54 protein-coding genes, 2 pseudogenes and 1 riboswitch (2 of these 57 running past the window's edge) are annotated in these 54944 nt (G+C 72.2%); of the genes and pseudogenes, 21 read left to right on the top strand and 35 right to left on the bottom strand.

Annotated features, from left to right (window positions below; all coding sequences use genetic code 11):
• A protein-coding gene (locus tag QOL88_RS35620) for a glycoside hydrolase family 3 protein (protein WP_097222340.1) crosses the window boundary here: on the top strand, positions 1-339 show its 3' end. Its footprint begins 2604 nt before the window's first position; only the last 339 of its 2943 coding nucleotides appear in the window; its start codon lies off the left edge, out of view; its stop codon occupies positions 337-339.
• 903 nt (positions 340-1242) lie between these two features.
• On the opposite strand, the pseudogene QOL88_RS35630 reads toward QOL88_RS35620, so the two are convergent.
• Positions 1243-1563 (bottom strand): annotated as a pseudogene (locus QOL88_RS35630) (transposase); the annotation flags it as partial.
• A gap of 172 nt (positions 1564-1735) precedes the next feature.
• On the opposite strand from QOL88_RS35630, the gene QOL88_RS35635 reads away from it, so the two are divergent.
• The gene (locus QOL88_RS35635) at positions 1736-2461 is read left to right on the top strand and encodes an SDR family oxidoreductase (protein WP_179879164.1); all 726 of its coding nucleotides are present in this window, start codon (positions 1736-1738) and stop codon (positions 2459-2461) included.
• A 261-nt stretch (positions 2462-2722) separates the two neighbouring features.
• Here the strand turns inward: QOL88_RS35635 and QOL88_RS35640 are convergent, their stop codons facing one another.
• Positions 2723-3229: a DinB family protein gene (locus tag QOL88_RS35640; RefSeq protein ID WP_097222342.1), complete on the bottom strand. Its 507-nt coding sequence runs from the start codon at positions 3227-3229 to the stop codon at positions 2723-2725.
• 180 nt (positions 3230-3409) lie between these two features.
• Positions 3410-3640: a hypothetical protein gene (locus QOL88_RS39045; RefSeq protein ID WP_179879051.1), complete on the bottom strand. Its 231-nt coding sequence runs from the start codon at positions 3638-3640 to the stop codon at positions 3410-3412.
• A gap of 92 nt (positions 3641-3732) precedes the next feature.
• Between QOL88_RS39045 and QOL88_RS35650 the strand changes: the two are divergent.
• Positions 3733-4050 (top strand): annotated as a pseudogene (locus QOL88_RS35650) (alpha/beta hydrolase); the annotation flags it as partial.
• A 31-nt stretch (positions 4051-4081) separates the two neighbouring features.
• On the opposite strand, the gene QOL88_RS35655 reads toward QOL88_RS35650, so the two are convergent.
• A complete protein-coding gene (locus tag QOL88_RS35655) occupies positions 4082-5221 on the bottom strand; it encodes a PucR family transcriptional regulator (protein ID WP_097222343.1) in 1140 nt (379 codons plus the stop codon).
• A gap of 86 nt (positions 5222-5307) precedes the next feature.
• On the opposite strand from QOL88_RS35655, the gene QOL88_RS35660 reads away from it, so the two are divergent.
• Together QOL88_RS35660 and QOL88_RS35665 are read left to right on the top strand one after the other, a co-directional pair.
• The gene (locus QOL88_RS35660; protein WP_097222344.1) at positions 5308-6363 is read left to right on the top strand and encodes a ferredoxin reductase; all 1056 of its coding nucleotides are present in this window, start codon (positions 5308-5310) and stop codon (positions 6361-6363) included.
• Positions 6364-6370: 7 nt separating this feature from the next.
• On the top strand, positions 6371-7489 hold the full coding sequence (locus tag QOL88_RS35665; protein WP_097222345.1) for a fatty acid desaturase family protein: 1119 nt from the start codon (positions 6371-6373) through the stop codon (positions 7487-7489).
• Positions 7490-7697: 208 nt separating this feature from the next.
• On the opposite strand, the gene QOL88_RS35670 is transcribed toward QOL88_RS35665, so the two are convergent.
• Positions 7698-8198, bottom strand: a complete 501-nt coding sequence (locus tag QOL88_RS35670) for a PaaI family thioesterase (RefSeq protein WP_097222346.1) — start codon at positions 8196-8198, stop codon at positions 7698-7700.
• Between the two features lie 93 nt (positions 8199-8291).
• Between QOL88_RS35670 and QOL88_RS35675 the strand changes: the two genes are divergently transcribed.
• A complete protein-coding gene (locus QOL88_RS35675; RefSeq protein WP_097222347.1) occupies positions 8292-8759 on the top strand; it encodes a winged helix-turn-helix transcriptional regulator in 468 nt (155 codons plus the stop codon).
• Positions 8760-8934: 175 nt separating this feature from the next.
• Entirely contained in the window at positions 8935-10104 is a 1170-nt protein-coding gene (locus QOL88_RS35680) for a serine hydrolase domain-containing protein (RefSeq protein WP_097222348.1), read from the top strand.
• Between the two features lie 9 nt (positions 10105-10113).
• Here the strand turns inward: QOL88_RS35680 and QOL88_RS35685 are convergent, their stop codons facing one another.
• Positions 10114-10809: a GAF and ANTAR domain-containing protein gene (locus tag QOL88_RS35685; RefSeq protein WP_097222349.1), complete on the bottom strand. Its 696-nt coding sequence runs from the start codon at positions 10807-10809 to the stop codon at positions 10114-10116.
• Between the two features lie 292 nt (positions 10810-11101).
• Between QOL88_RS35685 and QOL88_RS35690 the strand changes: the two genes are divergently transcribed.
• The 4 genes from QOL88_RS35690 to QOL88_RS35710 all read left to right on the top strand — a co-directional run bounded on the left by QOL88_RS35690 (position 11102) and on the right by QOL88_RS35710 (position 16281).
• Positions 11102-11887, top strand: a complete 786-nt coding sequence (locus QOL88_RS35690) for an endonuclease/exonuclease/phosphatase family protein (RefSeq protein WP_097223334.1) — start codon at positions 11102-11104, stop codon at positions 11885-11887.
• 223 nt (positions 11888-12110) lie between these two features.
• Complete coding sequence (locus QOL88_RS35695) at positions 12111-13829, top strand: SpoIIE family protein phosphatase (protein ID WP_097222350.1); 1719 nt, start codon at positions 12111-12113, stop codon at positions 13827-13829.
• Positions 13830-13985: 156 nt separating this feature from the next.
• Positions 13986-14516, top strand: coding sequence for a GNAT family N-acetyltransferase (locus QOL88_RS35700; protein WP_097222351.1), 531 nt, complete (start codon positions 13986-13988; stop codon positions 14514-14516).
• Between the two features lie 574 nt (positions 14517-15090).
• On the top strand, positions 15091-16281 hold the full coding sequence (locus QOL88_RS35710; protein WP_097222352.1) for a Rieske 2Fe-2S domain-containing protein: 1191 nt from the start codon (positions 15091-15093) through the stop codon (positions 16279-16281).
• 23 nt (positions 16282-16304) lie between these two features.
• On the opposite strand, the gene QOL88_RS35715 is transcribed toward QOL88_RS35710, so the two are convergent.
• Entirely contained in the window at positions 16305-17144 is an 840-nt protein-coding gene (locus QOL88_RS35715) for an alpha/beta fold hydrolase (RefSeq protein ID WP_097222353.1), read from the bottom strand.
• Between the two features lie 63 nt (positions 17145-17207).
• On the opposite strand from QOL88_RS35715, the gene QOL88_RS35720 reads away from it, so the two are divergent.
• The gene (locus tag QOL88_RS35720) at positions 17208-17687 is read left to right on the top strand and encodes a MarR family winged helix-turn-helix transcriptional regulator (RefSeq protein ID WP_097222354.1); all 480 of its coding nucleotides are present in this window, start codon (positions 17208-17210) and stop codon (positions 17685-17687) included.
• Between the two features lie 463 nt (positions 17688-18150).
• Here the strand turns inward: QOL88_RS35720 and QOL88_RS35725 are convergent, their stop codons facing one another.
• The 3 genes from QOL88_RS35725 to proP form a co-directional block, all read right to left on the bottom strand.
• Positions 18151-18459, bottom strand: coding sequence for a hypothetical protein (locus tag QOL88_RS35725; protein ID WP_097222355.1), 309 nt, complete (start codon positions 18457-18459; stop codon positions 18151-18153).
• Positions 18460-18465: 6 nt separating this feature from the next.
• Positions 18466-18879 (bottom strand): SRPBCC family protein, encoded by a 414-nt coding sequence (locus tag QOL88_RS35730; protein ID WP_097222356.1) that lies wholly within the window; start codon positions 18877-18879, stop codon positions 18466-18468.
• A gap of 112 nt (positions 18880-18991) precedes the next feature.
• Positions 18992-20488, bottom strand: coding sequence for a glycine betaine/L-proline transporter ProP (gene proP / locus QOL88_RS35735; RefSeq protein WP_097222357.1), 1497 nt, complete (start codon positions 20486-20488; stop codon positions 18992-18994).
• A gap of 233 nt (positions 20489-20721) precedes the next feature.
• Here proP and QOL88_RS35740 point away from each other — a divergent pair, with 233 nt between their 5' ends.
• A complete protein-coding gene (locus QOL88_RS35740) occupies positions 20722-22236 on the top strand; it encodes an MFS transporter (RefSeq protein ID WP_097222358.1) in 1515 nt (504 codons plus the stop codon).
• A gap of 252 nt (positions 22237-22488) precedes the next feature.
• On the opposite strand, the gene QOL88_RS35745 is transcribed toward QOL88_RS35740, so the two are convergent.
• The 3 genes from QOL88_RS35745 to QOL88_RS35755 form a co-directional block, all read right to left on the bottom strand.
• On the bottom strand, positions 22489-23223 hold the full coding sequence (locus QOL88_RS35745) for a hypothetical protein (protein WP_257027980.1): 735 nt from the start codon (positions 23221-23223) through the stop codon (positions 22489-22491).
• 319 nt (positions 23224-23542) lie between these two features.
• On the bottom strand, positions 23543-25357 hold the full coding sequence (locus QOL88_RS35750; RefSeq protein WP_097222359.1) for an ABC transporter ATP-binding protein: 1815 nt from the start codon (positions 25355-25357) through the stop codon (positions 23543-23545).
• 243 nt (positions 25358-25600) lie between these two features.
• Entirely contained in the window at positions 25601-26455 is an 855-nt protein-coding gene (locus QOL88_RS35755) for an oxidoreductase (protein ID WP_097222360.1), read from the bottom strand.
• A 74-nt stretch (positions 26456-26529) separates the two neighbouring features.
• Here QOL88_RS35755 and QOL88_RS35760 point away from each other — a divergent pair, with 74 nt between their 5' ends.
• On the top strand, positions 26530-27186 hold the full coding sequence (locus QOL88_RS35760; RefSeq protein WP_257027981.1) for a DNA-binding response regulator: 657 nt from the start codon (positions 26530-26532) through the stop codon (positions 27184-27186).
• A 122-nt stretch (positions 27187-27308) separates the two neighbouring features.
• Here QOL88_RS35760 and QOL88_RS35765 read toward each other — a convergent pair whose 3' ends face one another.
• The 15 genes from QOL88_RS35765 to QOL88_RS35840 all read right to left on the bottom strand — a co-directional run bounded on the left by QOL88_RS35765 (position 27309) and on the right by QOL88_RS35840 (position 42634).
• The gene (locus QOL88_RS35765) at positions 27309-27641 is read right to left on the bottom strand and encodes an STAS domain-containing protein (protein WP_097222361.1); all 333 of its coding nucleotides are present in this window, start codon (positions 27639-27641) and stop codon (positions 27309-27311) included.
• The gene (locus tag QOL88_RS35770) at positions 27638-28960 is read right to left on the bottom strand and encodes a PP2C family protein-serine/threonine phosphatase (RefSeq protein ID WP_097222362.1); all 1323 of its coding nucleotides are present in this window, start codon (positions 28958-28960) and stop codon (positions 27638-27640) included. The genes QOL88_RS35765 and QOL88_RS35770 overlap by 4 nt, the downstream gene beginning before the upstream one ends.
• The gene (locus QOL88_RS35775; protein ID WP_097223337.1) at positions 28960-29763 is read right to left on the bottom strand and encodes an alpha/beta fold hydrolase; all 804 of its coding nucleotides are present in this window, start codon (positions 29761-29763) and stop codon (positions 28960-28962) included. Before QOL88_RS35775 ends, QOL88_RS35770 begins: the two co-directional genes overlap by 1 nt.
• A gap of 73 nt (positions 29764-29836) precedes the next feature.
• Entirely contained in the window at positions 29837-30493 is a 657-nt protein-coding gene (locus tag QOL88_RS35780; protein ID WP_097223338.1) for a maleylpyruvate isomerase N-terminal domain-containing protein, read from the bottom strand.
• An 88-nt stretch (positions 30494-30581) separates the two neighbouring features.
• Positions 30582-31436: an energy-coupling factor ABC transporter ATP-binding protein gene (locus tag QOL88_RS35785; RefSeq protein WP_097222363.1), complete on the bottom strand. Its 855-nt coding sequence runs from the start codon at positions 31434-31436 to the stop codon at positions 30582-30584.
• Positions 31433-32182, bottom strand: coding sequence for a cobalt ECF transporter T component CbiQ (cbiQ, locus tag QOL88_RS35790; RefSeq protein ID WP_097222364.1), 750 nt, complete (start codon positions 32180-32182; stop codon positions 31433-31435). Before cbiQ ends, QOL88_RS35785 begins: the two co-directional genes overlap by 4 nt.
• A gap of 6 nt (positions 32183-32188) precedes the next feature.
• On the bottom strand, positions 32189-32557 hold the full coding sequence (locus QOL88_RS35795) for an energy-coupling factor ABC transporter substrate-binding protein (protein ID WP_097222365.1): 369 nt from the start codon (positions 32555-32557) through the stop codon (positions 32189-32191).
• Complete coding sequence (locus tag QOL88_RS35800; RefSeq protein ID WP_097222366.1) at positions 32554-33255, bottom strand: energy-coupling factor ABC transporter permease; 702 nt, start codon at positions 33253-33255, stop codon at positions 32554-32556. The genes QOL88_RS35795 and QOL88_RS35800 overlap by 4 nt, the downstream gene beginning before the upstream one ends.
• A gap of 30 nt (positions 33256-33285) precedes the next feature.
• Positions 33286-33470, bottom strand: a riboswitch (cobalamin riboswitch).
• A gap of 128 nt (positions 33471-33598) precedes the next feature.
• Complete coding sequence (locus QOL88_RS35805; protein ID WP_502961622.1) at positions 33599-35071, bottom strand: serine/threonine-protein kinase; 1473 nt, start codon at positions 35069-35071, stop codon at positions 33599-33601.
• 215 nt (positions 35072-35286) lie between these two features.
• Positions 35287-36579 carry an MDR family MFS transporter gene (locus QOL88_RS35810; RefSeq protein ID WP_097222368.1) on the bottom strand — a complete coding sequence of 431 codons (1293 nt, stop codon included), beginning with the start codon at positions 36577-36579 and terminating at the stop codon, positions 35287-35289.
• Complete coding sequence (locus QOL88_RS35815; protein ID WP_257027983.1) at positions 36576-38432, bottom strand: ABC transporter permease subunit; 1857 nt, start codon at positions 38430-38432, stop codon at positions 36576-36578. Before QOL88_RS35815 ends, QOL88_RS35810 begins: the two co-directional genes overlap by 4 nt.
• 41 nt (positions 38433-38473) lie before the next feature.
• Positions 38474-39973, bottom strand: a complete 1500-nt coding sequence (locus QOL88_RS35820; RefSeq protein WP_097222369.1) for an ABC transporter substrate-binding protein — start codon at positions 39971-39973, stop codon at positions 38474-38476.
• Positions 39974-39996: 23 nt separating this feature from the next.
• Positions 39997-40533, bottom strand: a complete 537-nt coding sequence (locus QOL88_RS35825) for a GNAT family N-acetyltransferase (RefSeq protein ID WP_097222370.1) — start codon at positions 40531-40533, stop codon at positions 39997-39999.
• Between the two features lie 339 nt (positions 40534-40872).
• Positions 40873-41670: a VOC family protein gene (locus QOL88_RS35835; RefSeq protein ID WP_097223340.1), complete on the bottom strand. Its 798-nt coding sequence runs from the start codon at positions 41668-41670 to the stop codon at positions 40873-40875.
• Between the two features lie 112 nt (positions 41671-41782).
• The gene (locus tag QOL88_RS35840) at positions 41783-42634 is read right to left on the bottom strand and encodes an SDR family NAD(P)-dependent oxidoreductase (RefSeq protein ID WP_257027984.1); all 852 of its coding nucleotides are present in this window, start codon (positions 42632-42634) and stop codon (positions 41783-41785) included.
• Positions 42635-42761: 127 nt separating this feature from the next.
• On the opposite strand from QOL88_RS35840, the gene QOL88_RS35845 reads away from it, so the two are divergent.
• Both QOL88_RS35845 and QOL88_RS35850 read left to right on the top strand, forming a co-directional pair.
• A complete protein-coding gene (locus QOL88_RS35845) occupies positions 42762-43238 on the top strand; it encodes a DUF4396 domain-containing protein (RefSeq protein ID WP_097222372.1) in 477 nt (158 codons plus the stop codon).
• Positions 43239-43301: 63 nt separating this feature from the next.
• Positions 43302-43664, top strand: coding sequence for a hypothetical protein (locus QOL88_RS35850; protein WP_097222373.1), 363 nt, complete (start codon positions 43302-43304; stop codon positions 43662-43664).
• Between the two features lie 135 nt (positions 43665-43799).
• Here QOL88_RS35850 and QOL88_RS35855 read toward each other — a convergent pair whose 3' ends face one another.
• Positions 43800-44939: a winged helix DNA-binding domain-containing protein gene (locus tag QOL88_RS35855; protein WP_097222374.1), complete on the bottom strand. Its 1140-nt coding sequence runs from the start codon at positions 44937-44939 to the stop codon at positions 43800-43802.
• 125 nt (positions 44940-45064) lie between these two features.
• Complete coding sequence (locus QOL88_RS35860; protein ID WP_097222375.1) at positions 45065-46447, bottom strand: FAD-binding oxidoreductase; 1383 nt, start codon at positions 46445-46447, stop codon at positions 45065-45067.
• A 389-nt stretch (positions 46448-46836) separates the two neighbouring features.
• On the opposite strand from QOL88_RS35860, the gene QOL88_RS39050 reads away from it, so the two are divergent.
• Positions 46837-46998 (top strand): amidohydrolase family protein, encoded by a 162-nt coding sequence (locus QOL88_RS39050; RefSeq protein ID WP_218892940.1) that lies wholly within the window; start codon positions 46837-46839, stop codon positions 46996-46998.
• Positions 46999-47008: 10 nt separating this feature from the next.
• On the opposite strand, the gene QOL88_RS35875 is transcribed toward QOL88_RS39050, so the two are convergent.
• From QOL88_RS35875 to QOL88_RS35885, 3 genes are read right to left on the bottom strand one after another with little or no spacing between them, the layout of a single operon-like run.
• Positions 47009-47890, bottom strand: coding sequence for a metal ABC transporter permease (locus tag QOL88_RS35875; RefSeq protein ID WP_097222376.1), 882 nt, complete (start codon positions 47888-47890; stop codon positions 47009-47011).
• A complete protein-coding gene (locus QOL88_RS35880; protein WP_097222377.1) occupies positions 47887-48735 on the bottom strand; it encodes a metal ABC transporter ATP-binding protein in 849 nt (282 codons plus the stop codon). Before QOL88_RS35880 ends, QOL88_RS35875 begins: the two co-directional genes overlap by 4 nt.
• On the bottom strand, positions 48732-49652 hold the full coding sequence (locus tag QOL88_RS35885) for a metal ABC transporter solute-binding protein, Zn/Mn family (protein ID WP_097222378.1): 921 nt from the start codon (positions 49650-49652) through the stop codon (positions 48732-48734). The genes QOL88_RS35880 and QOL88_RS35885 overlap by 4 nt, the downstream gene beginning before the upstream one ends.
• A 184-nt stretch (positions 49653-49836) precedes the next feature.
• Here QOL88_RS35885 and QOL88_RS35890 point away from each other — a divergent pair, with 184 nt between their 5' ends.
• From QOL88_RS35890 to QOL88_RS35905, 4 genes are all read left to right on the top strand, one after another.
• Positions 49837-50517 (top strand): helix-turn-helix transcriptional regulator, encoded by a 681-nt coding sequence (locus tag QOL88_RS35890; RefSeq protein ID WP_097222379.1) that lies wholly within the window; start codon positions 49837-49839, stop codon positions 50515-50517.
• Entirely contained in the window at positions 50514-51491 is a 978-nt protein-coding gene (locus QOL88_RS35895; protein WP_097222380.1) for a pyridoxal-phosphate dependent enzyme, read from the top strand. The genes QOL88_RS35890 and QOL88_RS35895 overlap by 4 nt, the downstream gene beginning before the upstream one ends.
• Positions 51492-51629: 138 nt before the next feature.
• The gene (locus tag QOL88_RS35900) at positions 51630-51989 is read left to right on the top strand and encodes a cupin domain-containing protein (RefSeq protein WP_097222381.1); all 360 of its coding nucleotides are present in this window, start codon (positions 51630-51632) and stop codon (positions 51987-51989) included.
• 96 nt (positions 51990-52085) lie between these two features.
• Positions 52086-52790, top strand: coding sequence for an SDR family oxidoreductase (locus QOL88_RS35905; protein WP_097222382.1), 705 nt, complete (start codon positions 52086-52088; stop codon positions 52788-52790).
• Here the strand turns inward: QOL88_RS35905 and QOL88_RS35910 are convergent, their stop codons facing one another.
• Both QOL88_RS35910 and QOL88_RS35915 read right to left on the bottom strand, forming a co-directional pair.
• Positions 52791-54149 (bottom strand): vWA domain-containing protein, encoded by a 1359-nt coding sequence (locus tag QOL88_RS35910; RefSeq protein ID WP_097222383.1) that lies wholly within the window; start codon positions 54147-54149, stop codon positions 52791-52793.
• A protein-coding gene (locus QOL88_RS35915) for an AAA family ATPase (protein WP_097222384.1) crosses the window boundary here: on the bottom strand, positions 54146-54944 show its 3' portion. The gene runs 68 nt beyond the window's last position; 799 of the gene's 867 nt are visible here — the last part of the coding sequence; the start codon falls outside the window, past its right edge — the gene reads right to left on this strand; it ends in the stop codon at positions 54146-54148. Before QOL88_RS35915 ends, QOL88_RS35910 begins: the two co-directional genes overlap by 4 nt.

Here is a 54944-nt window from a genome sequence, read left to right on the forward strand (position 1 = left end):
GAGAAGGGGGAGGCGGTCACCCCGGCGACCGCTGACATCCCCTGCGCACTGCGCTACGGCTCAGTCGACCTGGGCAGCCCGGCAGACGGGCCGCGGGTCCTCACGGCCGAGGTGTCGTGCGCGACGGAGGAGGACGCGACCGTCGAGATCTACGCCGACGGCGCTCCCGGTGCCGGAACCCTGCTCGCCGTTCTCCGTGTCACCACCGGCACCGACGGCCGGTACGACTGGCGCGCGGTCAGCGCGCCCATGCCGGAGGAGGTGACCGGGGTGCACGATCTGCATGTCGTTCTGCGGGGCGGTGTCCACCTGGCAGCGATCGCCGGCGGGGCGCCGTAAGGAGCGGTGGGACGCGGTAAGGAGACGGCCTGCCGCCGCGTTCCACACTCTCCGACCATTGACCGGGCACGCGGCACGGGGAGCGTCATCGTGCGGGTGAACGGCGCCGACACGGTACAAGACTGCGGGAGCTGTGTCCTGCGAGCTCCCGGAGGGCAACCTCACGGTCTGGGTGACCATCATCGGTGCGGGCGGTGGTGGCGGGGGTGGCGCCCAAGCCGGGGGCGGTGGCGAACGCAGGGAGTGCGTTCGGTCCGTCAGGTCCGGTGCCTTCGTGAACAACACCGTGGGCCGGGGCGGGGTAGTCGGCACCTCGGGCGCTGTTCGTCGTCCCTTTCGCGGTGCTCGCTGCGAGGGCTACGTGTGCTTGCCGGTGCTGAGGCGGCTGTGGGCGAGGGTGGCGACGCAGGTCAGGACGAGGGCTGCGGCGAGGGCCTGGATGAGGGACATGGGGACGGCTGTCGGTGACTCCGGCCAGAGCCGAGACCGACCCGACAAAGCCAGGTCAACACGCTGGACAGGCAGGGCAACGGAGCCGTCGATGCGGGCGAAGCCTGCCTCCGTGTTCCTGCGCAGGCGCTCCAGTTCGGGCAGTGCGAGAAGAGCCGCACGCGTGGCGAGCTGGACTGGTCGCGGTGCGGAAATTAGTAGTGCTTCGTTAGGTTGGGGGCTGTCTGTGGCTGCTCCGGGGGCTGGGCAGGGGGCGGCCGCAGGTGGTGCAGGTACCGGTCCAGCACCTCAGCAGGTCCTGAAGAACGTCGAGGACCTGGTAGAGGGTCAGGCCGGTGTGCGGACTTTTGGGTCGAGCCGCCTGAGGGTGAGGAAGGCCTGGGCGGCGGTGACCAGGGTGACGTGGTGGTGCCAGCCGCGCCAGGTGCGGCCCTCGAAGTGGTCCATTCTCGCCTTGCCGCACTTGGGGAACGACACATCGTCGATCACCCACACCTCAGGAGTGATCACATCGGACAGCCGCTCGGCGATCCGCTGCCTGACCGGCAGCGGATCCCACGGCGACTGGTTCACGAACTGCTGCAGGGCCTGCATGTTCCCGTCCGGCAGCCGCTCGGCCATCGGCTGGACCGACTTGCGCCGGCCATCCAGCATCAGGCCCCGCAGATAACACTCGCCCCACCGCCGCTGATCCCGCCGCTGAAACGACTCGAACACATCGGCAACGAACTCCGATAACTCACCCCGGAGTCGTTCCACTTCCCCCAGCCTCATACCGGAGAAGATGCCCAACACCAGGCGCGATCACCCGACGTGACGAAGCACTATGAGGGCCTGTCCGGCGGATCATGCCGGCGACGGGCCGTTGAGCGGGAGCGGTGGCACCAGTACGTTCGAAGGTCCCACATCATCTTCTCGCCGGCGTGGAGGAACAGTGCTCAAAGGCATGACGGCCGTGGTCACGGGCGGATCCCGCGGGATCGGCCGGGCGATTGTTGAACGCTTGTGCCGTGACGGGGCCGACGTGGTCTTCAACTACGCCACCAGCGAGGAAGCCGCCGCCGACGTCGTCCGTGCCGTTCGGGCGGACGGCGGCAAGGTCCGGGCGGTCTGCCTTGATCTGAAGGAGCCGGAGGCGCCGGAGCAGCTGATGGACGCCGCACAGGTGCATCTCGGCGGCCTGGACATCCTTGTCAACAACGCGGCGATGGTCTTCAGTCCGGCCCCGCTCGCCGAGACCGAGGTGGAGGTGTTCGACAGCGTGATGGCGGTCAACACCAGATCGGTCTTCCTGACGATGCGTTACGCAGCAAGGCAGATGCGCGACGGCGGGCGGATCGTGAACATCTCCACCATGAACACGGTGCGTCCCGTGCCGGGTATCGGGGCGTACGCCGCCAGCAAGGGTGCGATAGAGCAACTGACCGCGGTCGCCGCCCGGGAGCTCGGGCCACGGGGCATCACGGTCAACACCGTCTCTCCCGGCGCGACCGACACGGACATGCTCCGTGGCGCCAATCCTCCGGAGGCGCTCCAGGCCGTCGCCGGCATGACACCTCTGGGCCGCCTCGGGGAGGCGTCCGACGTGGCCGCTGTCGTCGCGTTCCTTACCAGTCCGGAGGGAAGGTGGATCACGGGCCAGAACCTGCGGGCGACGGGCGGACTGGCCTGAGCGCGGCGCGGGGCCCGGTGCCGGCGGCACGGCCGGGTCCGCCGTTATCGGGGGCTCGGCCCGCGGGCGCGTGACCGAAGTAGTAACGCCTTCCGATTCCCGAAGTTCGCCGGAAGGGGACGATCAACGAGTTGAAGGCCTCCCGGACCGCGGCCACGAGATTCGACAGGCGCGGTCACATCCTCCACGGCACCGGCACCGGCACCGGCACCGGCACCGTCGCCTCGATCCGACTGGCCCCGCCCCTGATCTCCCCCGGATCTAGTCGCCGGTCGTGCCGTCGAGCATCTCGCGCAGGATGTCCAGGTGGCCATTGTGGCGGGCTGTCTCCTCGGTGAGATGAAGGAGGATCCAGCGCAGGTCGACATGGAGACCGTCGCGGATGGCTCGCTGGGCCCGCTTGTCCAGGCCGTTCTCGGCGACCAGTTCGCGATAGCGGGCGCTTTGTGCGGCGTATTCGTCGAGCAACTGCGTGAGCGGGAAGTCGACGGCGATACGCATCTCGCGGTCGGGGTCCTCCTCGGTCCAGGGGCCCGAGTCCTCCTCGCCGAGGAAGACCACCTGGAACCAGTAGTACTCGACCCAGCGAAGGTGGTTGATCACTCCGCTCATGGTCATCAGGGGTGAGCCCGGCAGGAGCGCCTTGTGGGCGTTCTCCGCGGAGACGCCGTCGCACTTGGCGCGGGCGGTGTCACGTGTGTAGTCGAGAAACGTGGTGAGCTGGGTGCGCTCGTCCCACGCGGGCGGCGTGTCGTCGATTCTTGTCATCGCGCGAAGCGTCCCCGATCACCACACCCGATGTCGAGGTATTTAACGGCGCGCCAACCTGCTCCACCTTCCGAGGCTGAACGCGTGATGTCACCGGTGCCGACGGCTGGTTGGCCGGGGCCGGGTCCGGTGTCATGGGTGCGGCGTGGTGACGCGTGGTTGCCAGGTGCCATAGGAGGGTCAGGCGGTGACGGTGGCGGCCCCCAGCCCGAGTTCGGCCGGGGCAAGCCCCCACTCGTGCGCCGGCCCGACCGGTGCGGCGGCGGGGCCGGGGGCGATGAGCCGGTGCTGTCTTGGGACGACCATGATACCGACGGTCACGCCCCAGACCACCGCCCAGCCCACCTCGTCAGCGGGCCCGAGGCGGACCTCGTCCAGCATGGCGGTCCATGAGGTGCGGTTCGGTGCCATCTCAGCGACGAACGAGTACGGCCGGCCCGGATGATCTGCGCGGCCGTGCGGGAACGGCCGTGGACGTGGCAGAACCTCCCTGGCTGTGCACCGAGATGCCCCCGCCCCTCGGCCTGTTCGGAGTCACCGACCCGGCGGACGTCGCTTGGCTGCGTGCGACGCTCTCAGACATGCCGGTGCGCTGCCTGCGGCAACCGGTCCGACTGGACAACCCTGCCGTGGACTCCATTCCGCGCACGCACATCCACTGCGTCGGCGTGGAGCCGGAAGGCATCGTGCGGCGGCCCGTCCCCGCGACACAGCCCAACGGCTCCCCAGCACGGATACGGGAACTGTCGACCGGACACGACTGCATGATCACCATGCCGGCGGACCTGAGCGAACTGCTGCTTGAAGCCACCCTTCCATAGCCTCCGTGATGAGGACCTCTGGAAGCACGCGTCAGCTGACCCGGAGACCGACCGCCAGAGTCAGTTCGAGGACCCGGTGTGGCGATGCGAGATCCGGAAACAGCTCCCGCAGCTGCGACATCCGGTACCGGACGGTCTGGGGATGGACGAACAACGCTGCCGCCACCTCCTCCCGCCTGCCCTGGTGCAGCAGCCACGCCCGCAACGTCTCCTCCAGGCGCCCCGCGGTCGCGACAGGCACGGTCCGCAACGGTGCGAGAGCTCGGGCACGCAGGTCCGCGTACGCCTCCGCGTCGGCGCTCATCACCAGCTCGGGCAGGTGGTCCTCGGTGTCGCGAATATCGGTGGAGAGGGAGCGCGCGCGTACGGCTCGTTCGTACGAGGCGGACGCACGCGTCCACGGCCGGGCCGGGCCGACCACGGCGGTGCGGTCGGCCAGCTGCCTCAACAGATGTGATCGGTCGGCATCGGGGACGAGCAGCACGCCCGAGGCGTCCGGCAGATCGTCGAGGACGAGCGTGCTCGGGTCGAGAGCGCGGTAGGCAGGCCGGGCCTGGGCGGCGGGCAACAGGACCGCGGTCAGCGAAACCGGAGGCTGCCACCCTGCCCGTTGAGCAGCGGCCAGCAGCGCGTCCGGGCTCGCGCCGGTGAGGAGGTCGCGGACCAGTTCTTCCAGGTGGCGTTCATGAACCCGGCCCCGGGCGGCCAGTTCGTCGGCGTGGCCCGCGGCGCTGGCGGCGGAGAGCTCGTCGATGTAGGCGAAGGTCAGCTCGGCGAACTTGGCGACCTCGGCCGCGGGCAGACCTGCGGGTACGGCACCCGCGGCCAGGCAACGCCAGGCCACGCGGGCGCCGACGCGGTAGGCGCTGAGCAGGGCGTCCATCGAACGGCCGTCACGCACCTCGCCGCGGCCCAGCTCGTAGGCCGCGTCACCGGCGTCGCCGCCCGTGGCGTTCCCGCTCGCCACGTCCAGGTAGTGGCCCAGGGCGGTGCGGACGGCTCGGCGGATGGTGCCGCCCATGTGGCCCGACAGGGCGTTGGCGTAGGAAGGGACCTCGTCGATGATCGCCTGGACGACCTCGTCGGCGGTGGTCTTCAGCGCGGAACGAAGTGCGGTGACCGTTGTCTCATCCAGGGCCAGTTCGGTGGCCCTCAGCTGTACATGGCTCATGGTTTGTTCCCTGCGAACAATTCGGCCGACCAGATTCACGTCTTGCGGACAGGACTTTACGCGCTGAGGCGCATCAAGCTGGAGTCATGACGAGTGCAGCCCTCCGCAGCAGGGCGTGGAAACTGCTGGAGATGGTCACGACGCCGGTGCTGCCGTCGGACTACCTCGACCTGGTCAGCCCGCTGCGCGCGGGCGCCGACCTGCGTGGGCGCATCGAGGCCGTGCACCCCGAGACGCGTGACGCCGCGACCATCGTGATCAGGCCGGGACGGGGCTGGCGCGGCCACACGGCCGGTCAGTACGTGCGGATCGGGGTGGACGTCGACGGGGTGCGCCTGTGGCGTGCCTACTCGCTCACCTCGCCGACGAACCGCCCGGACGGCCGCGTCACGATCACCGTGAAGGCGATCCCGGACGGCAAGGTCAGCAACCACCTGGTCCGCAGGGCGAAACCGGGCACGCTGATCCACCTCGACCAGGCGACCGGTGACTTCGTGCTGCCGCAGGCCAAGCCCGCCAAGGTGCTCTACCTGACAGCCGGCAGCGGCATCACGCCCGTGATGGGCATGCTGCGCGACACCGAGTTCGACGACGTCGTCATGGTCCACTCCGCGCCACAGCCGCAGGACGTGATCTTCCGCGACGATCTGCACGACCTGGTCGCGGACAAGAAGCTGCGTCTCACCGAGGTGCACACCGACACGGACGGCATGCTCGACATCGCCCGTCTCGACGAACTCGTGCCCGACTGGGCCGAGCGGGAGACCTGGGCCTGCGGGCCCGCGGGTCTGCTCGACGCCGCCGAAAAGCACTGGGCCGAGCACGGCGTCCCAGAGCGCCTGCACACCGAACGCTTCCGCCCCGGCATCGTCGCCGCCGGCGACGGTGGCGAGGTCACGTTCAGCACCACCGGCAAGACCGTCGACGCGGACGGCGGCACGCCGTTGCTGGACGTCGGCGAGGAGGCCGGCGTGCTCATGCCGTCCGGGTGCCGCATGGGCATCTGCTTCGGCTGTGTCACGCCGCTCAAGGCGGGCGCCGTCCGCGACCTGCGCACCGGCGAGATCACCGAGGCCGAGCCGGGCGTCCTCATCCAGACCTGCGTGTCCGCCGCGGCGGGCCCCTGCGACATCGAACGGTAGGAGCACTTTGACCGCCATCGACCCCACCGCCCACCTGAGCGCGGAGCAGATCGAGGAACTCGGCCGCGAGCTGGACGCGATCCGCGACGAGGTGATCGCCGGCCGCGGCGAGAAAGACGCCGCCTACATCCGCAAGGTCATCTCGGCTCAGCGCAAGCTCGAGCTGGTCAGCAGGGGCGTGCTGCTGTTCTCGATCTTCCCGCCCGCGTGGGTGATCGGCACCGCCGGTCTGTCCGTGGCGAAGATCATGGACAACATGGAGATCGGCCACAACATCCTGCACGGGCAGTGGGACTGGATGCGGGACCCGAAGATCCACTCCACCACCTGGGAATGGGATCACGTCTCGCCGGCCGACCAGTGGAAGCACTCGCACAACGAGCTGCACCACACGTACACCAACGTGATCGGCAAGGACAACGACCTCGGTTACGGCATCATGCGCGTCGACGAGGACCAGAAGTGGCACCCGTTCCACCTCGGCCAGCCGCTGTGGAACTTCATCAACGCCTGCTTCTTCGAGTACGGCATCGCGGCGTACGACCTGGAGCTCGGCAAGAACCTGCACAAGCGCCGCCGCAAGAACCCGGAGTTCCGTGCGCGGGCCAAGGCCGTGGGCCGCAAGATCCGCAACCAGGTGCTCAAGGACTACGTGATCCACCCGCTGCTGTCGGGCCCGTCGTTCCTCCCCACGCTCGCCGCCACGTTCACCGCGAACCTGGTCCGCAACATCTGGTCCCACTCGGTGATCATGTGTGGGCACTTCCCCGAGGGCGTGCAGGTCTTCGAGCGCCGGTCGATCAAGGGCGAGACGCGCGGCCAGTGGTACCTGCGCCAGATGATGGGTTCGGCGAACATCAGCGGCAGCAAGGCCATGCACTTCATGACCGGCAACCTGTCCCACCAGATCGAGCACCACCTGTTCCCGGACCTGCCGAGCAACCGGTACGCCGAGGTCGCGGTGAAGGTGCGCGCGCTGTTCGAGAAGTACGAGCTGGAATACGTCACCGGGCCGCTGCCCAAGCAGGTGTTCTCCGCGTGGCGCAAGGTCTTCCGGCTCTCACTGCCGAACAAGAAGCCCAAGCTCAAAACCCCGGACCGCGAGCCGGAGCTCGTCGCGGCCTGATTCCCGGCACGGGTTCGGATCCTTCGGCAGTACCGGCGGCTCCGCCGGTTCCGGTGAGATCCGTTGGACGGGACGAGGCGTCGACGCGGTTGCTCGGTTCCTCGGCGAGCTGGGTGGAAAACACCACAGCCTTCGCGTTCCGTCCGGGCGCCCCCCCGCACCTGTCCCACGCCGACGACATCGCCCGGCGCGCGAGAGGCGCGCCCTCTCACCCCTTCGAGGGAGGCACCGGGAAGAGCAGGCAGCTACTCGTGGCGTGGCCGAGCAGTCGGTCCGTCTCGTCGATCAACTGCGCCTGTGCGAGGGCAGTCTGGCGACTCTTGCTGACGACCGTGCCGATGGCGCGAACCGTCCCGGTGTCCACGGTGATCCGCCGCAGGAACTTCACCGTCAGATCGAGCGAGGTGTACGCCATGCCCTGCGGGAGCGTGGACTGGACGGCGCAGCCGGCCGCCGAGTCGAGCAGGGTGGCGAAGACGCCGCCGTGCACACTGCCGATCGGGTTGTAGTGCTCCTCCTGCGGTGTCAGCGAGAAAACCGCACGACCTGGTTCCACCTCGTCCAGGGTGAAGTCGATCGCGTGGTTGATGGGCGGCCTCGGCAGTCGCCCCGCTTGCAGGGCACGCAGGAAGTCGATGCCTGCCATGCGCCCGGCCGCTTCCGCCAGGGTCGCGGGATCTTCCCATTGATACGTACGTGTTCGTCCCACGGCCGAGTGCCTTCCCGTCTGGCTTTTACAGGTGAAGCTAGCCAAGGGCTCGGCTGACTGTCAATGGCGAAGTCAGGGCCCTAGGATGGTGGGATGGAGTGGCTTGAGGCGAGCACGGAGAACTGCCCCGTCCAGCGCACGCTCGACGTGGTCGGCGAGAAGTGGACGTTGCTGATCCTGCGCGACGCCGTCAACGGAGTCCGCCGGTTCGACGACTTCCGCCGCCACATCGGCCTTTCCGAGGCCGTCCTCAGCGACCGCCTGCGCAAACTGGTCGCGGCGGGCATCCTCAAGACCGTCCCCTACCGTGAGCCGGGCAGCCGCTCCCGCAACGAGTACCGGCTGACACGCAAAGGCTGGGACCTGTGGCCCGTCCTCATGGCGCTGAGCCAGTGGGGTCAACTGCACGCGCTCGGCCCCGAGGGCCCGCTGCTGGATCTCCGCCACACGGACTGCGACGCCCCGGTCCGCGTCGTCGTCGAGTGCTGCGCCGACCATTCCGCCCTCGCCCCCGGCGACGTCACCGCCCGACTGGGGTCGGGTGCCCACGCTCGGTCCTGAGCCTGGAGAGCGGGGCCGACCGGCCGAATGCGCCGAGGTGTCGACCGGCGTCCGTCTCGATCGGGTGGGGGCCGATGTACGACACGCGCGTGCGGGAAGGTGTCAGGGGGCAATCGGGGATCCCTCCGGGGCGACCCCGATGCCCGGCCACCCACGCGCTGACAGTGTGCGGGGCATGACCCCAACTCGCATGTCACGAAGGGCCTTTGCGGGAGCCGCCCTGTCCGGTGCGGCCGCGCTGGCCACCACTGCCGTGCTGCCCGCGCGTCGCGCCGCCGCGTCTCCCACGCCTCTCCCGCCACTGGACGGCACCGCACTGCGAGCGGCGATCCACGACCTCGAACATCCGCCGTCGACCGCGGCCCAACTGCGAGTCGGCGGCGCGGCCGGCCACTGGCGTGGTACCTCGGGCGTGGCCGACATCAGGACGCAACGGCCGGTGACGGTCCACGACAAGGTCCGCATCGGCAGCATCACCAAGGTCTTCGTCGCCACCGTGGTGCTGCAACTGGTGGCTGACGGCCGGGTCGCGCTGGACGCGCCGGTGCGGCGCGTCCTGCCGGGGCTGCTGCCGGCCCGCTTCGCGCCTGTCACCGTCGCGCACCTGCTGAATCACACCAGCGGGCTGCCGGACCACGTCGGCATCCCCGAACCGACCACCGCGGAGGACGTCCTGCGCCACCGCTTCGACCACTGGACGCCGCAGGAGTGGGTGGCGACAGCGACGCACGGACCGCTGAAATTCGCCCCGGGGGCTCGGCAGGAGTACCGCGGCATCAACTACGTACTGGCCGCACTGATCATCGACAAGGTGACCGGCCGTCCGTACGGAGAGGCCGTCGCGGCCCGCGTCCTGCGCCCGCTGGGCCTGGCCCACACCGCCGTACCCGGCAACGATCCGCACATCCACGGCCGGCACGTGCACGGCTACCTGTCGATGGCGGACGGAGGCCTGGAGGACATCACCGTGTACGACCAGTCGTCCGCCCGGGGCGAGGGCGACATGATCTCCACCACGGGCGACCTCGACCGGCTGCTCACCGCCCTGTTCTCCGGCGAACTGCTTCCGCCGGAGCTGCTCCGGCTCATGTTCACGCTGCCACCGGACGACGTGCGCATGCTGGACGGCTCCCCGGCCCGCTACAGCACCGGGCTTCAGCAGGCCACCGTCAACGGCGTGACCCTCTGGGGAAAGACCGGTGAGACGTACGGCTACAAGAACGCCGCGTTCTCCACTCGGGATCAGCGCCGGCGTTTCGTGCTCGCCTACCACCCGACGACAGCACGCGACGGCGCCGAGAGCCAGATGATCGCTCGGGTCGCCGACCTGCTCACCCGCACCTGAGCAGGGCGCTCACGCCGGATCGTCGGTGCGCTTGTCCCTGACCCGCTGGGCTACGTCCCGCAGTTTGATGTTGTGGTGCTGGGAGATGTTCCGCAGCACGCTGAAGGCCTCCTCGTCGCTCAGCCCATGGCGTTCCCTGAGGATGCCCATGGCCTCGCCGATGGCGTGCCGGGTCTCCAGGGCGTGTTCGAGCTGGTCGATGGTGCGGGCGTCCGCGAGGGCGACCGCGGCGTGCGAGGCGAGCAGCCAGCCGGCGGTCGCGATGTCCTCGGTGAAGGTGCCCGGGCGGCGGGAGTACAGGTTGAGCGCGCCGAAGTCCTCCTCGTGGGTGTAGAGCAGGACCCCGGTCATGCTGCCGATGCCCAGTTCGCGCGCGGCCTCGGCGTAGCGGGGCCAGTCCGGCTGGGGCTTGGTCATGTCCACGATCCGGAACACCCGGTCCTCGTCGGAGCGGCGGGCGAGGTCGAAGCACGGACCCTCGCCCAGCTCACCCTGCCGGCGGTCGGATTCCTCGACCATGTCGCCGTACGAGGCCAGCGTGACGGCGCGGCCCTTGCGCACCGCGAGGATCCCGGCAGCGTCACAGCCGTCCACCAGCTTCACGGCCGACGCCGCGATCTCGTCCAACGTCTGCTGCACCGAGTCCTGCTTGAGCAGGCTCCGTGCGAGCAGGGCCATTTCCTCGGCGAACTTCTGCCAGTCCATGCCTCACCGCCTGCGTCGATCATCAGTCCGACCACCCTACGCACAGCCTGGTCCCTCCCCGTCGAAGAGGCCAGGACCAGGGAGCGTGGCGCGGGCCTCGGCGGCTCCCGGCTGCGAGGGGGCCGGGCGTCGCGATCACGAGATCGCACAGGGCGTGTATCGCCGACGTCCTCGTCCCATAACCTCGTTCGTGAAGGCCCCAGAGGCCACGTGGGTCCACTGTGAGGAGACGAGGGTGCTCGGTAGGAGCACGGGGGTGCGGTTGTTCGCGGGCGCCGTGCTGGCGCTCTGCATGGCGCTGGTCGGCCCCAGCGCACCGACCGGTGCCCTCTTCGCCGGGGTCCAGTCCGCGCAGGCAGTCAGGGACGTCGTACCGAACCGGGTCATGACGTGGAACATCTGCAACCCCTGCGAGGTGAGCGACGTCGACCGGGCCGCGGAGATCGCCGCGGCCGCGCCCCAGGTCATCGGCCTGCAGGAAGCGTGCGTGCGTGACGTCGAGAGGATCCGGGAGTACCTGCGGAACCTCCACGGGCTGGTCTACCACGTCGAGTACGGGTCGGTACTGCGGAAATGGGGCCGCTGCGGGGGAAGCCCGTGGAGTCCGGGGGCCTTCGGCCAGGCGATCCTCTCCGCGGCGCCGATGACGGACCCCGTCAACGTGGAGTATCCCGACGGCGGCTCCGAAGACCGCGGGTACATGGCCGTCACCACCACCGTGGGCGACCGCTCCGTCCGGGTCTTCAACACGCATCTCGCCCAACGGCGTCAGGAGACGGTACGGGCGGACCAGACGCGCGTCCTCGCCGCGGAGGTCGCCCGGCACGACCGCGCCATCCTGCTCGGCGACTTCAACGCCGTGCCGGACTCTCCCGAACTGACGGGGATCTGGGCACTGGCCACGGACGCGGACCCGCAGTGCCACCCGTCGCCCACCGGCACCTGTCAGCCGACCACCGACTGGCAGAGCAAGTTCGACTACGTGTTCCTGCGCGGCTTCGTCCCCCTCAGGCACCGTGTGCATCCGACGCCGTACTCGGACCACCACCCGCTGCACACCGACGTCGACCCGACCTGAGCCGCACTGATCGCCACGAACGCGCCGGCACGTTCCGCCGCGCCTCCGACCGCTCCCCGCCCGCCCGGCTCCCCGGCACCGCAGGTCAGCGGCCCGCACGGCCCGCCGGGAGGACGCGCGCTGTCCGGCGACGTGGAATTTACTGTCGTATGGGCATACGGGGAGGCAGCACACAGGGCATGCCGGCGGCAGGGACGCCGGACCGATCAGCAAGGAGGCCGCGATGGCGGGGCTGGAGCACACGGAGTCTGTTCACGGGCCGTCCGTGCCGACAGCGTCCGTCGTGCTGGCCGGGACCCTGGAGGCCATCGGCGCCGGGGCCTACGTCGTGGACGAGCAGGGCTGCATCATCGCCGCGAACACCCGCGCCGAGCAGCTCCTCGGCCGGTCCGCCGACGAGCTGACGGGACATGACGCACACGACCTGCTGCACCGCGACCCGCAGGGGCAGCCCCTGCCGCGGACCCAGTGCGCCATGCGGCAGGCCTTCCACGCCGGGCACACCGCCCAGGCCGACGAGGACTACTTCGCCCGCGCCGACGGCACCCTCCTGCGCATCTCCTGGCTGATCACGCCGTACGACGTGGGCGGCCGCCACGCCGGCACGCTCGTCGTCTTCCACACCCCCGACCAGGACCGGGCCCCCGATCCGCTGCCGGAGCCGGCGGCCCAGCCGCTCTCGGAGCTGCACCGGCTGGCCCTGCTCGCGGAGACCACCGCGCAGCTGACCTCCACGCTCGACGTCGACGAGGCGCTGCGCAGGCTGGTCGCGCTGGTCCTGCCCCGCCTCGCGGACTGGGCGGTCGTCGACCTGATCACCGAGCGCGACGAGGTGTGGCGTACTGTCGTGGTCCACACCGACGGCGACACGCTCACGCACCGCGAGGACTTGCAGGGGCCGATGCCACCGGTCCCCGAGGAATCCCCGATGCCGCTCTCCAGGGCCCTGCGCGGTGTCGCCTCCAACCTGGCCGGACCGCAGACCTACCAGGGGCCACCGGACTCCGGCATCGCGGTCGAGCAGCGCCGCCTCTTCGACGCCACGGGCATGCACTCCGCGGCCATCGCGCCCATCCGCAGCACCCGCGCGGTCCTGGGAGCGCTGACCCTGGGCCGCGACGAGAACCCGGCACCCTTCACACCCGTGGACCTCCCCCTGATCGAGGACATCGCACGCCGTGCCGGCCTCGCTCTCGACAACGCTCGCCTCTACCAGCGCCAGCGCAAGGTCGCCGAGACCATGCAGAACCATCTGCTGCCGCAGATGCCGGGTGTCGCGGGCCTGCAGATGACCGTCCGCTACCTGCCCGCACCGGACGCCTCACAGGTCGGCGGCGACTGGTACGACGCCTTCCCCCTGTCCGACGCGTCCACCGCCCTGGCCATCGGAGACGTCGTCGGCCACGACCTGGAAGCGGCGGCCGGCATGGCGCAGGTCCGCAACATGCTCCGCGCCTACGCCTGGTCCCAGCACGAACCGCCCAGCCGGATCGTCGAACGACTCGACGAGGCGATCCAGCACATCACCGACGTCACCATGGCCACGACGATCTTCGCCCGGATCGAACCGGCCGACGACGGCCACTGGCGACTCTCCTGGACCAACGCCGGCCACCCCCCGCCGCTGCTGATCAGCCGGGACGGTCTGGCCGAGTACCTCACCGACGGCCACGGCATCCTCCTGGGCACCCAGACCGGCACCCGGCGCCCGGACGCCACCGCGCAGCTCCCGCCCGGCTCCACCCTGGTGCTGTACACCGACGGTCTCATCGAAGCGCCCCGCCGCACCCTCGACGAGGGACTGAAACAACTGAGCCAGCACGCCGCCGCCCTCGCCCACCGGCCCCTGGCCTCGTTCACCGACCAGCTCCTGCGCCGCGTCCGCCCCGCCGGCAACGACGACGACGTCGCCCTCCTGGCCCTGCGCATCCCCGGGAGATGACCGGCGCCGAGCCCCGGGCGAGAGGACGGCCTTGCCCGATGCCCTCGTCCCGCCCCGCGCCGCCGTCGTGGAGGGCCTTGCCCGGAACGCCCCGCCCCCGCCCTCCGCAGTGATATTCGCTGGTCGTAGGCCCTGGGTGGCGCTCATACTGACGCGGTGGATCCAGTGACACTCGAGACCGGGCGTCTGGTGCTGAGGGCGTTCGACACGGGCGACGTGGACGCGGTGTACGACGCCTGCCAGGACCAGGACATCCAGTTCTACACGCCGGTCCCCGTGCCCTTCGGGCGGCGGGACGCCGAGAAGAAGGTCTGCGAGGAGTGGCCCGAGGGCTGGGCCACCGACAAGGACTACGTCCTCGGAGCGTTTCGCAAGGACACCTCGGCCCTCGTCGGCTCGTACTGCCTCACCAAGGTGAGCCAGGGCGTCTACGAGCTGGGCTACTGGGCGGTCAAGGAGCAGCGCGGCCGGGGCTACTCGGTCGAGGCCGCGCGGGCACTGTGCGACTGGGGGTGGGCCACGCTCGACGTGCACCGCATCGAGTGGTGGGCCATGACCGGGAACACCGGCTCGCGCGCCGTCGCCGAGCGACTGGGCTTCACCGTCGAAGGGACGCTGCGCAACCGCGGCATCGCCAACGACGGCCGTCCCCACGACTGGTGGGTCGGCGGACTGGTGAGGCCCTGACGTGGAGCGCGCCGAGAGACGCGGCATCGCGGGGCGCGGTGTGCGGGTGGCCCTGCTCATGGCGTGCGCTCCCGTCCTCCGGCGGGCCGCGCTCTCCCTGGTGGGGCCCTGGTGGAGTCCCTCCGTCCCGGCGGGGACACCCGGCTCGCCGCCCGGGACCTGGGCTACGGCGGGCTCCTCACCGGAGGAAGCCTGCTCGCCGGCGTGCTCACGTGCCGTTCGAGCAGACCCTCCTCCGCCATGCCACCAAGCCGATCGCGCACGAGGTCGGCGAGGCGCGGCTGCGCGACTGGTACCGCGAACTCGACCTGCTGCCCGGGGCGTCGAGACCGTCATCGGCGCCGACAGCACCCTGCCCCGGACCGTGGAGCGCATCATGCTCGACACCGGCCTGGCCGGTCTCCCCGCGCTCGACCTCCAGCCACCCGTTGCAGTCACCCGTTCGTACGTGCCGGGCAGGGCGTGAGCGGCGCGTCGCGGTCAGCATGGACGGTGCCGGGGCGCCCGCATCGGCAGCCCGGTGCTGCCCGACGCGACGCGCGGCTGTCGCTGCCCGTACGCGCGAGGGAGACGTATGACCGAGACCGACGAGGCCGGGACCTTCTCTGCCGGGGCCGCATGGCCCTCGGAGCACCGCGACCCGAGTACCGGCATGGTCGACCTCCGGCGCGTCGGGGCGAACCCGGACTTCTGGTACCCGGTCGCTCTGTCGAAGAACGTGCGCAGCAAGCGGGCGTTCGCGGCGGCCTTCGCCGGTGAGCGCATCGCGCTCTACCGCGGGGAGAGCGGCACCGTGTACGCGCTGGAGGACCGGTGCGCCCACCGTCAGGTGCCGCTGAGCATGGGCGTCGTGGAGGGCGAGGCCCTGCGCTGCTGCTATCACGCCTGGGCCTACCGGGGCGACGGCCGCATCTCGCAGATCCCGTACCTCTCCAAGGGCGACGGCCGGCCGCCGCGCGGCGTGCGCGGCTACCCCGTGCGCGAGGCGTACGGCCTGGTGTTCGTGTTCCCGGGCGACCCGGACAAGGCGGCCGCCGCCCCGCTGCCCGACCTGCCGGCGTTCGGCTCGCCGCGGTACAAGACGATGACGTACTCCCGGACCGTGCGCTGCCACTACTCGTTCATGCACGAGAACCTCCTCGACATGAACCACCAGTTCCTCCACCGGGGCGTGGTCGGCAAACTCCGCCCCGAACTGCTCGACTTCCGGACCGACGAGCGCTCGGTGGAGGCCAGGTACCTGTTCAGCCACGCCGGGGGCAAGCGGAACCGCGGGGCCAGCCTGCTGGCCTCCGAGGGCATCGGCGGCAGCGACTCCCGGGACGTCATGACGATCCGCACCTCGTACCCGTACCAGACCCTCGACCTGGTCCCGGAGAACGCCGAGCGGCCGGCCTTCCGCCTCTGGGTCGCCTACGTGCCCGAGGACGCCGAACAGCGCCGATGCCACACCTTCGGCCTGCTCATGATCGAGAAGCCCCGGATTCCCGGCGCTCTGCACCTGGCCTGGCCGCTCATCAGGCGCTTCACCGAGCGGGTGTTCGCCGAGGACCGGATGGCCGTCGAGGCCGAGCAACGGGCCTGGGACGAGCAGGGCGAGGACCGCAACCGCGAGGTGTTCTCCCTGATCCTGGACGTCCGCGAGGTCCTGCGGGCCAACGGCGTCCCCATCCGCCCCCGGGGCGCGTGCGGCGCCGCCTCGGTGTGCGACGGGCAGGACCGTGGGCCGTCGCCGATGGCAGGTGCCGACGGTGCCGCCGGCTAGGGGTGCGGACGCGGCCGGCGGGGTCAGGACAGGAACTCCGTCAGCAGCCGGTTGAGTTCGGCGGGTCGCTCGGTGGGCAGGGAGTGGTGGGTGGCACCGGGCAGCACGACGACGCTCGCCCCGGGCAAAAGCCGGCGTGCGGTGGCCGCCGCACGCCGCGGGTTGTGAGCCCTGCTGTGTTCGGCCAGGACGACCAGGGCCGGGACGGCACACGTCGCGAGATCCCGCTCCGCGGGGCGCCGCAGCGCCACGACCTTCGAGCGGTGCGCGGAGGCGGTGCTCCCCAGGAACGCCTGCCACACCGGATCCTCGGGGTCGCGGCCGGTCTCCCACCGGTGGAAGGCGCGTACGCGCTCGGCGGTGGGCTTCAGCAGCATCGGCAGGGCGTGCGTGAGATAGCGCGGGCTCAGGCCGGTGAAGCAGCCGACCGGGTCGAGCAGGGCGAGCCTGCCGAGACGATGAGGCGCGTGCAGCGCGTAGTTGAGGGCGATCCAGGCCCCGTAGGAGTGGCCGCACAGCTGCGCGCCGTCCAGCTTCAGCTCGTCGAAGAGGGAGTCGAGCCAGGCCATCAGGTCGGCGGCGCCGCGTAGTGGTGCTCCGTCGTGCACGCTGCGGCCGATGTCGCCCATGAGGTCGACGGCATGGATCCGGTGAGCGGGGGCCAGGGTGGCGGCGTTGGCGAACCAGGCGGTCGAGGTCGTTCCACCGCCGGGCAGCAGAACGAGGGGAGGGCCGTCCTCACGTCCGGCGATGTGGACCCGGGTGCTGCCGTAGGGGGTGGGGACGTCGACGCCGTCCACCTCCACGGGCCACCGTCGCAGGACGGCGTCGTACGCCGCGAAAAAAGCTTCCGTGTCATCCATGTCCCCACCCGTATGACTCGTTCACCGATACTCTCGACAGGCGAGATATTAGGGGAGTGAAGCATGGACGACCAGGATCCCGGTCTGCGACTGGTTCATCTGCTGCGAGCCGTGACGATGGAACTGGACCTGTTCGCGGCCGAGTTCGCCGGACGCAACGGGCTCCACCCCACGGACGTACGGGCGTTGATCCACCTGCTCGACGCAGGCCGGGAGGGTGTGCGGGCCACGCCCGGGTGGCTGGGTGCGCAGTTGGGGGTGAACTCGGCGTCGACCACGGCCCTGGTCGACCGGCTGGAGCGGCTCGGGCTGGTGCGCCGGGAGCGGGACACCCGGGACCGCCGACGCGTGCTGCTCGTCGTGCAGGACGAGGCCGTCCGGCTGGGCTGGTCCTTCTTCGGGCCGCTGATCCACGAGATGGTCGACACGATGCGGTCGTTCGACGAGGCGGAACTGGCGGTCGTGCGGCGGTTTCTGCTGGCCATGCGTGATGTCACCGCGGCGGGGCGGCAGGTCCAGCGGGACGACTCCGGGAAACGCTGAGCTTCCCTCACCGGCGGCGGATGCGTACGGAGCCACGCGGGAGGCGCGGACGACGCCCCGCTCGTCCCTGACGGCGCGCCCCGGCCCGGCGCCGCGCGCGGGTGAGGGTCTCCGCGCGGCCCACCCGGACGACCCGGCCCCCGGCCCGCTGTGCGGATGCGCTGCGGCCGGCCGTGTCCCGGCCGGTGTCGGACAGCCCCAGGGTCCGGGTGCGACCGCCTTCCTGGCCACCCCGGCCGGTGTCGGACAGCCCCAGGGTCCGGGTGCGACCGCCTTCCTGGCCACCCCGGCCGGTGTCGGACAGCCCCAGGGTCCGGGTGCGACCGCCTTCCTGGCCACCCCGGCCGGTGTCGGACAGCCCCAGGGTCCGGGTGCGACCGCCTTCCTGGCCACCCCGGCCGGTGTCGGACGGTCCCAGGGCCCGGGTGGGCGACGGCCTTCCCGCCCACCGGTGCCGGGGCCTTCACGGTCTTGGATCGATGCGCCGCCACCGCGGGCGGGCGTCCGGCCCGCGGCGTCCCGCCGCCGAGGCGCAGCGCGGGCACAGGCGCCGCACCCGGTCCGCGGCGCCGCCGGACTCCGGGAAGGTGTCCGACCAGCCGACGTGCGGGAAGCGGACCAGCCGGGAGCGGCTGAGGGACAGGCCGCAGACTGTCTCGTTGCGGCCCGGCTCCCAGGCGTGCACCTCACCGGAGGGCAGCCGGCGCCGGCCCTCCTCCTCGTCGGTCCACTGCCCGGACGCCGCGACGGCGTACTGCTTCGTGCGCGCCACGGCGGGTCAGCCGGCCGGATGGTCGACGTGCAGCCGCACCTGCTCCTCCAGCCGCCGCAGGCTGGTGTCCAGGGCCTCGGCGACGGCGCGCTCGCCCGGGTCGTGGCCGGCGTCGAAGAACGACAGGTGCACGGTCACCTCACTGGCGCCGCCGTCAAGACCGGCGACCTGGAGCCACCCCGCGTAGCCGCCCTGGTCACGGGTGCCCCACTCGAGCCGCATCTGCTCCCGCCGGGCGCGCAGCACGGCGGAGGTGTCCTCATCGGTGCGGTCCTCGTGCACGGTGACGGCGGGCAGCTCCTCGGCCTCCACGTGCAGGGCCTCCGGCAGCCAGCTGTCCAGCCGGCCGACGTTCGCTGCCTGGTCGAAGACGTGCTCGGGCTGCGCGGGCATCGTGCGGGAACGTTCGTACTCGGTCATCGCCTTACCGGCCTCGCCTCGACAGTCGTAGCGCGCACCGCGTTCCCGACCTGACCGGACCCAACCGTGGAATGCCCCGCCCGCGACGGCGGACGGGGCATTCCACGGAGGCTCAGAACTTGGGCTGAGGGGACTGCGCCTGGACGAGTTCCTCCGCCTCCGCCTCCGTCGCCACGGACGGCGGGGAGCCGGCCAGCGGCTTGTTGGCGGTCTCCGGCATGCACAGCACCGCGATGACACCGACGACCGCGGCGCCCGTGGCGTAGTACGCCGGCATGAGAGTCGAGTCGAAGGTGCTGATCAGAGCCGTGATCACCAGAGGAGTCGTGCCGCCGAAGATCGACGTGGCGAGGTTGTAGGCCACCGAGAGCGAGCCGTAGCGCACCTGGGTGGGGAATATCGCCGGGAGCGCCGCCGACATCGTGCCGAGCATCGGCAGCAGGGAGAGCCCCATCAGCAGCAGGCCCACGGTGATGAGGACGACGTTGCCCTGCCGGATGAGCAGGAACGACGGCAGGGACAGGACAAGGAAGCCGAGCATCCCCGCCATCAGCAGCGGCTTGCGCCCGAAGCGGTCCGAGAGCCGCCCGACCTGGTTGATGAGGCACATCTGCAGCACCATCACCACGACCAGGATCAGCAGGCCGTGGTTGGTGGCATAGCCCAGCTCGTCGGACAGGTACGTCGGCATGTACGACAGCAGCATGTAGTCGGTGATGTTGTACGCCGCGACCAGCGCGAGGCACAGCACCAGCGGCCGCCAGTACTGGGTGAAGATCTTGCCGAGGTCGGCGGCGGCCGAGGTCTCCACGGCGTCGGCGGCCTCGCTCGCCTTCGCCTGGCCGCCCTCCAGCTTCTGGAAGGCGGGCGTCTCATCCAGCTTGAGCCGCAGGTAGAGCCCGATGAGGCCGAGCGGGGCCGCGACCAGGAACGGCACGCGCCAGCCCCACGACAGCATCTGGTCGTCGCTCAGAAGGGTCTGCAGGACGACGACGAGGCCGGAGGCGCCGACGTAGCCGGCGAGCGTGCCGAGCTCCAGGAAGCTGCCGAAGAAGCCGCGCCGCTTGTCGGGCGCGTACTCCGCGATGAACGTCGAGGCACCCCCGTACTCCCCGCCCGTCGAGAAGCCCTGCACCAGCCGGAAGAAGATCAGCAGGGCCGGGGCCCACAGGCCGATCACGGCGTGCGAGGGGACCAGACCGATGGCGAAGGTCCCCACCGCCATCATGATCATGGTGAGGGAGAGGATGCGCTTGCGGCCGACCTTGTCCCCGAGCGGCCCGAAGACCATGCCGCCGAGCGGCCGCACCAGGAAGGCCACCGCGAACGTCGCGAAGGAGCCGAGCAACTGGGCGGTGTCGCTGCCCGAGGGGAAGAAGACCTTCCCGATCGTCGCCGCCAGATAGCTGTAGATGCCGAAGTCGTACCACTCCATCGCGTTGCCGAGGGCGGCGGCCTTGGTGGCGCGCTTGACCGCCGCATCGTCGGTCACCGTGATGTCGCTGCGGCGCAGCTTCGGGTGACGTCGTTTCTCGATCGCCCGGAACAGCACGCGGTGTCGTCTCACAGCCGCGGGATCCACCGACTCGTCGTTGTCGGGCGCCGCCATCACGTGGTTCCTTTCGCCGGTCTTCCTTCCGAACACAACGCCTGCACGAATCTCACGCGCTCAAACGACCCCCTTCGCGCGGCGTCCGGCTGATCACGGAACGTGACGAGCGGGCGCTCGGGCCGGGGCGCGGGTCGCTGCGCCGTCCGCGAGAATCACTGGGGCGGGTGTGTGCCCCCGGCCCGGTGGGGGAACCTGTTCCGCCGGGTGCGTGCCCGGTGAGAGGAGCCCAAGTGACAGCGTCGGCGGCGGGCGGCCGGGACCAGGGCGGGCAGCCGGGCGGCTACGAGCCGGACCCGAACCGGTGGCGGGCCCTGTGGGTCACGCTGGTCGCCGGCTTCATGAGCCTGCTGGACGTGTCGATCGTGGCCGTCGCCCTGCCCACGATCCAGCAGCAGCTGCACGCCTCGGCGGCCGAGGTGCAGTGGGTGGTGTCCGGCTACGCCCTCTCCTTCGGCCTCGCCCTCGTCACCGCCGGCCGCCTCGGCGACGCCCTGGACCGGCGCCGCATCTTCCTCATCGCCCTCAGCGGCTTCGTGCTCTTCAGCGCGGCCTGCGGAGCGTCCCCGAACATCACCCTGCTGGTGGTCGCCCGGCTCGCCCAGGGCCTGGCGGCCGGTTTCATGGCCCCGCAGAACTCCGCGCTCATCCAGCAGATGTTCCGCGGCGCCGAACGTGGCCGGGCCTTCGGGTTCTTCGGCGCCACCGTCGGCGTCTCCTCCGCGGTCGGCCCCCTCGCCGGCGGCCTGATCCTCGCCCTGGCCGACGGCACCCAGGGCTGGCGCTGGATCTTCTACGTCAACGTCCCCATCGGCATCCTCGCGGTCCTCCTCGGCCGCCGCCTGCTGCCCCGCACCCGGAGCTCCGGGCGGGAACACGTGGACCTGCCCGGTGTCCTGCTCCTCGGCCTCGGCGTGCTCGCGTTCATGTACCCGCTGGTCCAGGCGGAGGCCGGCGGCCTCACCGGGCTGTGGTGGATGTTCCCGGCCGGTGCCGCGCTGCTCTTCGTCTTCACCCGCTGGCAGCGTCGGCTGCTGGACCGCGGTACCCAGCCGCTGCTCGATCCGCGCCTGTTCACCACCGTGCGCGGTTACGCCGTCGGCGCCGGCGTCGGCACGCTGTACTTCATCGGCTTCAGCGGTGTCTGGCTGGTCTTCGCCCTCTTCTACCAGCACGGCCTGGGCTTCTCCCCGCTGGAGTCGGGCCTCGCCGTGACCCCCTTCGCCCTCGGCTCGGCCGTCGCGGCCGCCGTCTCCGGGCGGCTCGTGGACCGGCTCGGCCGCCTGCTCACCGTGGGCGGGCTCACGGGCGTGATCCTCGGACTGGGCGGCACCGCGCTGCTGCTGCGTTTCGCGCCCCTCGACGTCGCGCCCTGGATCGCCGCCCCGGTCCTGTTCCTCGGCGGTGTCGGCGGCGGGTGCGTGATCTCCCCCAACATCACCATGACGCTGCGCGACGTGCCCGTGCACATGGCGGGAGCGGCGGGCGGCGCCCTGCAGACCGGGCAGCGGCTCGGCGCCGCGGTGGGCACCGCCGCCCTGCCCGGCCTCTACTACCTGGTGCTCGGCAGCAGGAGCGACGACTACCGCGGCGCCCTCTTCCTCGCGATGGCCGCCGGGCTCGTCGGCATGGCCGCGTCCCTGGCCCTCGCGGCGTACGACTGGCGGCGCGACCGACGCACGCGGGAGCCGCACGGCCCCTGCCCGGACGACGTCGCCCACAATCCCGTGCACGCCCGGCAGACCTGAGCGGCGACGCGACCCGCGTCGGGGAACCCGCGGGCGTCGGCCGGCTTGCCGAGGTGGAAGGCGGCGAGTTTCCGGAAGGCGGGTCCTCCCCGGACCCCACGGCACGCGTGCGGCGGCGCGACCGTGAACGTGCGCGGCACGCCGCGTGCCCGGACGGCGAAGCCGCGCGGGCCGCACCTCCCCGTGCCCGGACGAGATCGCCGACAGCCCGGTGCACGCCCGGCAGACCTGAGCGGTCACGCGATCACGCGGTCACGAGGCCTGCGGCTGCGGCTGCTGCGGGGCGGGGGCGTCGTCGTCCAGCTCGCCGCGCAGCGCGCCGAGGGCGAAAGCCGTCATGGACGCGAGGATCAGCAGCGCGAGCGGTCCCCAGATCGCCGGAACGGCCCAGAGCGGCCACTCGTTGGCCGTCTGTGCCCAGAGCGTCAGAATCGCCGTCGCGCCGAGGCAGACGCCGTGCCCCCGCACCATCTTCGCCGCCTTCACACGACGCTCGTCGCCCCGCGCGAAGAGCGGCCACACCCCGCCGACGAGGGCCGCCAGGCCGAACGAGACGCAGGCCAGCGCACCGCCCAGACGGTCCTCGGGCCATCCCACCGGCCCGTCGGACGTCTGCTGCCGACGCCCCTCGGCGTCCCGCACCTCGACGACCTGCCCGTGCCAGATCACGCCGACGACCTTCTCGTCCGGAGCCATCTCGGACATCACCGGCTCGGTCCGCCGGAACGTCACCTCCCACGGCTTGCCCGACGGCAGCACCAACTCCGCCTCCGGGGCCTCGCCCCGCTTCCCGCGGTTCATGGCGGCGCTCCGTACGGTGAACTCCTGCTCCCACACACACCCCGACGCCTCGACGGGAACCGCGGCACAGGCCCGCGCGCCGCGGTACTCCCGCTCCCGATCCAGCGCCCCACCGACCTCGCGGGCCGACGCCACTCCGACGCCGAGCGTCACGACGGCGAGCAGTATCCACACCACGGACCGCATGACCCCGGCCCCCGACGACCCCACCGCGCCTCATCCCCCTCCGTGACATCCGGACCCCGGAGCATTGGAACACGCCTCAGCTGCCGGTGTGGACCCGCCCGCCGCCCCTCGACGAAGGTGTCCAGGACCCGGGTCGCGGCGATGGTGATGTCGTCGACGTGGTTCACACGTCTACCAGGACCTCGATCCGATGGCGTCCCCGTCCCTGACCGCGGTTCGAGGGAGCTGCCCGCGAGGGCGGACAGCTCCCTCGAACCGGCGGTGGGCGTCCTGCCGGAGGCCCTGGCGGACCGCGCACGACGGTGAGCCACCCCGCGCGCTACAGCACCTCGGCTCGCCCGGGAGTGTCGTCCAGGAAACCGCCCGACTGGTGCTGCCACAGCTTCGCGTACGCACCCTCGGTCGCGAGCAGTTCCTGATGGGTGCCCTGCTCGATGATCCGGCCGCGGTCGAGGACGACGAGCTGGTCCATGCCGGCGACCGTGCTCAGCCGATGCGCCACCACCAGTGCGGTCCGCCCCTCCATGAGCCGCCACAGCGCCTCCTGGACCAGCAGTTCGCTCTCGGAGTCCAGGGCGCTGGTGGCCTCGTCGAGCAGCAGGATCGGCGCGTCCCGCAGGATCGCCCGGGCGAGGGCGACCCGCTGGCGCTGACCGCCGGACAGCTTGACGCCCCGCTCGCCCACCATGGTGTCGAAGCCGTCCGGCAACGCCGCCGCGAACTCGGTGACATGGGCCGCCTCGGCCGCCCGGCGGATCTCGGCGTCGGAGGCGTCCGGCCGGGCGAAGGCGATGTTGTCCCGCAGGGTGCGGTGGAACATCGCCGGGTCCTGCGGCACGTACGCGATCCGCCCGCGCAGGTCCGCCTGGCGCACCCGGCTGATGTCCTGGCCGCCGACCAGGATGCGGCCGCCGTCGATGTCGGTCATCCGCAGCAGCAGCCGGGTGAGGGAGGTCTTGCCGCCGCCGGACCGGCCCACGAGACCGATCTTCGCCCCGCTCGGCACGGCCAGGTCGAGTCCCTCGAAGAGCGGCCGGCCGCCCCGGTGGGCGAAGGTCACCTTCTCGAAGCGGACGTCGGCGGCCCGGGACCGCAGCGGCTCCGGGGCCGGCGGGTCGAGCACGGTCGGCGGCACCAGGAGCAGTTCGGTGAACTGCGCGGCCTCCGTCATCGAGCTCTCCAGCCGGCGGTATATCTGGTTGAACTCGAACATGATCCGGGTCGCGTTGGTGTAGTAGGCGAAGGCGACCACGATCGCCTCCACACCGTGCGCGCCACCGGCCAGCGTCACCGCGAGCAGCAGACCCATCGCGCTGGTGAGGACGGACATCGGCGCGACCAGCGTGTCGATGCGCAGGTTGCCGTAGTCCCACGACCGCATGGTGAGCCGGCGCGACGTCGCCACCCGGGAGCGGTGTTCGGAGGCCTCGCGCTCCTCCGCGGCGAACGCCCGCACCGTGTCCATGTTCATCAGGCTGTCGGCGACATGGCCCGACACCCGGGCGATCGCCTCCTCACGCCGGTCGACCAGCGCCTGGCGCCGCCGGATGAGCGGCACGACCAGCACCGCGGTCAGCGCGATCATCACCAGGAGACCGACGACGAGCAGCGGTTCGTAGCGCCACAGCACCACCGCGCCGAACGTCAGCGGCACGAAGCTCCCCACGATCTGGAACGTCAGCGTGTCGACGAACTGCTCGAACCGCGAGGCGAAGCTGAGGACCCGCTTCGTCAGCGAACCGGCGAAGTTGTCATGGAAGAACGCGGCGTCCTTGGCGAACAGTTCGTCCATGCCGATCACGTACAGGTGCTCGATGCCCAGGGCGTCGAGACGGTTGAGGCAGTGCAGTGCGACGCGCCACAGCGCCTCCGCTGCGAGCAGGACGCCTGCGAAGGCCAGCACGTACGGCAGCATCGCGTCGACCGAGACGTCCTTGTTTCCCGCGATGTCGCCGACAAGCCTGGCGACGATCAGTGGCGCGACGTAGTTGATTCCGATGTTTCCCAGCGCGGAGAGCAGCATCGCGGGCGCCGCCCACCGGCGCAGCCGGGACAACTCCCGCCCGTAGTAGCGAAGTGCGAGAAGTACCGAGCGCCTGCCCGGTAATACCCTGTGTGTTTCCGGCGTTTCCATCCCACCCCTGTGTCGTCCTGTGGCCGCCCGCCACGCCGCGCGAGCGGGCAGGGGCCATCGCCGCAACGGATGTGTGAGGTTTCGGGTCGAGTCCGGAAGTGTCCCGCGACGCAGGCCACGGCGTCCAAGCGTTTTCCGGCCGGGGGGTGGTGTGCGGGGAGCGCCCTGGGGCGCGGCGGGCGGATTCGGGGTGGGACGGTGGCGCGCGTCGGTGAGCGAGGCGGAGGCGCCCCTGCCGGTGCGTCAGGCGAGGTCGGAGAGGTCCTCCGGGGTGAGGGCGATCGACCGGGCGGCCATGTTCTCCTCCAGGTGGGTGAGGGAGCCGGTACCGGGGATGGCCAGCGTGACGGGGGAGGACGCCAGCAGCCAGGCCAGGGCGATCTGCGGGACGCTCACCCCGTGCCGTTCGGCCACCTTGGTCATGCGGTCACCGCTGAGGTCGCTGATGCCGCCGCCCAGCGGGAAGAACGGCACGAAGGCGATGCCGGCCTCCTCACAGGTGGTCAGGAGCCGGGCGTCGTCGCGCTTGCCGGCGTGGAAGTGGTTCTGAACGGCCGCGACGGGCGCGATCGTCCGGGCCTCGGCGAGGTGACCGGAGTCGATGTTGCTCAGTCCGAGGTGGCGGATCAGGCCCTCCTCGCGCAGGGCGGCCAGCGCCTCGAAACGCGCGGCGACGGACTCGCCGTGCGGCGGTTCCATGAGGCCGATGCGCAGATAGACCAGGTCGAGCCGGTCCACGCCGAGGGTTTCGAGGTTCTCCTCGACCAACTGGCGCAGCCCGGCGGGGTCGTGGGTCTGGGTCACGCCTCCGTCGGGCGTGCGCGCCGGGCCGACCTTGGTGGCGATGACCAGGCCGTCCGGGTAGGGGTGCAGGGCCTCGCGGATCAGGTCGTTGGCGCGTACGGACCGGTCGTCGCTGACGTAGAAGGAGGCGGTGTCGATGTGGTCGGCGCCGAGTTCTACGGCGCGGCGCAGAACGGCACGGCCGGCCCCGGGGTCCCGGGACGGGCCGGTGAAGCCGTTCGCCGCCAGACGCATGGCGCCGAAGCCGATGCGGCCGACCGGGAGGTCGCCGCCGAGAAGGAAGTCGTTGCTCATGCACGCAGCCTCGGCCACGGGGCGTCCCGGGAGCCATCCCGTGGCAATGAGCTGCCACGGGGCAGAATGGGCGGGTGGCAGACATCGTGACGGTCCGCGGTGACCTCGATTTCCTCGCACGGACCGAGCACCTGTTCGCCTCGGTCCGTGAGGAGTTCATCTGCGCCGTCCGCGATCTCGACACCTTCTCCCAGCTGCGTCGCGCCCGGCAGACCGCCGAAGGGTGGCTGCGCGAGCCCGGTGGCCGGCAGGTGCGCAAGCTGTGCAGCCCGGCCGCGCTGGCCGACGAGCGCGGCCGTGAGCACCTGCGCGACATCGCCGCCAAGGGCGCGCGGGTGCGTGTCGCTGCGACGGCCCTGCCCCACGAGACGATCATCATCGACCGCAGGTACGCGATCCTCGCCGGCCTGGACGCCCCGGGCGGCCGCGAGTACACCGTCACCTCGGGCGCCACCCTGGTGGGCGCGGTGTACGCGCTCTTCGACGCCGCCTGGGAGAACGCCCTCGACCTCGAGGCCTTCCTCGACGCGGAGCGGCCCCGGCTCGACCCCGTCAGCCGCAGGGTTCTGCGCGCGCTGAGCTCGGGCGCCACCGACACGGCGGCGGCGAAGGAACTCGGCATGTCCGTGCGGACCTATCGCCGCCGCGTCGCCGAACTGCTCGACACTTTCGACGCGGGGTCGCGGTTCCAGGCCGGCGTGCGCGCGGGGGAGCTGGGCCTCGGCGGCTGAGGAACCGGCAGGGGAGCCCGCGGCACAGGGCGGTCGGTCCCGGATCGCGCCGACGATGAGCGCCCCCGACCGGGAGGCCGGATGGTCCAGCGGTTGCGTGCCGCGCTTGGGTCAGGAACGGGTCATGACGCGGCGCTGGAGTCCGGGCGCAGTGTGAAGACCTGGTTGAGGCCGACGAGGGTGAGGACGCGGAGCAGGTTCGCCGGTACGGCGGCCAGGACGATGTCGGCGTCGGCGGCCAGGGCGTGCTGGCGGGCGGCGAGCAGGGCGGTGATGCCCGAGGAGTCGCAGAGCGCGAGGCCGGACAGTTCGAGGACCAGGCACTGCCCCGGTGACAGCGCCAGCTGGTCGAGCCGGCCGCGCAGGACGGGGGCCTGGTCGAAGTCGAGGTCGCCGGCCACGTGCAGAACGGGGCCGGTCGGGGTGTCGCGCTGTCTGACGGTGAGCGGGTTCATGAGGTGTGATTCGCCGAGGAGGATATGGGGGAAGGGGCGGCGGGGACGCCGAGCGCCAGCAGGGCGGTGTCGTCGTCGAGACCGTCGCCGAAGCTCTCCAGCAGCCCGGTGAGGGCGGTGATCACTTCGTCCGCTGAGGCGGGGGCGTGGTCGGTGGCGAAGGCGTGCAGGGCGTCCTCGCCGTACAGGTTGTCGCGGCCGGGGCCGGTCCGGGCCTCCGTGAGGCCGTCGGTGTACAGCACGACCGTGTCACCGGGCGCCAGGACGGTCTCGGCGGTGCCGATCGGTGCGCTGGGGAGGACGCCGATGAGCAGCCCTCCGGGGGTGGGCAGGAACTCGGCGCGGCCGTCGGACCGCAGGACGAGCGCCGGCGGGTGGCCGCCGGAGGCGAGGCGCACGGTCGTCGGCCCGTGCTCGCCCCCCGGCTCGACGATCCCGAAGATGCAGGTGCAGTACCGGGGATTGCCGTCGCCGGTGTACCGCTCGTGCAGCACGGCGTTCAGCGTGGTCAGCGCCGAGGCCGGATCCGGGTCGTGGTGGGCCGCGGCGCGCAGGGTGTAGCGGGTCAGCGAGGTGAGCGACGCGGCCTCGGGACCCTTCCCGCACACATCCCCGAGGAAGAACGCCCAGCGGTCCCCGGCCACGGGGAACAGGTCGTAGAAGTCGCCGCCGAGCTGGTCCGGCGAAGCCGTGTGGTAGTGGACGGCCGACTCGATGCCCGGCACGGCGGGCAGCGAGTCCGGCACGAGGGAACGCTGCAGGACGGCGAGCGCGTCGGCCAGCCTCGCCCGGTCGGCCTCGGCCTGCCGTCGGGCCTCGTCCGCCTCGGCGCGGGCCCGCTCGGCCTCCTCGCGGCGGCGCAGGAGCTCCTTTTCGTAGGAGCGGCGGTCCGAGGCGTCGAAGACGGTGATCCGGATCAGCAGGGGCTCGCCCTCGCTGCCGTACTTGATCACCGCGGAGACCAGCACGGGCAGCGGGCCGCCCCCCTGGCGCCGCATGTCCAGGGCGATGCCCCTGAGCTCTCCCTGCATGCGCAGCAGCGGAGCGAAGTGCGTCTCGTGGTACAGCTTCCCGCCGATGGTGAGCAGGTCCGCGAAGCGCTTGCGGCCCGCCACCTCCTCACGGTCCAGCCCGAGCCAGTTCAGCAGCGTGGTGTTGATCTTGGCGATGGTGCCGTCCATCATCGTGGACAGGTAGCCGCAGGGCGCGGACTCGTACAGATCCTCCGCGCTGTCCTCCAGCAGCGCGGAGAATGCCGCGTCCGTGCTCGCCTCGCCCCCCGTCTCGGCGGGGTCCGGCACGCCGCCCGTACGACACATCACTTCAAGGACTCCAGGAAGTCGAGGATCGCCCCGGTGGTGGCCTGTGGCGCGCTGAGCTGCGGGCAGTGCCCGGTGGCGTCGAGCGTGACCAGCCGGGAGGCGGGGATCGCCGCGTGCACGTATGCGCCGACCTCGCGGGGCGCGATGACGTCCTGCTCGCACTCCAGCACGAGGGTCGGCACGGACACGCCCTTCAGGTCCTCGCGGCTGTCGGTGAGGAACGTCGTGCGGGCGAAGACGCGGGCGATGTCGGGGTCGGTGGCGCAGAAGCTGTTGGTCAGCTCCTGGCCCAGCTCCGGCCGCTCCGGGTTGCCCATGATCACCGGGGCCATCGCGGACGACCAGCCGAGGTAGTTCGCCTCCAGGGAGGCGAGCAGCTCGTCGATGTCCTCCGTGCTGAAGCCGCCGCGGTACCCCTCGTCGTCGATGTAGCAGGGCGAGGGCGTCACCATCACGAGCGCCCCGATCCGCTCCGGCGCCGCCTGCGCCGCCAGCACCCCGACCATGGCACTCACCGAGTGACCGACGAATACCGCCTGCCGCAGGTCCAGCTCCTCGCAGACGTCGACGACGTCGGCGGCGTAGCCCGGGAGCGACGCGTACCGCTCCTCGCTCCAGGCCGCGAGGTCCGAACCGCCGGAACCGACGTAGTCGAACAGCACCACCCGGTACCGCCGTGAGAGTTCGGGCACCACGAGCCGCCACATGTTCTGGTCGCAGCCGAACCCGTGTGCCAGGAGCAGCACAGGTGCGTCGTCGGGGCCCATGACATTGACGTTGTTCCTGCGGCGGATGTCCATACCGGCCATGCTCCCACCTCGGCCGGAGCGAGGGGGCGGCGGGCCGGTGGGCGACACGGCGGCGACCGGGAATTCAGCCCAGATAGAGCGGCACCCTCGAGGCCAGCTCGCCGAGCCCCGCCTGCTCCTCCTCGGTCGGCGCCCGCCGCCCGGTGCCGATCAGCAGGGCGTCCACGTCGTGGAAGGCGGGCGGGAACGGGCTCCCCGCGATCCGCTCCAGCATCTCCCGCGACCGGACGAGGCCCTCCGCGGGCGGCTGTTCCGCGTCCGGGAGGTAGGCGATCAGGTCGAGGTGGTGCAGCGTCCACTCCATGACGTAGCTGGAGAGGAAGTCATCCACGGTGAGGATCTCGTCACGGGTGCCGACCCGGCCTGCCGGGTCGGCGAGCAGGGCCGCGCGGCCGGCGGCCGAGCCGACGTCGTCCAGGTGGAATTTCAGCAGGTGCGGATCCTCGTAGGCGGCGGCCAGCCGGACGGTCAGCGCGTCGAGCGGGTCGTCACCGGTCGGCGGAGTACCGGAGACGTCCCAGTACGTCAGCGCGTCGCGTGTCGGTTCCCGCTCGGACGGGGTGGCCAGGGTGATCAGGACGTCCTGGGCGTCGACGATCAGATGGCACACAAGATCCCGTACCAGCCAGCCCGTACAGCCGGAGGGCCGCCCGAAGTCCTCGTCGGAGAGATCCGCCACCGCCGCGCGCAATGCCGTCCAGGTGCGTGAGAAGAGATCCACCTCGGCAACGTAGTGCGGCGCCGCGACGCCGGACAAGCCGGTTTCGGGCGACTGCGCGACCCGAACGCGTCACGCGCGTCGGCGCCCCTCACCCTCCGGGAGCCCCCAGCCGTCCCCCTACCAGGGCGGCGAGCTCGTCCGGTGTCCGCGGGCCCGGCTCCGCCTCGGCCAACAGGCCCTGTGCGCGCAGGAGTTCCGCCGTCGCCGCACCCCATGGCAGGCGCAGCCCCGCCTCCCGCAGGAGGTCCGTGCGGGCCAGGGCCGTGGCCGCGGGCCCGGTGCGGACACCGGACGGGGTGAGCAGCGCCGCGTCGTCGGCCCAGCGCAGGGCGAGGTCGACGTCGTGGGTGGCCATCACCACCGTGGTGCCGGAGGCACGCAGACCGTCGAGGGTGGTGAGGAGCCGCTCCTGGCCGTCGGGGTCGAGTCCGGCCGTCGGTTCGTCGAGGACGAGGACGCGCGGCCGCATGGCGACCGCACCGGCGATGGCGGTGCGTTTGCGCTGCCCGTAGGAGAGCAGATGGGTGGGCCGGTCGGCCAGGGCCGTGATGTCCAGGGCGGCGAGCGCCTCCGCCACCCGCGTCCGCACCTGCGCGTCGTCGAGGCCGAGGTTCAGCGGCCCGAACGACACGTCCTGCTCGACCGACGCCGCGAACAACTGGTCGTCCGGGTCCTGCACGACCAGCTGCACGGTGGTGCGCAGCCGGGTCAGCCCCTTGCGGTCGTACGACACCGGCTGCCCCTGGACCGTCAGCCGCCCCTCGTGCGGTTTCAGCCCACCGGAGAGCAGCCGCATCAGCGTGGTCTTGCCGCTGCCGTTGCGGCCGAGCAGCGCGAGCGCGCGCCCCTCGCGGATGTCGAAGTCGAGGCCGCTGAGCACGGCCGGGCCGTCCTCGTAGGCGAAGGACGCGCCCCGCAGGGCGACGAGGGCGGGCTCGCTCATGTCAGCGGCCTTTCCAGGACGAGGGTGAGGACGGCCAGCGCGGCGAGGAGCGCGCAACTGGCAGCCGTGAAGCGGGCGGAGACCCGGGCCTCGGGCACCAGGACGCGCAGGGTGCCGTCGTAGCCGCGCCCGGCGAGTCCCGCCTGGAGCCGGGTCGCCCGGTCGAAGGCGCGGACGAACGCGGTCGCGCCGAGCCCGGCCAGGGAACGCCACTGAGCGCCCCGGCCGGTGTGGCCGAGCCGGGCCGCCTGGGCCTCCCGGATGCGGCGCATGGAGTCCAGCAGCAGGAAGCTCATCCGGTACGTCACGAGTGCGACGTCGACGACCGGCGCGGGGACCCCGGCCCGGACCAGACGGGGCAGCAGGTCGGACATGGGCGTGGTGAAGGCGAACAGCAGCACGCCCAGGGAGGCCGCCGAGGTACGCAGCAGCAACTCCCCGGCCCGCAGCGGCCCGTCGTCCGCGAGGGAGACGAAACCCCCCGGCCCGCCCACCTGGACGAGCAGCGTGACCGCGCCGGTCACGCAGAAGCCCAGCGGCACCCGGTAGGCCCGCCACAGCCGACGGCCGGGCACACCGGCCGGCCCCAGCAGCACCACCAGGGCGGTCAGCAGCACCAGGGCCGCGCCCGGCCAGGGCGGCAGCGAGATCGCGAGCACGGTGAGGCCGAGCCCGAGCACGGCCTTGTCCACGGGATGGCGGCGGCGCCAGCGACTGCTGTGCGCCGCCGCGTCGATCGGCAGCACCCGGGCTCAGTCCTGTTCCGCGGTGGACTTCCCGGCGACGCCGGCGAGCGCGCTGTCGGCCTCCCGCTCCAGCGCCCGCTGCTCGCCCTGCCGACGGCCCCGGCGCAGACCGAAGTAGTAGGCGAGGACACCGGCGCCGAGAGCCGCCTGAAGGGCGAACAGCGCCGACTCGATCTCACCGGACGGCGGTTCGTACAGCGGCGAGAACCACGGCTCGTAGTCCGGCTTCAGCTCGGTGATCGCCGTCTCCGCCTCCGCGTCGGACCCCGTGAACGGCTCCTTCTTGTGGTCGCCGAGACCGAGCGCCAAGGGCAGCACGGCGAGCGCGGCCACGAGGAACAGCAGCACCAGGTTGATCTTCGTGTTCCTCTTCATCGCGCCGCCACCTCGGTCTCGGTCCGGGTCTGCTTCTTGGCGAGGAGCACACCCAGCCGGGTCAGTTCGCCCTTGCTGGACTGCACCAGCAGCCGCATCACGAGCACGGTCAGCAGACCCTCGCTCACCGCGAGCGGGATCTGGGTGACGGCGAAGATGGAACCGAACTTGCCGAGCGCGCCCAGGAATCCGCTGCCCGGGTCCGGGAACGCGAGCGCCAGCTGCACGCTCGTGACGCAGTAGGTGGACAGGTCGGCGACGAACGCGCCGAAGAACACCGCCACCATCAGCGGCGCGTGGGAGCGCCGCAGCAGCTTGTAGACGGCGTATCCGGCCCAGGGGCCGACGATCGCCATGGAGAAGACGTTGGCGCCGAGCGTGGTCAGGCCGCCGTGCGCGAGCAACAGCGCCTGGAACAGCAGGGTGATGGTACCCAGCACCGCCATGATGGGCGGCCGGAACAGGATGGCTCCGAGGCCCGTGCCGGTGGGGTGGGAGCAACTGCCGGTGACGGACGGCAGTTTCAGGGCGGACAGGACGAACGTGAAGGCGCCGGACGCACCGAGGAGCAGGGTGCTCTCGGGGTGCTCGCGCACTTCACGGGTGAGCGACCGGACCCCGTGGACGACGAACGGCGCCGACGCGACGCCCCAGGCGACCGCGTGCGCCGGAGGAAGGAAACCCTCGGCTATGTGCATGGCTCAGCAGACCCTCTCCAGCACCTCGTGGATGGTTGACGCGCCTTGGCCGGTCTCCTGGCTGACGGGTACCACCGCCCGGACTCCGCCTTCCCGGGTCGCAAGGACCCAGTGGCTGCCCGTGAGGGCCGGAGCCGGACTTCCCGATTCACAGTGGCGAGGGCCGCACCGGCATCACACCGGATTTCCCGTTCACCAAGGCCTGGTGACAATAAGGCCGGGGTAAGGGCGATGACAAGCCACCCAAGGGGCGCGCGAGGGGGCGCCTGCTCGCACACCGGCGCATCCCCCGGCTGATCCACGCGCTCCGGTCAGGGGTTCGCCGGGCGACGTCCGGGCCGCGTCAGTCGTCGCCCCCGTCGTCCCCGCCGCCGTCGCCTTCCCTGTCGTCCCCGGCCTGGCCCGGCTTCTCCGGCTGCGGCTGCTCCGGCCCGCCGGGGCCCGCCTCTTGCGTCGGAGTCGCGGTGCCGGGCGCGGGCGCGACAGGCGTCGGTGAAGCGGTCGGCGCGGACGGAGTGACATCGGCCACGGTGCCGGCGGCCGGCGCCTCGGCCGCCCCCGGCCCGGCCGCCGGACCGGCCCCGGGGCCGGCCTCGGAACCGGAGGACGAAGCCGACGTGGAGTCGGTGGACGGCGTGGCGACGGGGCTGCTCGCGGTCGGGGACGCGTCCGGCTCCGTGCCCTCCGCGCTCGTGTCGGGCGAGAACCAGCGCATGCCGATGAGCATCGCGGCGAGGAAGAGCGCCGCGGCGGCGGCCGTAGCGGCCAGTCGCGACCGGTTGCCCGGGCCCCCGCGCCCCCGGGAGCGGCCCGAACGTCCCGCCTGGGCCGCCCGGGCCGCGCTGCGGTGTCCCGGAGTCGCGGGCAGCGCGTACGTGGTCGGGTTGCCGGTCCCGGTCGCCGCGTACGGGCCCGGCCCCGCGGGCATCGCCGCGGACGTGGTCCTGGGCCGCAGCGGCGGCGAGGCCTCCGGCAGCGGCTCGGGCAGGCCCCGCCAGGCGCCCCCGGCGAACCATTCGGCGGTCTGCTGGGCGGTGGGCCGGTCCTCGGGCTGCTTGGCGAGCAGACCGAGGAGGTAGTTCTCGAACGCGGGCGGCAGTCCGGCGACACCGAGCTCGCGGGGCGGCACGGGGGCGGAGTCGAGGTGCTGGTGCAGGAGGGCGACGGCGGTGTCGGCCTGGAACGGCGGGCGCCCGCTGAGGAGCTGGTAGAGCACGCAGCCCAGGGAGTACATGTCGGAGGCGGGTCCCGCCTGCTTGCCCAGGGCACGCTCGGGCGCGAGGTACAGGCCGGTGCCGACGATCTGGCCGGTGGCGGTGAGGGCGGCGCCGGGGTCGTCGAGGAACCGCGCGATGCCGAAGTCCCCGATCTTCAGGGTGCCGTTCGCGTCCAGCAGCAGGTTGGCGGGCTTGACGTCCCGGTGCACGATGCCCTGCCCGTGCGCGGCGGCGAGCCCGGCGGACGCCTGTGCGGCCAGATCGGCCACCTGCTCGGCGGGGAGCGCGCCGGAGCCGGTCAGCACCCCGGCGAGGCTGTCGCCCTCGACCAGCTCCATCACGAGGTACAGCCGGTTGTCGTACTCGCCGAAGTCCAGGACGCCGACCACATTGGGGTGGTTGAGACGCCCGGCGGTCTGAGCCTCCAGACGGAACCGGGAGGTCGCCGTGGCATCGGTGTCCTGGGGGAGCAGCAGCTTGAGGGCCACCGCTCTGGCGAGCGTCTCGTCGTACGCGCGCCAGACCTCTCCCATTCCACCGCGCCCGATCTCAACATCCAGCCGGTAGCGGCCCGCTAGCAGCACTCGTCCTCGTCTCATGCGTGTGGAAAGGTCGTTGCCGCAGGCCGAACTCCCCGCTTCTGCACGGGGATTGGTGGGGGGTGCCGCAGCCGACCCAGGATACTGGCGCGGCGTGACCACCGATCGCCGCAGCAGTGTCCTCACCGGGCGCCGTCTCGCACATGCGGCGCGAAGAGGTCACCCGCCGGGGTGACGCTCCGGCGCGCTCGGGCGTCCCGGGGCGCCGGCGCCTCTCAGACCGCCCCGCCCGTCTCCTTCGCACGGCGCGGCAACAGGGCCACCGCCAGGGCCGGTACGGCCGCGAGGACCAGCCACGGCACGGCGGCCGGCAGCCCCAGGTCGAGCAGCGAGCCGGTGGCGGCGCTGCCGGCCAGGACGATGAGGCCGGAGACGGACGACAGCGCGCCCATGTAGAGCCCGAGCCGTCCTTCCTCGGCGAGGTCGGGCACCCAGGCGCGGGCGGCGGGCACCACCAGCATCTGCCCCACGGTGAGCAAGATCACGAAGCCCGCGGCCGGCAGCAGCCCGGCGGTGCCGGTCCAGCCCGCCGGGCGGGCCGCGGCCACCACCGCGAAACCGGACGCGATCAGCAGCAGGCCCGCGGTCATCGAGCGGCGCAGATCGAGCCGGTCGCCCGCCCAGCGGGTCACCGGCAGCTGGGTGAACACCACCAGCACCGAGGACAGCGCGAAGAGCCAGGACAGCGGCGCCTGGGAGCCGGCCGCGCGCTGCACCTCGTCCGGCAGCGCCAGATACAGCTGGTTGTAGGCGAGCAGATAGGAGCCGTAGGCGCAGCACAGGGCGAGGAAGCGCCGGTTGCGCAGCAGGGCGCGGGCCCCGCCCCGCTCCCGGACGCGGACCCGGCCGGGGATGTGCTGCGGCATCAGCCACAGGTGCCCGGCGAGGACGAGGACGAAGACCGCGGCACCCGCGAGGCACGCGGTGCGGAAGTCCACGGCGAGCAGCAGCGCGCCGAGCAGCGGCCCGGCGAACGCCCCGACCTGGCCCGCCACGCTGAACAGGGCGAGGACCCGGGTGCGCGGCCCGTGGCCGACCTCCTCCCAGACCACCGCCTGGCGGGCCACCTCGGACTCCACGGCGGGGGAGAACAGCGCGGCGGCGAACCCGATCACCAGCACCGCCCCGATCACGGCCCCCGGCGCCTGCGCGTAACCGAGCCACACGAACCCGGCGATCCGCAGCACGCACCCCGCCAGCACGACCGGCCGCACCCCGAACCGGTCGACGAGCCACCCGCCGACCACGAACAGCCCCTGCTGGCTGAAGGTGCGCAGCCCGAGCACGAACCCGACCAGCCAGCCCGCCATGCCGATGGCGCTGCCGAGATGCTCGGCGAGGAACGGCAGGACGGCGTAGAAGCCGATGTTGAAGGCGAGCTGGGTGAGGATCAGCAGCCGCAGCAGCGGCGACAGTTCCCGGCACAGGCGCCAGGTGCTGTCGCGGGTCGCGGCGTCGGACCTGCGGGCGGCCTCGTGGGCCGGTGCGAGGGGGGCGGGGTCGGTCATCGTTCTTCTGTCTGTGAGGCGGACACGGGCGTCAGGAGGGCGTCGTGGTGGTCCGGTTGCCGGCGCGGGGCCGGCACGACCCGGTCCGCGGGCGGTCCGGCCGGGCCGGCGGGCCGGGTACGCCGCCGGGGGAGCCGTACGCCGCCCGCGGCGGTCACCGCGAGCGCCCCGAGCAGCGCGAGTACGGCGGCGGGGAAGAGGACGGCCCACGGGGCGCGCTCGGCGTACGGCTGGTTCTCGGCCAGCAGCAGGCCCCAGTCGGGGGACGGCGGCTGGGCGCCCAGCCCGAGGAAGCCCAGCGCTGCGAGGCTGAGCGCGATGCCCGGCAGCCGGAGCAGGGCGTGCCGGGCGACCGGGGGCAGGGCGGCGGGCAGCAGTTCGTGCCGGAGCAGGTACCAGCGGCCGGCACCCAGCGCCCGGGTGGCCGTCAGGTGCGTGGTCGCGCGCTCCTGCCGCAGCAGGGAGGAGGTGTGCGCGGCCAGCGGGCACCAGGCCACGACGGTCACGGCGAACGCGGGCGTCCAGGGCCCGCTGCCCATGGCGCCGGTGACGAGGAGCCCGGCCAGTACGGGCGGTACGGCGCTGAGGGTGTCGACCAGCGGCCCGGACACCCTCGGCAGCAGCCCCAGCAGCAGCCCGGCGACGAGGGCGGCGGCACTGACCGCGAGGGCGGTGCCGAGGGTGGTCAGCGCGCCGTGGGAGACGCGGGCGAGCACGTCCCGGCCGAGCGCGTCCGTACCGAAGGGGTGCTCGGGTGAGGGGGCGCGCAGCCGGGCGAGGGTGTCCAGGGCGAGTGGGTCGCGGGCCAGCCCGACGCCGATGACGGCGGCCAGCAGCCCTCCGTAGAGCAGGGGGAGGGTGCGGGGTGCGGGCGGCCGGGGCCGGTGCAGGGACTGCAGGGCGCCGTCGCGCAGCGCCGGACCGATCAGCAGGCGGGCGGCGAGCCGGGCGAGGAGTCCCGCGGCGGCCGCGAGCAGGACGAGGGCGAGGGTGCCGGTCTGCAGGACGGGCAGGTCCTGGGCGAGTGCGGCCTGCAGCGTGAGCCGGCCCAGGCCCGGGATGTCGAAGATCTGCTCGACGGCGACCGATCCGCCGGTCAGGCCGACCACGAACAGCGCCAGGTTCGGCAGCAGTCCGGGCACGCAACGGCGCACCGCCTGACGCGCCACGGACCTCGACGGCACACCGCGTGCCGCTGCCGCCGTCGCCCAGGGTTCTCCGAACGCGCCGGGCAGCAGGTCGTCGAGCATCCGCCCCAGGACCGCCCCGGCGGGCAGACCGAGGGCGAGCGAGGGCAGCACCATCCACTGCGGCCCGTACCAGCCCAGGGCGGGCAGCCAGCCCAGCTGCACACCGATCACCGAGGCCAGTACCGCGGCGACGAGGAACTCGGGCAGCGCGGCCAGCACCGCCGTCGCCGTCCCGCCGGGGCGACGCGCCCCGAGCCGGCCCCGTGCGCCCAGCCGGAGCGTACGGGCGCAGACGGCGGCCACCGTGCCCGCGGCGACCGCCAGGGCCCCGGCCATCAGCAGCAGCGACGCGCCGAGCGCCTGTACGACGCCGGGCAGCACCTGGCTGCCGGACACCCAGGACGTGCCCGCGTCGCCGTGCAGCAGTCCGCCCAGCCAGCGGCCGAGCAGGGCGAGCGGGCCGTCGTCCAGACCGAGGTCGTCGCGGATGGCGCGCAGGGTCTCGGGATCGGGGTCGCGGTCCGCCGACCGCGCCCTGAGCACGGTCAGCGCGGGGTCGGTACGCGACAGCCACGGCAGCAGGCCGACACCGCACACCAGGGCGGCCACGAGCACGGTCCGCCACAGCAGCGCCGGGGCGCCACCGCCCGCGAGTGCGCGCACACGGGCGGCGACACCGTTCGTCCAGGGGGTGTTCGAGCTGTTCAGCGCCGGGTCCCCGTCCCTATGAGGGTGCGCTCGTACGGATCGGGCAGCGCGCCCCGGACGGACGTCGCGATGCCCGCGACGAGCTTCAGATGCACCAGCGGGATCACCGAGTCGGTACCGAGGACGGCCGCCTCCGCCTTCATGGCGGCGTCCTGCCGCTCGGCGGTGTCGGACTCGGCCTGGGCGGCGGCGACCAGTTTGTCCACCTTCCTGTCGCACAGGAACGACAGGTTGGTGGAGCCGTCGCAGGTGTGGTCGCTCGCGAGGACGGTGACCGGGTCGCCGGTGTCCAGCATCATGTTGCGGGAGAAGACCGCGGCGTCGAACGTGCCGTCCAGCAGGTCGCCTTCGAGGCGCGCGTACGTGCGCACCTCCAGCTTCACCTCGAACCCCGCCTTGTGCAGCTGCTGTTGGAGCACCTGGGCGGTCTCCGGCAGCTCGGGCCGGTCGCTGTAGGTGGCGAGGGTGATGCGCGCGCCGTCGGGGCGGCTCGCCCGCGCCCGCCCGGTCGGTTCGACGCGCTTGCCGGCGGCCCAGGTCAGGGCCGGGCCGAACAGGCCCTGCGCGGGCACGGCGTACCCCTCGTAGGCGCCCTTGGCGATGACCGAGGGGTCGATCGCCTCGCGTGCGGCCGCCCGCAGCCCCGCGTCGGTGAAGGCGCCGGACTTGGTGTTGAGGTACAGGCTGGTGTTGCGGGCGGTGTCGACCTCGTGGACGTCGTCCTCGTCCAGGGAGGCGACCTGGGCGACGGGCAGGGACTCGGCGATGTCGACGTCGCCGGTGCGCAGGGCGTTGGCGCGGGCGGTGCCGTCGGAGACGAACCGGGCGGTGACGCCGGACGCCTGGGCCCGGCCGCCCCAGTAGTCGTCGAAGCGGTCCAGCGTGGCCGCGGTGTCACCGTCGATCCTGGTCAGCGCGAAGGGACCGGTGGCGGTGCCTTCGACGTTCACCGTGCCCTTCTTGGCGTAGGCCTTCGGCGCGAACACCGCGAGGGACGGGTTCGAGAGCCGCAACGGCAGGACGGGGTCGGCCTCGGCGGTGCCGACCCGGACCCGCCGGTCGTCCTCGGCCGTGGCGGTCAGCTTCACTCCCGCGAGCGCGGACGGTGCCGGGTCGGCCTTGCCGGCGGCGGTGAGGGCGGCGGCGACGGCCTCGGCGGTGACGGCCTCGCCGTCCTGGAACCTCGCGTCCCGCAGGGTGAACAGCCAGCTCCTGCCGCCGTTCTCACTGCTCCACGACTCGGCCAGCGCGGGGACCGCCGTGCCGTTCGCGTCCAGCTTGGTCAGCCCTTCGATGACGCCGAGCCGGGACAGGAGCATCGCGTCCTGGCCGTACGGCGAGTAGTTCTCGGTCGGGGCGAAGGGCAGGGCGACACGTAGCCGGGCGCCGCCGCCGGAGCCGGGGGAGGCCGACGCGTCGTCGCCTGAGGACGCGAAACAGCCGGAGAGCAACGGCAGCACGAACAGCCCGGCTATGAGCCGGCGGGGAGTTCTCATAGTGTATATGAATACCATTTTCGTTAAGCGAGCGGTATCTCGAAGTGCACGACACCGCTGCCCCCGCCGGGCGCCTCCTCCCGCTCGTCGCAGACCACCTTGCCCAGCGCCCGCCACAGGCCCATCGCGCCCGGGGAGTGCGGATAGGTGTGCAGATACACGGACCGGTATCCGCCGTCGCTCCGGGCGAACTCCAGCAGGCCGTCCACCAGGTGCCGGGCCAGGCCGCGCCGCCGGTGCTCTGGACGGACGTACACCCGCCGGAGCTGAGCCGTCTCGCCCGAGGGGAAACGCTCGGCCAGCCAGTGCGGGTTCGGCGGGTGCTCCGGGCCGCGCGCGTCCAGTGCCGCCGTGGCCGCCACCGTCCCGTCCCGCTCGTCCACGGCCACCAGGAGGGCATGTCGGGGCGGCGTGACGTAGAACGGCACCGGATCGATGATGTCGGCGTGCCATCGCGGCACGTAACCCATGCCGAAGTCGCGGTACACGGCGTCGAGCATCACCGCCCGGGCTCCGTCGATGTCGGTGGCCGTGGCTTCCCTGATGCTGTACTCACGCATTTGCGCATCATATGCAAGAGGGATTCGAGCGTCGGCCGAGGGTCACCGGCGTGATGTGGCTCAGCACGCACAGGAAGCAGCCGACGCTGATCAGGGCACCGATGGCGACCCAGCTACAGCCGGCGGCCCCGCCACCGCACGAACACGTCCGTCGTCCGCTCGTCGGCGTCGTGGCGCTCGCCCCGGTGGTAGGCGGTGTTGGTCACCCGGCCCGTCACCGGCACGGTGTCGTCGGAGACGGTCGCCCCGGCCCGGCTCTTCGCCGGCCGGACGAGGTGGAGTTCGTCTGCCGGATCGGGCTCGATCGTGTCGCGGCGGTAGTCGTGCCGGGGCGGCCGCTCAGCTCTCGGACGGGGCGAGCACCACGAAGTCCGCGCTCGCCGGGTCGAGGCAGACGGCGAGCCGGCCTACGCCCTCCATGTCCACCGGGCCCATCTGCACGCTGCCGCCGTTCCCGGTGACCTGGGCCACCGCGGCGTCGCAGTCCTCCACGGCGAAGACCGGGTGCCAGTACGGCCGCCCGCCCGTCATGGCCAGGTCCTCCTTGCCGAGCTGCATGAGCCCGCCGTGCATCCGGTCCTCGGGGAGTCCCGCCGGGGTGATCAGGGTGTAGGTGCCGGCGTCGCCCGGCAGCGGCATGTCGCTGAACTGCCAGCCGAAGAGGCCGCCGTAGAAGTCCCGCGCGCCCGCGGCGTCGGTCGTGTACAGCTCGGTCCACGACAGCGAGCCCGGCTGGTCCACCAGCTCCACGCCCTTGTTCGTGCCCGGCTCCCAGACCGCGAACTGACCGCCCAGCGGGTCGCTGTACTGCGCCATCCGGCCCCAGTCGTCGAGGCCCATCGGCGCGACCCGCACGGTGCCGCCCGCCTGCTGCACGGCCTGGGTCGTGGCGTCCGCGTCGGTGACGCTGTAGTAGAGCATCCAGGCCGGGCGCGCGCCCTCCTCGGTGAGCTTGCCGAGCCCGGCGACGATCTTGCCGTCCTTCTTGAACATCCCGCCCTCGAAGTCCTCGCTCCCGCCCATGGACTCGTAGTCCCAGCCGAGGACGGCGCCGTAGAAGGCGGCGGCGGCCGGGACGTCCGGAGCGCCCAGGTCGAGCCAGCACGGGGAACCGGGGACGTACTCCGTCGTGATCATGGCGATGCTTCCCTTCCGCGGGGCCTGTGTGCCCAGCGTGACACCGAGCACCGCCCGTCGCCCGTCGGCCGCTCGCCGTACGGGGGACCCCCGGCGGATGCCGGAGGCGGCGTCAGTGGACCGACATCCCGCCGTCGACGAAGACCGACTGCCCGGTCACGTAGGCGGACGCCGCGCTCGCCAGGTAGACCGCCGCACCCGCGAAGTCCTCGGCGAGACCGTTGCGCCCGATCATCGTGCGGGCGGCGAGGGCGGCCACCTTCTCCGGGTCCGAGGACAGCCGCGCGTTGAGCGCTGTCATGACGAAGCCCGGCACGAGGAGGTTGCAGGTGACCCCGCGCGGCGACCACGCCTCGGCCTGGGAGCGCGCCAGTGCCTCCAGTCCGCCCTTGGAGGCGCCGTAGGCGCCGCTCTGGACGAACGCGCGATGCGCCTGCTGCGAGCTGATGTGGATGATCCGCCCGTACCCGCGCTCCGCCATACCGGGTCCGAAGCGCTGCCCCAGCAGGAACGGCGCCTCCAGGTTGACCGCCATCGTGGCGTCCCAGACGTCCTCGCCGAGCTCGTCCATCGGCGGACGCAGGTTGATCCCGGCGCTGTTGACGAGGATGTCTGGCTCCCCGAACACCCCCGCCGCCCGTTCGGCGGCCGTCCGCACCCCCTCGCGGGTGCTCAGATCCGCGCTGACCCACGCGGCGCGGCAACCCTCGGCCGTGAGCTCCTCGACCGTCGCGGCCAGCCCGCCCTCGCCGCGTGCCACGACCACCACGCTCGCCCCGGCACGGGCGAGAGCGCCGGCGATGGCGCGGCCGATGCCGGAACTGCCGCCGGTGACCACCGCGATCCGGCCCTCCAGGGAGAACAGCTCGGAGAGGTAGTCCCGCGGCACCCGGGACGGTGAAGTCGCCCCGGTCTGCCGGGGTGGCCGGGTCGGCTCGGGCGATGGCGTCGGGTAGGTCGTCATGGCGACCCACTCTAGGTTGATCATCCGGGCAGCCGTCGAGCGGTACTGGTCGCCACCTGCCGGCTCGCCCGGCGAGCTCTGGCCGACCTGTCGCGCACATACCCCTGGGGGGTATAGAGTCGGCCTCATGGACCACACCGCTCATGAACCTGAGAAGCACCGGCACGGGACCGCGTCCTGGGGGATCGCGGTGAAGGCGACGGTGCACTGTCTGACCGGGTGCGCGATCGGCGAGATCCTCGGCATGGTGATCGGCACGGCGGCGGGATGGGGCAACGTGCCCACCACGGTGGTGGCGATCGGGCTGGCGTTCCTCTTCGGCTACTCGCTCACCCTGTTCGCGGTCCTGCGCACCGGCCTCGACCTCAAGGCCGCGATCCGGGTCGCCCTCGCCGCGGACACGGTCTCGATCGCGGTGATGGAACTCGTGGACAACCTCATCATCACGCTCACCCCGGGCGCGATGGACGCCGAACTGTCGGACGGTCTCTTCTGGTACGCCCTCCTGGGCGGTTTCGCGGTCGCCTTCCTGATCACGACCCCGGTCAACAAGTGGATGATCGGCCGCGGCAAGGGCCACGCCGTGGTCCACGCCCACCACTGACGCGACGTCACACCCCGTACGGCGCCGCGGGAACCCGGCCGGGCCAGGAGCCGTTGACCCGGTATGACGCATACCGTGTGGGCGGGGCGACTGCTCCCGTTGCTGATCGTCGCGGGCGCCCTGGCGGTGGTCATGGGCCTCTTCGCCTGGCTCGCGTCCGTGGTCCGGCGGCGCGGACTCGCCGGCTCCGGCTTCCGCGCGGCCATGGCCTCCTACGAAGAGGCCTTCAGGGTGACGGCCCACGACTCCCACTACGAGATCCAGGCCCAGGCGCGGGCCAAGAGCCCCGCCGCGGCACCCGGCGACCCCTGGCGCCCCGCCCGGGACAGTTCGAGCGGAGCCGGGGCAGCTCGGCGCCCCCGCCCCCGGAGCGGACTGCGCCGCCGCCTCGGGGCGTGGCGGCGGAGAGTCGCCCGGGGCCGGTGACGCGGCGGCATGCGGAGAGTCGCTGGTGGCCGGTGACGCGGCGGCATGCGGAGAGTCGCTGGTGGCCGGTGACGCGGCGGCACGCGGCCCGGCCTTAGCCGAACACCCCGGCACAGCCGCCGTGCCGCGCGCGCTTCAGCCCTTGAGCAGGCGCACCTGACCGTCGGGGAGTTTCGGCCACCAGTGGTGGTAGCGGCGGTAGACCTCGGTGTCCCGGCCGGCCAGCAGCGCCGTCAACGACGCGGCCTCCTCGGCGAGTCCGTTCCACGCGGCGGTCGGCAGGTCGTGGAAGGCCGTGGCCTCGATGCCGCCGTCGAGCGCGCGCCACACGCCGGCGACCCGGCCGTCGACCAGCAGCGTGGGCAGCACGTCGCTGTTCACCCGGATCACCAGACGGCGATACGCCGGGGGGATCACGCGGCTGCGGTCGGCGTGGGCCAGCAGGACGCTGTCCCACATGGCCATGAGCCGGGGCGGCGCGGGGGTGTCCGCCGGTGGGCGCGAGGCGCCCGGCACGCCGTACAGGACGGTCCCGTCGGGTCCCCGCAGTCGCTCCACCGCGTCGTCGAGGGCGAGCAGCGCCCGGCGTACCGGCGCCCGCGGCACCATGGCGAACTGCGCCACGTCCGCCACCGAGGCGGGCCCGAAGCCCGCCAGATAGCGCAGGACGAGGTGGTTCAGCGCCTCCGTCACCGTCTCCCGCCCCTCGGGCACGGGACCGGTTCGCGCCGCGACGAACGACGACCGGGCGTCGAACGACCACGGCCCGCCGGTCGGGACATGGAGCAGCGGCGCGTACGCCTTGAGCCCCCACCACGCCCCGGCCTTCCGCTCCTCACCGACCCGCTCCGCCAGCCAGTCCCGCACCTCGGCGGCCGTCCGCGGCCGGTCCGCGAAGTCCAGCAACTCGGGGACCAGCGCCTGGCCGTCGGCCGGCGTGAGCCCCGCCGCGGCGAAGCGGTACCCGAGCCGGGACGCGTACAGCGTCTGCTGCATCGCCTCCCGGAACACCTGATAGTCGTCCGCGTGGACCGCGTGCAGCGTGATCCGCATCAGGGTCGCCTTGACCACCGCGCGCCCCGAGAAGGCGGCGTCCAGCTCGGCCGGCGCGAACCCGGCCAGCCGGTTCCACAGCCCGACGTAGGGCGAGGCGGCGTGCTGCGCCTGCAGTGCCACCACACGCCGCACCGCTTCCCCGGGCTCCATCGCCTCCCGCCCCAGCAGCAACTGGCGGCCGAGGGTGGCTCGATTGAGTTCCTGTGCGGTGATGTCCACGCCGGGGATTCTGCCGTGGCGCTGCCGCAGGCACCGACTCCGCGGTAGTGGTCCGGATCACATGACCGGCCTGCCCACGCGACGCGCTCCGCCCGCGCACCCCCTGTACGGGGCGCCGGGGGTGGTCACCCGCGCGCCGGTTCGATGTTCTGGTTGGCGTGGAAGAGGTTGTCCGGGTCGTAGGTCCGCTTGATCCTGGCGAGCCGGTCGTAGTGGTCGCGGTACGTCGCCCGGACCCGCTCCTGGCCCTCGCCCGATCCCATGAAGTTCACGTACGAGCCGCCCATCGAGTACGGGTGCAGTGCCTCCTGGTAGTCCACGCACCACTGCCTGATCGTCCCGGCGTTGGCCGGGTCGGGATCGACACCGGCGAAGACGCCGGACCAGAGCGCGTCCCGGTAGCTCCACGCGGTGTCGTCGGGGCCGACCCGGTGGGCGGCTCCGTCGATCGGGTAGAGGTGCATGAGCGACAACGGCGTGGGGTTGCTCCGGCCGTACTCGAGGTGCACGTCCAGGGCGGCGTCGGGGATGCTGTCGAAGAAGTCGCCCCGCCAGTACCACTGGTAGCCGGTCGGGATCATCTCGTCGAACATGCCCTGCAGCGCGTCGTACGGCATCGGTGTCGTGAAGTGGAAGGCCGGCCGGCCCGCGTCGTTCACCACCGAGAGGGTGTCGTCGAGCCCGTCCAGGTCACCCGTGCAGCACCACACGACGCCGCACACCTTCTTGCCGTGCAGCTCCTCGGGGAAGGGCGGGCCCGGCGGGACGACGATGACGGCGAAGAAGCCGTAGACGTCCTCGGGTGCCTGCGGGAGGAACTCGCGGTACCAGGCCAGCACTTCGCGCGTGCTCTCGACCGGCCAGACCGTCACCCCGGCCCCGACCGTGCCCACCGGGTGCAGGCGGTAGGTGAGGGAGGTCGCGATGCCGAAGTTGCCGCCGCCGCCCCGCAGGGCCCAGAACAGGTCCGGGTGCTCGGTCTCGCTCGCGGTGACGAAGCTGCCGTCGGCCAGCACCACGTCCGCGGCGATCAGGTTGTCCACGGTCAGCCCGTACTTGCGGGTGAGGTAGCCATGGCCGCCGCCGAGGGTCAGGCCCCCGACGCCCGTCATGGAGATGATGCCGGTGGGGGTGGCGAGGCCGAAGGCCTGGGTGGCGTGGTCGAGGTCGCCGAGGTGGCTGCCGCTGCCGACCTCGGCGGTCCGGGCCTCGGGGTCGACCCGCACCCAGCGCATCGGCGAGAGATCGACCGTTACGCCGTCGTCCACCAGGCACAGGCCGGGGCCGCTGTGCCCGCCGCCCCGCACGGCGAGTTCCAGGCCGTGATCGCGGACGTAGCCGACCGCCGCCATCACGTCGGCGGTGTCCGTGCAGGGCACGAGGGCGGCGGGTCGTTTGTCGATCATCGCGTTGTAGATCTTGCGCGCCTCGTCGTAGCCGGCGTCCCGCGGGCCGATCACCGGCCCCCGCAGCGATGTGCGCATGTCTTCCAGGGTGGCGGTGTCCATGACGATCTCCTCGGGGCGCGGGCCCGTGCTGACATCACCAGCCTCTCGCCGACCGCGGAGCGACGCATGTCCGCAGCATGCGCCGCCCCCGGCGGAGGGCCGTGCCGGTTCGGGTCCCCCTCCGCCCGGAGGCTCGCGTCAGGCCGGGGTGACCTCCACCAGGCCGAACTCCCCACCCCCACACCCGCCCAGCGCCGCCGAGCCGTCCAGGGCGTGATCCGCGAGCTGCACTCCCGGGGGATCACCAGCTACACCGAGCCAGGCCTCGGCCCCGGCGGGGCCGGCTCCCTCTTCGGTGGCCTGAGCACCGACAACTGGACCGCCTACGCCGACCTCGCCGCGAACGGCGAACTCCAGGCCCGGGTCAGCGTCCTGCTCCTGCCGCCCCGATGGGCGGCTGCGCCGATGACTTCAAGGGCACCCTCGCACCGGGCCGGGCCGCCGATCTGTGCGTCCTGGACCGGCCATTGGTGGACCTGGATCCGCACGAGATCACCCAGGTGCGGGTGGATCTCGCGGTCTTCGACGGGCGGGTCGTCTTCGAACGGTGAGGACCGCTGCTCAGGCCGCCCGCACCACCGTGCGTCGCGCCCCCCAGCGCCGGTTCCGGTACCGCCCGGCCACCCGGCACACCGCGTAGGTCGTGAAGGAGATCGTCGTGACGTAGGGGCTGATGGGAATGCCGCCGCCGAGGGCGAGCAGGATGCCGCCCTCGATGGAGGCCACGGCGAACAGGACGCTCAGCACGGGCAGCAGCACCGGCGACGCGGTGACGCGGGCGGCCGCCGCGGCCGGGGTGACCACCAGGGAGAGCACCAGCAACGCCCCGACGATCTGCACCGACAGGGCGACCGCGAGCCCGAGCACCAGCATGAACGCGAAGGAGAGCGCACCCACCGGGACCCCACGGGCCTGTGCCACGTCCGGATCCGCGCTGGCGAACGCCAGCGGGCGCCACATCACCGCCAGGGCGGCCAGCACCAGGACGGACGTGCCGAGCAGCCACGACATCTGCGGGGTGTCCACGGCCACGATCTGCCCGGTGAGCAGCCCGAACTTGCTGGCCGCCCGGCCCTTGTAGAGGGCGAGGAAGAGCACGCCGAGTCCCAGGCCGAACGGCATGATGACGCCGATCACCGAGTTGCGGTCCCGCGCCCGTGTCCCGAGGACGCCGATGGCACCGGCCGCCAGGAGCGAACCGGCGAGGGAGCCCGCCACGACGTTCGCGCCCAGCAGCAGCGCCGCCGAGGCCCCGGCGAAGGACAGTTCGCTGATGCCGTGCACCGCGAACGGCAGGTCCCGCATCAGGACGAACACCCCGGCCAGTCCGCCGACCAGGCCGAGCGCGACGCCGGCGACGAGCGAGTTGCGGACCAGGGCGAGGAGTTGGCCGTAGTCGGTGAAATCGAAGATCTGGTGCCAGATCCCGTCGGCGAGTGTCATGCGCGCACTCCGTCCGTCTCGTGGGCCTGCTCGGGGTGGTGCGGCGGACCGGCCGTCTCGTCGGGAGCTCCCACGACGACCACCCGGTCCCGGACGCGCACCACGTCGACCCGGGTGCCGTAGAGACGGGACAGCGACTCGGAGGTCAGCACCTCGTCGGGGGTGCCGACCCGGTGGCCGCCCCGGGCCAGGTACAGCACCCGGTCTGCCAGGCCCAGCACCGGGTTGATCTCGTGCGTCACGAACACCACCGCCGTGCCATGGGAGCGGCGCCGGGCGTCGATCAGCTCGGTGACGGCCCGCTGGTGGTTCAGGTCGAGCGACAGCAACGGCTCGTCGCACAGCAGGAGACGGGGGTCGGTCGCCAGGGCCTGCCCGATGCGCACACGCTGCCGCTCGCCGCCGGAGAGCATCCCGAGCGGGACGTCGGCGTAGGCCGAGGCGCCGACCGACTCGAGGATCTCGTCCACGCGGCGGCGGATCCCGCCGGTGCGCAGTCGCGGCCCGAAGCGGTGGCCGTCGATGCCGAACCGGACGAGGTCGCGGGCGCGCAGCATGGCCTGCGCGGACAGCGCCGCCTGCTGTGGGACGTAGCCGATGTGCCGGGCGGCCTCGCGCGCGGGACCGCCGAGAACGGTCAGCGTGCCGCCGGACAACGGCCGGCGGCCCAGCAGGGCCCGGACGAAGCTGGTCTTGCCCGCACCGTTCGGGCCCAGCACGGCCAGGAACTCGCCGGGCCGTACGTCGAGATCGAGGCCGCTCCAGACCTCGCGGTCGCCGTAGGACAGGGCTGCCGCGCGCAGGGCGACGACAGGCGTGCCGTCCTGCCGGGGTATCGGGGTCACGCGGCCAGCGCGCTCGCGAGCGCGTCGAGGTTGGCGGTCATCCAGCCGAGGTAGTCCTTGCCCTTGGGCAAGGTCTCCGTGACGGGCACGACGGGGACGCCGGCCGCCTTGGCCGCCGCCTCGGCCTTCTCGGTCTGCGGGCCGGAGGTCTGCACGTTGTAGACGAGGGCCTTCACCTTCTTGCCGCTGAACAGCGCGAGGCTCTTCTGGAGGACGCGCGGGGAGACGTCGTCGCCCTCCTCGATCGCCTCGCTGAACTCCGCGGGCGTCCTGTTCACCAGGCCGCTCGCCTCGATCATGTACAGCGGCACCGGTTCGGTGATGGCGACGCCCTCGCCGCCGTGCGCCTTCTTGATCTGCGCCTCCCGGGCCTCCAGCGGCTTGAGTTTCGCCTGGAAGGCGGCGGTGTTCTTCTCGAAGGCGGCCGCATCGCCCGGGTCGGCCTCGGCGAGGGCGGTGGAGATCCGGTCGGCGACCTCGGCGACGGTGGGGAAGTCGTACCAGACGTGCTCGTTGAGTTCCCCGCCCTTGGGCGCGGTCCGGCCGGACACGTCGACCGCGTTGATCACCTCGGCGGAGTCGTTGTGCCCGCCCTTGAGCATGTGGTCGACGAAGTCGTCGTAGCCGCCGCCGTTCTCGATGACGACCTTCGCCCTGGACAGGGCCAGCTGGTTCTGGGGGTCGGCCTCGTAGGAGTGCGGGTCCTGGTCGGGGTCGCTGATGACCGAGGTGACGTCGACCCGGTCGCCGCCGATGCGCCGGGCGATGTCGCCATAGACGTTCGTGGAGGCGACCACGGCCACGCGGGCCGGTGCGCTCTTGCCGTCGGCCGAGTCCGAGGAGCTGCCGCAGCCCGCGAGCAGGGCCAGTGACGCGCTGGTCAGCAGCGCCAGGCGGCGGGACGTGGACAAGGGCATGACTCCTCCAGGGCGGACGGGCACGGGGGTGATCGGCAGGCATCACGCTAAGTGGGAATGAATGTCAAAACCGGGTTCGAGTCGAAGTCATGTGAAAACCATTGCCAGCTGTTGGCGACCACTTGGACCGTCTATCCAAAGGCTGGACTTGTAGTCTAAGGTGGTGGAAGTGAGAGGAGGCGGGATGGGCAGCGAGCCGGATGGCGAGCGGGATGCGATCCTCGCCGCGCTGAGGCCGGTCGTGGACGGAATCGCCGCGACCTTCGGGCCGGTGTGCGACGTGGTGCTGCACGACTACCGCCACCCCGAGGAGTCGGTGGTCGCCGTGGCCGGGTCCCTGACCGGGCGCGCGGCCGGCGGCGCGATGAGCGAGATCGGCATGCGCGTCCTCGCCCGTGGCGACGAGGCGCAGGACGAACTGAACTACGTCACCCGCACCCGCCACGGGACGCTGGTGAAGTCCTCCACGATGGTGCTGCGGGACTCCACGGGATCCGTGTTCGGTGCCCTGTGTGTCAACGTGGACGTCAGTGCCGTCACCCAGGTCCACGGCCTGCTCGGCGCGCTCGCCGGAATCGGTACCGCGCCGGCCGAGCTGCCGACCACCACCTTCGGCAACGACATCGACGCCGTGGTCGACGCCCTCGTCGACGTCCACCAGTCGAAGCAGCGGGGCAGCTGGGCGGAGCTCGACCGCGCGGAGCGCCTGGAGCTGTTCGGCGGGCTGGACACCCGTGGTGTCTTCGCCGTGCGCGGCGCCGTCGAGCAGGTCGCCGCCCGGCTCGGCATCTCCCGCGCCTCCGCCTACAACTACCTCTCCCGGGCCCGGGCCGCCCACGACCCTTCCACCGGAGGACCCGCGTGACGACCACCACCCCACCGGTCACCGTCGACGACGTCCGCGACGCCGCCGCCCGCCTCGAGGGCGTCGCCCACCGCACCCCCGTGCTGCGCTCCCGCACCCTCGACGCCCTCACCGGCGCCGAAGTCCACCTCAAGTGCGAGAATTTCCAGCGCGTGGGCGCCTTCAAGTTCCGCGGTGCCTACAACGCCGCTTCCCGTCTCACCCCCGACCAGCTGTCCCGGGGGATCGCCGCCTACTCCTCCGGCAACCACGCCCAGGCCGTCGCCCTGGCCGCCCGCGAGCTGGGCACCACCGCGGTCATCGTCATGCCGGAGGACGCCCCGCCGTCCAAGCGGGCGGCCACCGCCGGCTACGGTGCCGAGATCGTCACGTACGACCGCTACACCGGCGACCGCGTCGCCCTCGCCGAGGCCCTCGCCGCCGAACGCGGCCTCGCTCTCATCCCGCCGTACGAGCATCCGCACGTCATCGCCGGACAGGGCACGGCCGCCCTCGAACTCCTCGAAGAGGTAGGAGAGTTGGATGCGCTGCTGACGCCGGTCGGCGGCGGCGGGCTGATGGCCGGCAGCGCCACGGCGGCCAAGGGCCTGCACCCCGGCATCCGCACCATCGGCGTCGAGCCGGAGGCCGGGGACGACACGAAGCGCTCGCTGGAGGCCGGCCGGCGCGTCAGCATCCCGGTCCCGCACACCATCGCCGACGGCCAGGCCCTGCACACACCCGGCGAGCTGACCTTCTCGGTCAACCAACGGCTCCTCGACGACGTCGTCCTGGTCACCGACGACGAGATCCGGGACGCGATGCGGTTCGCCTTCGAACGCCTGAAGATCGTCGTCGAGCCGAGCGGCGCCACCCCGCTGGCCGCCCTGCTCACGGGTCGGGCGGGCCCCCTGCCGCGGCGCGTCGGTGTGATCATCTCCGGCGGCAACATCGACACCGGGCGCTTCGCCGAGCTGTGCGGCAGCGGCCGCTGAGCGCCTTCCCCGAATGGCGGCCCCGGATGGCAGGGCGGACGATTGAGTGGTACGGGCCGACCGCTGACGGCGGTGTCCAGGGCCGCCGGGGAGGGCCGGCCCCGGCCGCGGACCGTCGCGGCCGGAAGGGAGCGCGTCATGCTGGAAGTGAAGACGCTCGACAAGCCCGATGAACGGCGTGATTTCCCCCGTGGCCACCTCGAAGCCGTCCACATGACGGAACTCGACTTCGCCGTGGCCACCTTCGAGCCCGGCTGGCGCTGGACGGAGTCCGTGGCCCCGATGGCGGGCACCGCGACCTGCCAGATGCATCACTACTGCTTCATGGCGCACGGCCACCTGCACATCCTCATGGACGACGGCGGGGAGACCGAGGTCGGCCCCGGCGACGTCTTCGTCTGCTCGCCCGGTCATGACGCCTGGGTCGTGGGTGACGAGCAGGTCGTGCTCTACGACTTCGAGGGGCAGACGGCGAAGGAGTACGCGAAGCAGGAGTAGCGAGTCCTGCCCTTGCTCTCGGAAACCGATCGGTTTACGCTTCCCGACATGGGAAACCGATCGGTTTCCGTGGTGTGAGCAATGAGGGAGACTCCCATGACCACCATCGAAGGTTCCGTCGCCCTGGTCACCGGCGGCAGCCGCGGCATCGGCCGGGCGCTGGTCGAGGCCCTGTACGAGCGGGGCGCGCGGAAGGTGTACGCCACCGCCCGCGACCCGCGCACCGTCACGCACCCCGACGCCGTACCGCTGGCCCTGGAGGTGACCGACCCCACGTCCGTCGCCGCGGCGGCCGAACGGGCACAGGACGTCACCCTGTTGATCAACAACGCCGGTGCGTCGGTCAACGCCAACTTCCTCGACTCGCCCGTCGAGGACGTCCGCCGCGAGTTCGAGACCAACTTCTACGGGCCGCTCCTGGTGACCCGGGCCTTCGTCCCCGTCATCGAGCGCAACGGCGGAGGCCACATCCTCAACGTCCACTCCGTGCTGTCCTGGATCGGCCTCGCCGGCTCCTACAGCGCGTCCAAGGCCGCCTTCTGGTCGCAGACCAACTCGCTGCGCCTGGACCTGAAGCCGCGGGGGATCGACGTCACCGGTCTCCATGTCGGCTACGTGGACACGGACATGACCGTCGGGGTCGACGCCCCCAAGTCCACGGCCGGGTCCGTCGCGGCCCAGGCCCTCGACGGCATCGCGTCCGGCGCCTACGAGGTCCTGGCCGACGACGTCTCGCGGCAGGTCAAGGCGGGGCTGGCGGCCGACCCGGCCGCCCTCTACCCGCAGCTCACCGCCGCCTGATCACACCGGCAGCAGCCGCGCCACCAGTTCGCTCAACTGCCGGGCGTTGCGGCACTCGTGCATCGCGACCAGCTCGGCGTAGGCGGGCGCGACGGAATCTCCCGTACCCCAGCGGGAGCGTGCTTCCGGGTTCAGCCAGTGGACGCGGCGGGCGCGTTCGGCGACCTGCCGCACGGCGGGCAGGTTCGGGTCGCTCCGGTTCGTGCGGGCGTCACCCAGCACGAACACGGTCGTGCGTGAACCGACCGCGTCCGCGTACCGCTCGGCGAACTCGCCCAGCGCCATGCCGTAGTCACTGCTGCCGTGGTAGCCCGTGACCGCCGCCTCCCCCTGGATACGGCTGCTCAGCCCCTCCGGGTCGGCCCGGCCGCGCTCCAGCAGCCCGGTCACCTCGTCGATCCGGTTGACGAAGGCGAACACGCGCACCTTGCTGAACTGGTCGTGCAGCGCCTGCACCAACAGCATCGTGAAGTCGGAGAAGCCGGAGACCGACCCCGACACATCGCACAGCAGCACCAGTTCGGGACGGGCGGGCCGCCGTCGGCGCAGCACCGGCTTCATCGGCACCCCGCCCGTCGACAGCGAACCGCGCAGGGTCCGCCGCAGATCGATCGTGCCCCGCGAGGCGCGACGGCGCCGGGCCGCCAACCGGGTCGCGAGCTTGCGGGCCAGAGGCTGAACCGTCCTGCGCAGCTCGGCCAGCCGGTCCTGCCCGGCGAACAGGAAGTCGACCCGGTCGGCGGTCGGGGCCACCGCCCGCCGGGCGATCTCGTCCCGGCCGCGCCGCTCGGCGACCCGCCGCCGCGCCTCCGCCGCCACCAGAGCGCGGAAGACGTCGATGCGCCGCCGGACCTCGTCCTCCAGCAACCGGTCCGCGAACCCCTGACCCCCGTCCTGCCCCCGGACGTTGTCGCGCACCCGGGCCAGCAGCGTCTGGGGCCGCAGCCGTTCGAGCGTCTGGTACGACGACCAGCCGTCCGACTCCGGCGAGGAGCCGTAGCCGCCGAAACCGTCGACCGCCTCGATGGCCAGCCGGCCCAGCATCGCCCGGTCGTCGGCGGTCAGGGCGTCGGCCAGCCGGTCCCGCAGGTTCTCCCGCCCGGCCGTCCGCTGTTCCGGGCCGCCGACGCCGCGCGGGAAATAGAGGTCGAAGACGGGGTCGAACACCTGCCGTTGTCCGTGCCCGTGCAGCAACGTCGCCGCGAGCCCCTCGCGCAGCAGCTCCCGGTCCGCGAGGCCGAGTTCCCCGACCGCCCGCGCCGCGTCGACCGTCTCGCCGGTGCCGATCCGCATGCCGTGCGCGCGGAGCGCCCCGACCAGGGACGTCAGCCGCTCTGCGATGCCCGTCGGCGTCGTCACGGAGCGTCCAGGGCGTCCAGGTCGAGCTTGGCCGAGGCCTTGAGGACGTCGTCCTGGTGCTTGAGCAGCACGCCGAGCGTGGCCCGCACGACCGTCTCGTCGAGGGAGTCGGCGCCGAGGGCGAGCAGGGTGTGCGCCCAGTCGACGGTCTCGGCGACCGACGGCACCTTGCGCAGGTCCATCGCCCGCAGCGCGCCCACGACCCGGACGACCGAGCGGGCCAGCGCCTCGTCGAGGCCGGGCACCTTCAGCCGTACGATCCGGCGCTCCAGCTCCTCGTCCGGGAAGCCGATGTGCAGGAAGAGACAGCGCCGGCGCAGCGCCTCGGACAGCTCCCGGCTCGCGTTGGACGTGAGGACGACGAAGGGGCGCCGCGTCGCCGTGATCGTGCCCAGCTCGGGGACGGTCACCTGGAAGTCGCTGAGCACCTCCAGCAGCAGGCCCTCCACCTCGACGTCCGCCTTGTCGGTCTCGTCGATCAGGAGCACCTTCGGGTCGTCGCCCCGGATCGCGGTCAGCAGCGGCCGCGTGAGCAGGAACTCCTCGCTGAAGATGTCCGTACGGGCCTCGTCCCACGATTCGTCGCGGCCCGCGCTGATGCGCAGAAGCTGCTTGGCGTGGTTCCACTCGTACAGGGCGCGGGACTCGTCGACGCCCTCGTAGCACTGCAGGCGGACGAGCCGGGCCCCGGCCACCGTGGCGACGGCCTTGGCGAGTTCCGTCTTGCCGACACCGGCCGGGCCCTCCACCAGGAGCGGCTTGCCGAGCCGGGCGGCGAGGAAGACCGTCGTGGCG

It is taken from the genome of Streptomyces sp. Ag82_O1-12 (assembly GCF_900182715.1).
Taxonomy (GTDB): domain Bacteria; phylum Actinomycetota; class Actinomycetes; order Streptomycetales; family Streptomycetaceae; genus Streptomyces; species Streptomyces massasporeus.

Bases quoted from the DNA above. Each gene is read 5' to 3' on its own strand.
- QOL88_RS35635 (WP_179879164.1), top strand. From the start codon at position 1,736: ATGACGGCCGTGGTCACGGGCGGATCCCGCGGGATCGGCCGGGCGATT.
- QOL88_RS35640 (WP_097222342.1), bottom strand. From the start codon at position 3,229: ATGACAAGAATCGACGACACGCCGCCCGCGTGGGACGAGCGCACCCAG.
- QOL88_RS39045 (WP_179879051.1), bottom strand. From the start codon at position 3,640: ATGGCACCGAACCGCACCTCATGGACCGCCATGCTGGACGAGGTCCGC.
- QOL88_RS35655 (WP_097222343.1), bottom strand. From the start codon at position 5,221: ATGAGCCATGTACAGCTGAGGGCCACCGAACTGGCCCTGGATGAGACA.
- QOL88_RS35660 (WP_097222344.1), top strand. From the start codon at position 5,308: ATGACGAGTGCAGCCCTCCGCAGCAGGGCGTGGAAACTGCTGGAGATG.
- QOL88_RS35675 (WP_097222347.1), top strand. From the start codon at position 8,292: ATGGAGTGGCTTGAGGCGAGCACGGAGAACTGCCCCGTCCAGCGCACG.
- QOL88_RS35680 (WP_097222348.1), top strand. From the start codon at position 8,935: ATGACCCCAACTCGCATGTCACGAAGGGCCTTTGCGGGAGCCGCCCTG.
- QOL88_RS35685 (WP_097222349.1), bottom strand. From the start codon at position 10,809: ATGGACTGGCAGAAGTTCGCCGAGGAAATGGCCCTGCTCGCACGGAGC.
- QOL88_RS35690 (WP_097223334.1), top strand. From the start codon at position 11,102: ATGGCGCTGGTCGGCCCCAGCGCACCGACCGGTGCCCTCTTCGCCGGG.
- QOL88_RS35695 (WP_097222350.1), top strand. From the start codon at position 12,111: ATGGCGGGGCTGGAGCACACGGAGTCTGTTCACGGGCCGTCCGTGCCG.
- QOL88_RS35710 (WP_097222352.1), top strand. From the start codon at position 15,091: ATGACCGAGACCGACGAGGCCGGGACCTTCTCTGCCGGGGCCGCATGG.
- QOL88_RS35715 (WP_097222353.1), bottom strand. From the start codon at position 17,144: ATGGATGACACGGAAGCTTTTTTCGCGGCGTACGACGCCGTCCTGCGA.
- QOL88_RS35720 (WP_097222354.1), top strand. From the start codon at position 17,208: ATGGACGACCAGGATCCCGGTCTGCGACTGGTTCATCTGCTGCGAGCC.
- QOL88_RS35730 (WP_097222356.1), bottom strand. From the start codon at position 18,879: ATGACCGAGTACGAACGTTCCCGCACGATGCCCGCGCAGCCCGAGCAC.
- proP (WP_097222357.1), bottom strand. From the start codon at position 20,488: ATGGCGGCGCCCGACAACGACGAGTCGGTGGATCCCGCGGCTGTGAGA.
- QOL88_RS35745 (WP_257027980.1), bottom strand. From the start codon at position 23,223: ATGCGGTCCGTGGTGTGGATACTGCTCGCCGTCGTGACGCTCGGCGTC.
- QOL88_RS35750 (WP_097222359.1), bottom strand. From the start codon at position 25,357: ATGGAAACGCCGGAAACACACAGGGTATTACCGGGCAGGCGCTCGGTA.
- QOL88_RS35755 (WP_097222360.1), bottom strand. From the start codon at position 26,455: ATGAGCAACGACTTCCTTCTCGGCGGCGACCTCCCGGTCGGCCGCATC.
- QOL88_RS35765 (WP_097222361.1), bottom strand. From the start codon at position 27,641: ATGAACCCGCTCACCGTCAGACAGCGCGACACCCCGACCGGCCCCGTT.
- QOL88_RS35770 (WP_097222362.1), bottom strand. From the start codon at position 28,960: ATGTGTCGTACGGGCGGCGTGCCGGACCCCGCCGAGACGGGGGGCGAG.
- QOL88_RS35775 (WP_097223337.1), bottom strand. From the start codon at position 29,763: ATGGACATCCGCCGCAGGAACAACGTCAATGTCATGGGCCCCGACGAC.
- QOL88_RS35785 (WP_097222363.1), bottom strand. From the start codon at position 31,436: ATGAGCGAGCCCGCCCTCGTCGCCCTGCGGGGCGCGTCCTTCGCCTAC.
- QOL88_RS35795 (WP_097222365.1), bottom strand. From the start codon at position 32,557: ATGAAGAGGAACACGAAGATCAACCTGGTGCTGCTGTTCCTCGTGGCC.
- QOL88_RS35800 (WP_097222366.1), bottom strand. From the start codon at position 33,255: ATGCACATAGCCGAGGGTTTCCTTCCTCCGGCGCACGCGGTCGCCTGG.
- QOL88_RS35805 (WP_502961622.1), bottom strand. From the start codon at position 35,071: ATGAGACGAGGACGAGTGCTGCTAGCGGGCCGCTACCGGCTGGATGTT.
- QOL88_RS35810 (WP_097222368.1), bottom strand. From the start codon at position 36,579: ATGACCGACCCCGCCCCCCTCGCACCGGCCCACGAGGCCGCCCGCAGG.
- QOL88_RS35820 (WP_097222369.1), bottom strand. From the start codon at position 39,973: ATGAGAACTCCCCGCCGGCTCATAGCCGGGCTGTTCGTGCTGCCGTTG.
- QOL88_RS35825 (WP_097222370.1), bottom strand. From the start codon at position 40,533: ATGCGTGAGTACAGCATCAGGGAAGCCACGGCCACCGACATCGACGGA.
- QOL88_RS35835 (WP_097223340.1), bottom strand. From the start codon at position 41,670: ATGATCACGACGGAGTACGTCCCCGGTTCCCCGTGCTGGCTCGACCTG.
- QOL88_RS35840 (WP_257027984.1), bottom strand. From the start codon at position 42,634: ATGACGACCTACCCGACGCCATCGCCCGAGCCGACCCGGCCACCCCGG.
- QOL88_RS35845 (WP_097222372.1), top strand. From the start codon at position 42,762: ATGGACCACACCGCTCATGAACCTGAGAAGCACCGGCACGGGACCGCG.
- QOL88_RS35850 (WP_097222373.1), top strand. From the start codon at position 43,302: ATGACGCATACCGTGTGGGCGGGGCGACTGCTCCCGTTGCTGATCGTC.
- QOL88_RS35860 (WP_097222375.1), bottom strand. From the start codon at position 46,447: ATGGACACCGCCACCCTGGAAGACATGCGCACATCGCTGCGGGGGCCG.
- QOL88_RS39050 (WP_218892940.1), top strand. From the start codon at position 46,837: ATGGGCGGCTGCGCCGATGACTTCAAGGGCACCCTCGCACCGGGCCGG.
- QOL88_RS35875 (WP_097222376.1), bottom strand. From the start codon at position 47,890: ATGACACTCGCCGACGGGATCTGGCACCAGATCTTCGATTTCACCGAC.
- QOL88_RS35885 (WP_097222378.1), bottom strand. From the start codon at position 49,652: ATGCCCTTGTCCACGTCCCGCCGCCTGGCGCTGCTGACCAGCGCGTCA.
- QOL88_RS35890 (WP_097222379.1), top strand. From the start codon at position 49,837: ATGGGCAGCGAGCCGGATGGCGAGCGGGATGCGATCCTCGCCGCGCTG.
- QOL88_RS35900 (WP_097222381.1), top strand. From the start codon at position 51,630: ATGCTGGAAGTGAAGACGCTCGACAAGCCCGATGAACGGCGTGATTTC.
- QOL88_RS35905 (WP_097222382.1), top strand. From the start codon at position 52,086: ATGACCACCATCGAAGGTTCCGTCGCCCTGGTCACCGGCGGCAGCCGC.